The organism is Dialister succinatiphilus YIT 11850 (assembly GCF_000242435.1).
GTDB lineage: Bacteria > Bacillota > Negativicutes > Veillonellales > Dialisteraceae > Dialister > Dialister succinatiphilus.
On sequence record NZ_JH591188.1, the window covers coordinates 64,845 to 112,706 of the forward strand.

General features: G+C 54.1%; 31 protein-coding genes, 1 tRNA gene and 1 riboswitch. Of the genes, 20 read left to right on the plus strand and 12 right to left on the minus strand.

Annotated features, from left to right (window positions below; translation table 11 throughout):
* Nucleotides 1–432: 432 nt before the first annotated feature.
* Together aroD and HMPREF9453_RS05685 are read right to left on the minus strand one after the other, a co-directional pair.
* The gene (gene aroD, locus HMPREF9453_RS05680; RefSeq protein ID WP_008859607.1) at nucleotides 433–1,191 is read right to left on the minus strand and encodes a type I 3-dehydroquinate dehydratase; all 759 of its coding nucleotides are present in this window, start codon (nucleotides 1,189–1,191) and stop codon (nucleotides 433–435) included.
* A gap of 12 nt (nucleotides 1,192–1,203) precedes the next feature.
* The gene (locus HMPREF9453_RS05685) at nucleotides 1,204–2,316 is read right to left on the minus strand and encodes a M24 family metallopeptidase (protein WP_008859608.1); all 1,113 of its coding nucleotides are present in this window, start codon (nucleotides 2,314–2,316) and stop codon (nucleotides 1,204–1,206) included.
* A gap of 1,115 nt (nucleotides 2,317–3,431) precedes the next feature.
* Here HMPREF9453_RS05685 and HMPREF9453_RS05700 point away from each other — a divergent pair.
* On the plus strand, nucleotides 3,432–4,871 hold the full coding sequence (locus HMPREF9453_RS05700) for a class I adenylate-forming enzyme family protein (protein WP_008859610.1): 1,440 nt from the start codon (nucleotides 3,432–3,434) through the stop codon (nucleotides 4,869–4,871).
* 58 nt (nucleotides 4,872–4,929) lie between these two features.
* Complete coding sequence (locus tag HMPREF9453_RS05705; protein WP_008859611.1) at nucleotides 4,930–5,544, plus strand: Maf family protein; 615 nt, start codon at nucleotides 4,930–4,932, stop codon at nucleotides 5,542–5,544.
* Between the two features lie 988 nt (nucleotides 5,545–6,532).
* On the opposite strand, the gene HMPREF9453_RS05715 is transcribed toward HMPREF9453_RS05705, so the two are convergent.
* On the minus strand, nucleotides 6,533–7,714 hold the full coding sequence (locus tag HMPREF9453_RS05715) for an iron-containing alcohol dehydrogenase (RefSeq protein ID WP_008859612.1): 1,182 nt from the start codon (nucleotides 7,712–7,714) through the stop codon (nucleotides 6,533–6,535).
* Nucleotides 7,715–8,845: 1,131 nt separating this feature from the next.
* On the opposite strand from HMPREF9453_RS05715, the gene HMPREF9453_RS05720 reads away from it, so the two are divergent.
* The 9 genes from HMPREF9453_RS05720 to HMPREF9453_RS05760 all read left to right on the plus strand — a co-directional run bounded on the left by HMPREF9453_RS05720 (nucleotide 8,846) and on the right by HMPREF9453_RS05760 (nucleotide 18,934).
* Complete coding sequence (locus HMPREF9453_RS05720) at nucleotides 8,846–9,889, plus strand: ABC transporter substrate-binding protein (RefSeq protein ID WP_008859613.1); 1,044 nt, start codon at nucleotides 8,846–8,848, stop codon at nucleotides 9,887–9,889.
* 563 nt (nucleotides 9,890–10,452) lie between these two features.
* Entirely contained in the window at nucleotides 10,453–11,241 is a 789-nt protein-coding gene (locus tag HMPREF9453_RS05725; protein WP_008859614.1) for an ABC transporter ATP-binding protein, read from the plus strand.
* Complete coding sequence (locus HMPREF9453_RS05730) at nucleotides 11,234–12,028, plus strand: ABC transporter permease (RefSeq protein WP_008859615.1); 795 nt, start codon at nucleotides 11,234–11,236, stop codon at nucleotides 12,026–12,028. The genes HMPREF9453_RS05725 and HMPREF9453_RS05730 overlap by 8 nt, the downstream gene beginning before the upstream one ends.
* A gap of 293 nt (nucleotides 12,029–12,321) precedes the next feature.
* Nucleotides 12,322–13,377, plus strand: a complete 1,056-nt coding sequence (locus HMPREF9453_RS05735) for an extracellular solute-binding protein (protein WP_008859616.1) — start codon at nucleotides 12,322–12,324, stop codon at nucleotides 13,375–13,377.
* Nucleotides 13,378–13,447: 70 nt separating this feature from the next.
* Nucleotides 13,448–14,554 carry an ABC transporter ATP-binding protein gene (locus HMPREF9453_RS05740; protein WP_008859617.1) on the plus strand — a complete coding sequence of 369 codons (1,107 nt, stop codon included), beginning with the start codon at nucleotides 13,448–13,450 and terminating at the stop codon, nucleotides 14,552–14,554.
* Nucleotides 14,551–16,203, plus strand: coding sequence for an ABC transporter permease (locus tag HMPREF9453_RS05745; protein ID WP_008859618.1), 1,653 nt, complete (start codon nucleotides 14,551–14,553; stop codon nucleotides 16,201–16,203). The genes HMPREF9453_RS05740 and HMPREF9453_RS05745 overlap by 4 nt, the downstream gene beginning before the upstream one ends.
* Nucleotides 16,204–16,242: 39 nt before the next feature.
* The gene (gene deoC / locus HMPREF9453_RS05750; RefSeq protein WP_232217331.1) at nucleotides 16,243–16,932 is read left to right on the plus strand and encodes a deoxyribose-phosphate aldolase; all 690 of its coding nucleotides are present in this window, start codon (nucleotides 16,243–16,245) and stop codon (nucleotides 16,930–16,932) included.
* Between the two features lie 629 nt (nucleotides 16,933–17,561).
* Complete coding sequence (locus HMPREF9453_RS05755; RefSeq protein ID WP_008859620.1) at nucleotides 17,562–18,722, plus strand: hypothetical protein; 1,161 nt, start codon at nucleotides 17,562–17,564, stop codon at nucleotides 18,720–18,722.
* Between the two features lie 135 nt (nucleotides 18,723–18,857).
* Nucleotides 18,858–18,934 (plus strand) — tRNA-Arg (locus tag HMPREF9453_RS05760).
* Between the two features lie 245 nt (nucleotides 18,935–19,179).
* Here the strand turns inward: HMPREF9453_RS05760 and arsB are convergent.
* The 3 genes from arsB to HMPREF9453_RS05775 all read right to left on the minus strand — a co-directional run bounded on the left by arsB (nucleotide 19,180) and on the right by HMPREF9453_RS05775 (nucleotide 21,708).
* Entirely contained in the window at nucleotides 19,180–20,235 is a 1,056-nt protein-coding gene (gene arsB, locus HMPREF9453_RS05765; RefSeq protein WP_008859621.1) for an ACR3 family arsenite efflux transporter, read from the minus strand.
* On the minus strand, nucleotides 20,222–20,524 hold the full coding sequence (locus HMPREF9453_RS05770; RefSeq protein ID WP_008859622.1) for an ArsR/SmtB family transcription factor: 303 nt from the start codon (nucleotides 20,522–20,524) through the stop codon (nucleotides 20,222–20,224). Before HMPREF9453_RS05770 ends, arsB begins: the two co-directional genes overlap by 14 nt.
* Before the next feature lie 302 nt (nucleotides 20,525–20,826).
* Nucleotides 20,827–21,708, minus strand: a complete 882-nt coding sequence (locus HMPREF9453_RS05775; RefSeq protein WP_008859624.1) for a DMT family transporter — start codon at nucleotides 21,706–21,708, stop codon at nucleotides 20,827–20,829.
* A 340-nt stretch (nucleotides 21,709–22,048) separates the two neighbouring features.
* Here HMPREF9453_RS05775 and HMPREF9453_RS05785 point away from each other — a divergent pair, with 340 nt between their 5' ends.
* Both HMPREF9453_RS05785 and HMPREF9453_RS05790 read left to right on the plus strand, forming a co-directional pair.
* The gene (locus tag HMPREF9453_RS05785) at nucleotides 22,049–22,255 is read left to right on the plus strand and encodes a DUF2922 domain-containing protein (RefSeq protein ID WP_008859626.1); all 207 of its coding nucleotides are present in this window, start codon (nucleotides 22,049–22,051) and stop codon (nucleotides 22,253–22,255) included.
* A 31-nt stretch (nucleotides 22,256–22,286) separates the two neighbouring features.
* The gene (locus HMPREF9453_RS05790; protein WP_008859627.1) at nucleotides 22,287–22,511 is read left to right on the plus strand and encodes a DUF1659 domain-containing protein; all 225 of its coding nucleotides are present in this window, start codon (nucleotides 22,287–22,289) and stop codon (nucleotides 22,509–22,511) included.
* A gap of 181 nt (nucleotides 22,512–22,692) precedes the next feature.
* On the opposite strand, the gene ispE is transcribed toward HMPREF9453_RS05790, so the two are convergent.
* Nucleotides 22,693–23,559 (minus strand): 4-(cytidine 5'-diphospho)-2-C-methyl-D-erythritol kinase, encoded by an 867-nt coding sequence (gene ispE, locus HMPREF9453_RS05795; RefSeq protein WP_008859628.1) that lies wholly within the window; start codon nucleotides 23,557–23,559, stop codon nucleotides 22,693–22,695.
* Between the two features lie 1,345 nt (nucleotides 23,560–24,904).
* Between ispE and gltB the strand changes: the two genes are divergently transcribed.
* The 6 genes from gltB to HMPREF9453_RS05830 all read left to right on the plus strand — a co-directional run bounded on the left by gltB (nucleotide 24,905) and on the right by HMPREF9453_RS05830 (nucleotide 35,901).
* On the plus strand, nucleotides 24,905–29,446 hold the full coding sequence (gene gltB / locus HMPREF9453_RS05800) for a glutamate synthase large subunit (RefSeq protein WP_008859629.1): 4,542 nt from the start codon (nucleotides 24,905–24,907) through the stop codon (nucleotides 29,444–29,446).
* Nucleotides 29,447–30,644: 1,198 nt separating this feature from the next.
* Nucleotides 30,645–31,208 carry a helix-turn-helix domain-containing protein gene (locus HMPREF9453_RS05810; protein WP_008859631.1) on the plus strand — a complete coding sequence of 188 codons (564 nt, stop codon included), beginning with the start codon at nucleotides 30,645–30,647 and terminating at the stop codon, nucleotides 31,206–31,208.
* Between the two features lie 404 nt (nucleotides 31,209–31,612).
* Nucleotides 31,613–31,682: riboswitch (Fluoride riboswitch) on the plus strand.
* Nucleotides 31,683–31,746: 64 nt separating this feature from the next.
* Nucleotides 31,747–32,133 carry a fluoride efflux transporter CrcB gene (gene crcB / locus HMPREF9453_RS05815; RefSeq protein WP_050805706.1) on the plus strand — a complete coding sequence of 129 codons (387 nt, stop codon included), beginning with the start codon at nucleotides 31,747–31,749 and terminating at the stop codon, nucleotides 32,131–32,133.
* Nucleotides 32,134–32,197: 64 nt separating this feature from the next.
* Nucleotides 32,198–32,995, plus strand: coding sequence for an enoyl-CoA hydratase/isomerase family protein (locus tag HMPREF9453_RS05820; protein ID WP_008859633.1), 798 nt, complete (start codon nucleotides 32,198–32,200; stop codon nucleotides 32,993–32,995).
* A 252-nt stretch (nucleotides 32,996–33,247) separates the two neighbouring features.
* Complete coding sequence (locus tag HMPREF9453_RS05825) at nucleotides 33,248–33,943, plus strand: alpha/beta hydrolase (protein WP_008859634.1); 696 nt, start codon at nucleotides 33,248–33,250, stop codon at nucleotides 33,941–33,943.
* 617 nt (nucleotides 33,944–34,560) lie between these two features.
* Entirely contained in the window at nucleotides 34,561–35,901 is a 1,341-nt protein-coding gene (locus tag HMPREF9453_RS05830; RefSeq protein ID WP_008859635.1) for an anaerobic C4-dicarboxylate transporter, read from the plus strand.
* 477 nt (nucleotides 35,902–36,378) lie between these two features.
* Here the strand turns inward: HMPREF9453_RS05830 and HMPREF9453_RS05835 are convergent, their stop codons facing one another.
* From HMPREF9453_RS05835 to HMPREF9453_RS05850, 4 genes are all read right to left on the minus strand, one after another.
* A complete protein-coding gene (locus HMPREF9453_RS05835; protein WP_008859636.1) occupies nucleotides 36,379–36,762 on the minus strand; it encodes an endonuclease domain-containing protein in 384 nt (127 codons plus the stop codon).
* A gap of 420 nt (nucleotides 36,763–37,182) precedes the next feature.
* Nucleotides 37,183–38,367 carry an MFS transporter gene (locus HMPREF9453_RS05840; RefSeq protein WP_008859637.1) on the minus strand — a complete coding sequence of 395 codons (1,185 nt, stop codon included), beginning with the start codon at nucleotides 38,365–38,367 and terminating at the stop codon, nucleotides 37,183–37,185.
* A gap of 491 nt (nucleotides 38,368–38,858) precedes the next feature.
* Nucleotides 38,859–40,196, minus strand: coding sequence for an MATE family efflux transporter (locus tag HMPREF9453_RS05845; protein WP_008859638.1), 1,338 nt, complete (start codon nucleotides 40,194–40,196; stop codon nucleotides 38,859–38,861).
* Between the two features lie 860 nt (nucleotides 40,197–41,056).
* Entirely contained in the window at nucleotides 41,057–41,425 is a 369-nt protein-coding gene (locus HMPREF9453_RS05850) for a hypothetical protein (RefSeq protein ID WP_187368056.1), read from the minus strand.
* A 779-nt stretch (nucleotides 41,426–42,204) separates the two neighbouring features.
* Here HMPREF9453_RS05850 and HMPREF9453_RS05855 point away from each other — a divergent pair.
* On the plus strand, nucleotides 42,205–45,375 hold the full coding sequence (locus tag HMPREF9453_RS05855; RefSeq protein WP_008859640.1) for an ESPR-type extended signal peptide-containing protein: 3,171 nt from the start codon (nucleotides 42,205–42,207) through the stop codon (nucleotides 45,373–45,375).
* A gap of 468 nt (nucleotides 45,376–45,843) precedes the next feature.
* On the opposite strand, the gene HMPREF9453_RS05860 is transcribed toward HMPREF9453_RS05855, so the two are convergent.
* Nucleotides 45,844–47,091, minus strand: a complete 1,248-nt coding sequence (locus tag HMPREF9453_RS05860; RefSeq protein WP_008858902.1) for an IS256 family transposase — start codon at nucleotides 47,089–47,091, stop codon at nucleotides 45,844–45,846.
* Between the last annotated feature and the right edge of the window lie 771 nt (nucleotides 47,092–47,862).

The following is a 47,862-nucleotide window of genomic DNA, read 5'->3' on the forward strand; positions in this document are numbered from 1 at the left end:
CTTACTTCGCCCCACTTGGAGGTCCTATGCAGGACCTCCACAGTGGCACTATAAAGCTCCGTTATGCTGTGAAGCTGCTTATGAAAGGACTGCTTTTCAGAGCTTTATTCTGCCCCCTGTATAGGGGGAAGTCCGGCGAAGCCGGATAGGGGGAGGCGAGCGCAGCGAGCCAATCAGCAGAATGGTTATTTTGCCATATGGCACTGAAAGTAAATCCCGTAACGCTGACTTTATAAGTATTGCCTAGGGCAATCCGCAACCCTCGGGGCCCAAGGCCCCGTCAAACTTAAGAACCCTCCGGCCCATGGGGCCGGTCAATCTTAAGCCCCTTTCACCCTGCCCCCTGAGCGAAGCGAACACAACCTGCCGCCATTAGGCGGCCACAACCCTCGGGGCGCAGCCCCGTCAACCCTCACGCCGCAGGCGTGTCCTTTATTTATACAGTATTTCCAGCAGGGTCCGTGCTTCTTCTACGGTGAGCTGGCCGGGGGCGCTGGCTTCTTTTCCGGCGGCGAAGGTGAGGGGGGCGCCCAGGCGGTTCCCGGCGACTCTGGTGAGGACGCCTGTGGGGCCCATGCCTATGGTGATGATGGGGGTGTCGGGGAAGCGTTGGCCTACCCGGGCGGCGGCGTTTATGAGGGCGGCGGTGTCCAGGGGCGTCTTTGGCATGACGGCGATTTTCAGGATGTCCGGATGGAAGGAGTGCATATTTTCCAGGGTGTCCACGATTTCCATTTCTGAAAGGGCCCGTTTGAATTTGTGATAGCTCATGAGCGTGGGAATCTTCTGGGCTCTGGCCCGGGCCATGAGGATTTTGGTGTCCAGCATTTCGTGGCCGTATTCAATGTCGATGATATCGGCCCACCGGGAGGCGAGGATGAGGGAGATGAGTCTTATATAGTCGCCGCCGGGGGTTTTATGGACGCCGCCCTGGCTTTTGGTGCGGAGGGTGGTGAGGAGCGGGGTGTCCTGGAAATGGGAGCGGATGATGCGAAAGGCTTTGTCCAGGTCTGCTGTGGCGTTGAAGTCTTCTTTGTTCAGAAGGTAGTCCACCCGCCATTCCAGCATGTCGGGGCGCTGGCTTTCCAGAGCAGCGCATTCCCGGTCCAGTTCGTCAAAGGAAGGGGAAACCAGGGGGACGCAGATTTTGGGTCTGCCTTCGCCGAGTACCATATGTCTGATTTGAATCATAATTTTCTCCTTTCAGGAAATCTGCCAGCCCCGGGGCGCATGGTTCAGTACTTCGCAGCCTGTGTCGGTGACCAGTACCAGGTCTTCCACGCGGACGCCGAAGCGGCCTTCCAGATAAATGCCCGGTTCAATGGAAAAGATCATGCCCTTTTGGGCGATAAGGGGGGAGGAGGCGCTGACTTCTCCTTCTTCGTGTTCTTTCAGGCCGATGAAATGGCCCAGACGGTGGGTGAAGAAGGGACCATAGCCGTCGTCTTCTATGTGCTTTCTGGCGGCCCGGTCCAGCTCCGCCAGGGGAATGCCGGGGCGTACCAGGGATTCCGCCAGTTCACCGGCTTCCCGTACCAGACGGTGCACCTTTTCCTCTTCTTCCGTGGGAAGGCCGGTGAAGAAGGTGCGGGTCATGTCGGAGCAGTAATGGTCCTTCCGGCAGCCTATGTCAAAGAGCACCACTTCGCTTTCGGAGAGTTTCGTGTCATCGGGCATATGGTGGGGATCGGCGCCGTGGGCACCGAAGGAAACAATGGGTGGGAAGGAAAAGCCTTCGGCCCCTTCTTCTTTATATATGGCAAGGAGCTTGTCGGCACATTCCTTTTCTGTCACGCCCGGACGAATCCAGCGGGAAATCCGCTCCATGGCCCGGTCATTGATGGCCGAGGCCACACGCATGGCTTTGATTTCCTCCTGGCCCTTCACTGCCCGCAGGCGGTCCACCAGAGGTGAGCCGTTTATAAAGGAAAGGTCCCGGCGGAGGGCCATGAGGGAGAGAAGGAAATGGGACGGCCAGGTCTTGTCAATGCCCACCGTGCCTTTGGGCAGGCGGGAGGAAAGAAGGGCAGGGCCGTCTTCTCCGTCTTCAAAGGAAATATCCGCCGTCTCCAGCGAGGCTTCGGCGTCTTCCATGGAAAGGCCCATGCCTTCTTTCAGCGGAAACAGGCGATTCCGGATCCAGAAGGAAGGTCCTTCCCGACAAATCACCAGCACTGTGAGCCGTTCGCCGGGGTGGATAATTTCCCCGGTGAGATAAAAGAGGGCGGCCGTCTCTGAAATGATAAGGGAGGAAAGGCCCATCTCCGCCAGTCCTTCACGGACAGCGGCGATACGCCTTTTGTATATCTCTTTCATAATATCACTCCTTAATGCTTTCTTAACTCTATTATATAGGAAATAAAAATTTTTGCTGAGAAAGTTTTGGGGGAGACCGTGGGAATGCTGTCCGCTATCCTCTGCCCCCTGAGCGAAAGCGATACACAACCCACGGCGGAGCCGCCACCACCCTATGGACACGCCCTTATGGGCGTGAGGGTTCTAAAGTTTGACGGGGCTATCGCCCCGAGGGTTCTTAAGTTTGACAGCGGCCCTGCCGCTGAGGGTTGTAGTATGGCGCCTTATATTTATTGAAGGCGCCCTTTTATGATAAAACCTTTACAATCGGGCTTTCACCCGAGGGAAAACTATACAACCACCCTGCGGGCGTTGGAAATACATTCCCCCTTTGGTGGCTGGCGCCACCACCTTGCCCGATGGGAAGCGTGTCACTTGATTCTCAGTCGCCTACGGCTCCTTGCGAATCAAGTTCCCTTGCCACCCGGTGGGAAGCATGTCACTGGATTCGCGGGTCGCGGGGCTCCCCTATGAATCCAGTTCCTTTGCCACCCCCGCAGTTCGGTGGGGCGGCAAAAGGAAAGCGCCTTAATGGGCAGGCTAGGCGCCTTACTTCGCCCCACTTGGAGGTCCTATGCAGGACCTCCACAGTGGCACTATAACCCGTGCTTATGGTAGTGCGACTTATGAAGAGAGTGTTTCGCGGTGTTTTATTCTGCCCCCGCTTGCGGGGGAAGTCCGGCGCAGCCGGATAGGGGGTGTATCTGCCGAAGGCAGATAATTCAGCAGAATGGTTATTTTGCCATATGATGCAGACAGGTTAATCCGTAACGCTGACTTTATACTCATCGCCCGTAAGGGCGATACCACAACCCTCGGCCCTATGGGCCGTCAAACTTACGAACCCTCCGGCCGCAGGCCGGTCCATCTTAAGAACCTTTCCCTCTGAACCCTGAGCGAAGCGAACATAACCCGCTGCCGACAGGCGGCCACAACCCTCGGGGCGAAGCCCCGTCAACCTACCCCTCTGAACCCTTTGAACCTTTTGAACCCTCTGAACCCTCACACCACAGGTGTGTCCATCGTTTGAGATGCCATTTGTAATCTGCTACAATAGAACCAAAGTGAGGTGCGCTATGTTTATTCATGAAATCATCAACCAGGCGCCTTCAGACCATGTGGCCATTGAGGGCGATGAAAGGGTAACCTACGGGGAACTGAGGAATCTGGTTTCCCTGTATCGGAATCAGCTGTATGAGATGGGCATCCGACGGGGCATGAAAGTGGGACTGTACTCTGCCAACCGGGCGGAGTTTATTTATGTGCATTTGGCGGTGATCAGCCTGGGGGCCGTGATTATCCCCATTAACAACTCCCTGGTGGACCGGGAGGTGGACTACATCCTGAAGGACGGGGAGGCATCGCTTCTGGTGACGGATACGAAACTTTCCGTTTCCATCCCCTCCGTGGATATCCATGACCTGGATTTCCAGGCCCGGCAGCGGAAGGCATCGGAGGCGCCGGCGTTTCCTTCAGACCTGACGGAGGATGAGGTGTGCGCCTTTGTGTATACCTCCGGCACCACCGGCAGCCCCAAGGGCGCCATGCTGACCCATCGGAATCTGGTGCGCAATGTGGAGCAGTTTACCCAGATGGTGATTTTCAAGCCGGAGGATAAAATCCTCTGTGTGCTGCCTATGTTCCACTGCTACGGTCTGACCACAGTCATTCACGCAGGCCTCATGCATGGAAGCACCATCGTTATCCTTCGCTCCAAGAATCCTTCGGAAATCATCAATGCCATTGTGGAGCACAGTGTCACCATGGCTATCATGGTGCCGCCCATGTACAACCTGCTGGCCCGCCGGGGTGAACCGTCGGTGATGCAGACAGTGCATGATTTCATTTCCGGCGGCGCTCCCATTCCCCAGCCTGTGGCCCAGGCCTTTTACGACCGTTTCCACCATCCCGTGCGGGAAGGCTACGGCCTCACAGAGGCGTCGCCGGTGGTGAGCGTCCTGCCGTCGGATCGGCTGAAATATCTGACTGTAGGGCCCGCCATTCCCGGCGTGGAAGTGAAAATCGTGACAGACCGGGAAGGCCCCTATCAACCGGGCACCGTAGGCGAGCTTCTGGTGCGGGGTGACAATGTGATGAAGGGCTACTGGCATCGGGAAGAGGAAACGAAGAAGGTGCTGGAGCCGGATGGCTGGCTCCATACGGGCGATCTGGCCTACATGGACGAAGACCGGTTCATTTACATTGTGGACCGGCTGAAGGACCTGATTATCGTGAATGGGGAAAATATCTATCCCGGTGAAGTGGAAGACTGCATTTATGAAGTGGAAGGGGTTTCCGAATGCGCCGTCATCGGCCATCCTGACCCTCTCCGGGGACAGGTGGTATGGGCCTATGTGGTGATGAAGGAAGGATACGATTTTGACGAAAACCGGATCCGGAAATACCTGTCCAGAAACCTGGCCAGCTACAAAATCCCCCGCCGCTTCATTCCCATGGACGCCCTCCCGAAAAATGCGTCAGGGAAAATCCTGAAACGGGCACTTCGCAACAAATAAAAGAAACGGCGCTTCGCTGCGCCGTTTTTCGTATTTCACAAGAAAGGAAATCCAAATCATGCATATCATACTGGCATCCGCCTCGCCCCGCCGCCGGGAACTGATTCATCAGATCCGCTGGGAAGGGGACATAGAACCGGGCCATTTCCCGGAAGTGACCAATGAAAAAGAAGCCCTGGCTTTCATTCGAAAGAGGAGGCTGGAAACGGAATTTGCCCCCTTCTCCCGGGCCGGTCTGGTGTGCGCCGTCAACGCCTTCGGCAAGGCCGAAGATGCCGCTTCCCGACGGGGCGATATGATCCCCGTGGTAGGCGCCGATACCATTGTAGTGCTGGAGGATCGGGTGCTGGGGAAGCCCGGAAACCGGGAAGAAGCCTTCTCCATGCTCCGCAGCCTTTCAGGGAAAACCCACGTGGTTAAAACAGGCATGGCCATTTTGTACAGAGGGAAAATCAGCCTCTCCGTCACCGCCACCAAAGTCAGATTCCGACACCTTAAAGAAGAGGAAATCAGGAAGTATATAGAAACAGGAGAACCCATGGACAAAGCCGGCGCCTACGGCATCCAGGGCCTGGGCACCCTTCTGGTGGATTCCATTTCCGGTTCCTACGACAACGTAGTAGGCCTGCCTCTGACAGTGCTCTATGAGAAAATGGGCGAAATCGTTGGTTAGGGAACGGCTGTCTGCCTGCCGCTATCCGCTTACCGCCGGCGGAAAGACATGAGGCGGTCAGACGGCAGATATCAGATGGGCTGTATTCCCGAACGCAAAGGGGCTTGAGGGTTCAGGCGCCTGTGGCGCGGTCGGGATCGGGACCGGGGCGGTGCTTTCCAGTATTCCCGAAGGTTGACACGCCCTTACGGGCGTGAGGGTTGAGCCAGCCGCCGGGCCTTTCGGCCCTGGGCTGCCAGGGTTCTGTCCGGGACCGGCTGACGCCTTACAGGCGGGCTCCGGGCTCTCGCCCTCGGGAGTTATATAGTATCGCTGCGCTGGCGAGGTACGGCGCCTTCGGCGCCATTTTTTATACCGCCTTTGGCGGCGAAAACCATACAACCGCCCTGACGCCCTATGGGGCTTGAGGGTTGACGGCCCGCTGGGCCGAAGGTTCTTAAGGGGCTTAAGTTTGACGCGCCTCTGACGCGAGGGGTGTTGTAGGGCGCCTCTAAATTATAGAAGGCGCCAGTTTGTATAAAACCATACAACCACCCTGCGGGCGTCGGAAAACAGGCCAGCCTCGCTTTGCTCGTGTAACGGCTTCCCCCCCCCTTGCCCGCTTCGCGGGACTTCCCCCGCAAGCGGTGGCAGAACAACCCGTGCTTATTGTAGTGCAACTTATGAAGGGATTGCTTTGCGAATCTTTATTGTCCCACCGCTCAGCGGGGGGAAGGTGGTGCCGTAAGGCACCAAAGGGGGGGAAAAGCCACTGTAGCTGGCTGATCATCGTAATGATTATTTTGCCATATGACACCGAAAGTAAATCCCGTAACGCTGACTTTATAAGCATTGCCCGCAGGGCAATCCACAACCCTCAGCGCCGCAGGCGCTGTCGCCCCCTGAGCGAAGCGAACACAACCTGCCGCCATTAGGCAGCCATAACCCTCGGGGCGAAGCCCCGTTTACCCTGCCCTTTGACACGCCCGGCAGGGCGTGTCAAAGGGTTTTATAATGCCTTTTTATAAATAGCCACGAAGTCTTCTTCCGTAAGGGGATAGAAGCCATGGAGGATGCCGTCTGTGCTTTTCCAGGCCATGGCGTGGGCCGCCATATCTTCGAAAAGGGCGTCGTCCAGGCCGATTTCAGAAAGGCGGCCTGGGAGGTAAAGGGATTTGGTGAAGAATTTCCGAAGTTTCCTGATGCCTTTCCGGGCGGTTTTGATTTCATTCTTTCCCTCTTTTACGCCCATGACGCGGACGGCGAAGCGGGCAAGGCGCGGCGCCGTTTCTTCGTTCAGCACATACTCCATAAAGGCGGGGGTGAGGATGGCCAAGCCCAGGCCGTGGGGGATGGGGAAGAAGGCAGAGAGCTCGTGCTCCAGAGCGTGGCAGGTCCAGGACACGGAGTGACCCCGGTCGATGAGGTCGTTGATGGCCCATTCGGAGTCCCAGAGCAGATTGGTCCGGGCTTCTTCATGGAAGCCGTCTTCCATGGCCAGCGGCGCCCAGCGGATGACGGAGCGCATCATGCTTTCCATGAATCCGTCCACTGCGTCGAAGCCTTCGGCCCGGTTCAGGTAGACTTCCAGAATGTGGGAGAGAATGTCTGCGCTGCCGTAGGCCGTCTGGGCGGGGGGAACGGTGAAGGTATTCTTCGGGGAAAGGAAGGAAACCCGGGGACGGAGGGCTTCCGTGGTCCAGCCCAGTTTTTCATGGGTGTCGGGATTGGTAATGACGGCGCAGCTGTTCATTTCGGAGCCTGTGGCAGCCATGGTGGGAATGGCCATGATAGGCAGGGCATGGGAAATCTGCGCTCTGGATTTCACTAAATCCCAGGGGTCTCCATCGTAGAGGGCGCTTCCGGCAATGACCTTGGCAGTGTCAATGACGCTGCCGCCGCCTGCGGCAATCACCAGGTCTATGCCCCTTTCCCGGCAGAACCGGGCGCCCTGCCGGGCCAGCGGCATCTCGGGATTCGGCTTTACACCGGAAATTTCATAGGCCGAAATACCGGCTTTCCGGATTTCCTCTACAATAGTATCGTAAATGCCGTTTTCCCGGATGGAACCGCCGCCGTAGATCAGAAGGGCGTTCTTCCCCCAGCGGGGCAGCTCTTCGTGGAGATGGGAGAGAGCGTCATTCCCAAAGTACACTTTGGTGGGATTGTGATAGATAAATGGATCAACCATGGGAACCTCCTTGTAATGACTGGAATAGATAATTCTATTATACCCCATGGGAGGGATGGCTGTCCGCTGTCGGCTTCCCTGGCGCCCTATGGGGTTTGAGGGTTCTAAAGTTTGACGGGGCTATCGCCCCGAGGGTTCTAAAGTTTGACAGCGGCTTTGCCGCTGAGGGTTGTGGTGGGCGCCTATGAATTGATAGAAGGCGCCCTCTTATGATAAAACTTAACAACCGGGCTTTCGCCCGTGGGAAAATAGGCCAGCCTCGCTCCGCTCGAGGAAATGCATTCCCCCTTTGGTGCCTTACGGCACCACCTTGCCGGTGGGAAGCATGTCATATGATATAGAAAACTAATTCCGTAACGCTGACTTTATAAGCATTGCCCGCAGGGCAATCCGCAACCCTCGGGGCCAAAGGCCCCGTCAAACTTACGAATCCTCCGGCCAAGGGCCGGTCCATCTTAAGAACCCTTTTTCCACAACCCTTCTACACAACCCGCCGCCGCAGGCGGCTATAACCTCCAGCCCCGCAGGGGCTGGCCACCTTCCCCTTGAACCCTCACACCGCAGGTGTGTCCAAAGGTAAGAAACAAAAATGACACAGGCTGCCGATTGGCGGTCAGGATAGCGATGGGGTGTCAAATCGGCGCTCTGCCTTGTACACCCTTTGCCTCTTCGAGGCGTTCCCCTCAAGGGGAAACGAGAAGTATGGAGAGGAAAAACAGAGAGTCATATATTTCATGTACCATTCCGCAGTTTCCCCCTTTGGTGGTGAACGCAGTGAGCCAATCACCAGCATGCGTATCATGCCATATGACCTATAAAGCCAATTCCGTAACGCTGACTTTATAAGCATTGCCCCCTAAAGGGGAAACGACTCACTACATTTTGCGCGTCGCTAGCGCTCCTTCAAAATGTGTTCGCTGTGCACCGTAGGGCAATCCACAACCCTCGGGCCAACGGCCCGTCAAACTTACGAACCCTGAGAACCCTCGGGGCACAGCCCCGTCAATCCTCACACCGAAGGTGTGTCCCATAGCCCCCCTGACCCCTTTTCTTCTTCCTGAAAATGGAGTAAAATACAGGCAATCGTTGATTCACCGGGGCTGCCCGGCGGTAGGAGAGGAGAATAGAAGAATGAATTTCAAAAAAGTATTTGCCATGATTCTGGCAGGGCTGATGGCTTTGACCGTTTCCCTGTCTTTTGCAGGCTGCGGAAGCAGCTCTGGCGGGTCATCGTCCGGCGGGGAGAAGAAGCCGGTGAAGGTGTCCCTGGCCATGCTCAGGCTCACCAGCAGCGCACCGCTTTTTATTGCCATGGATAAGGGCTATTTCAAGGAAGAGGGCATTGAAATCGATCCCCAGTGGTTCGATGCAGCCCAGCCCATTGCGGTGGCCACCGCTTCTTCCAAGGTAGATGTAGGCGCCACCGGTATTACGGCAGGCCTGTACAATATGGCCGCTAAGGGACAGAAACTTTACATTGTGGCTGATAAAGGCCGGGAAGAAAAGGGATATTCCTCCTCTGCGCTTCTGGCTTCTTCTGCAGAATATGACAATGGCCTTACTTCCATTGAAGCGCTGAAAGGAAAACGGGTGGGCATTACCCAGAAAGGCTCCACCTTCCACTACATGCTGGGACGGATGCTGGAATCCAAAGGCCTGACCCTGGACGATGTGACCATTGTGCCCCTGGGCAAGCTGTCCGCTGTCATGGCGGCACTCCAGAGCGGTCAGATCGATGCCTGCATCCTGAATGAACCGAACATTACCAAGGTCAAGAATGAAGGCTACGGAAAGGAAATCACCCAGGTGAGCGCCGTGATGCCTTACCAGACCAGCGGTATTTTCTACTCCCCGGAATTTGCCAAGAATAAGGACGCTGCGGTCCGTTTCATGAAGGCCTACAACAAAGCCTGCAATGAATACTACAATGCCGTGGTGGATAAGAAGGACCCTGCCAAATTGGACGAAGTGGTGAAAATCATTGCCAAGTACGTGAAGACGCCGGAAGCGGACATCCGTCTGGGCCTGCCCTATGTGGATAAGAACGGCGTGCTCATGGCTGATGATATCAAGACCCAGATCGACTGGTATTCCTCCCATGGCATGATCGACGGGAAACTGGATGCCAAAGATGTGGTGAATACATCCTTCCTGGAAGAGGCTATGAAGAAATAAGGAAAAGCGCCGCGAAACCAGCGGCGCTTCCTTCGTTATGGGGCGCCCTTCCCACAGGCGAAACCGCGCCCTTTTTTAAAATCTGCGGCGTCAGCCGCCACCACCCTTTGAACCCTCTGAAACCTTTGAACCCTCACACCGCAGGTGTGTCCAAGGGTAAGAAACAAAAATGACACAGGCTGCCGATTGGCGGTCAGGATAGCGATGGGGTGTCAAATCGGCGCTCTGCCTTGTACACCCTTTGCCTCTTCGAGGCGTTCCCCTCAAGGGGAAACGAGAAGTATGGAGAGGAAAAACAGGGAGTCATATATTTCATGTACCATTCCGCAATTTCCCCTTTGGTGGTGAACGCAGAGAGCCAATCACCAGAATGCCTATCATGCCATATGATACAAAAGTCAGATCCGTAACGCTGACTTTATAAGCATTGCCCGTAGGGCAATCCACAACCCTCGGGCCAACGGCCCGTCAAACTTACGAACCCTGAGAACCCTCGGGACGAAGTCCCGTCAACCCTCACACCCGACAGGGCGTGTTATAAAAATATAAAAACGGAGTCATCTATGGAAGTTATTATCGATCAAGTCAGCAAATCCTTCCGGAACGGCAAAAAGGTCCTGCCGGTATTGGAGGATATCAATATTACCCTGCACAAGGAAGAATTCGTGGCCCTCGTAGGACCCTCGGGCTGCGGAAAGTCGACCCTCCTTAATATCTGCGCCGGCCTTCTGTCGCCGGATGCAGGATCCGTCTATTTCACAGGGGAAGATCTGAAAAGCGAGCCCCGGGTATCCATCGTATTTCAGGAGACAGGCCTCATGCCCTGGCGGAACGTGTATGACAACATCGCCTTTGGACTGGACGCCGGCCATGTGCTGCCGAAGAAAGAATGGAAAGAGAGAATCGACCACTATATTTCCCTGGTAGGCCTTTCAGGCTTTGAGAAATCCTATCCCCATCAGCTGTCCGGCGGCATGAGACAGCGGGTAGGCATTGCCCGGGCCCTGGCCATCAATCCGGACCTGCTCCTCATGGACGAACCTTTCTCCGCTCTGGACGCCCAGACCCGCATCATCATGCAGCAGGAACTGGTGGACCTGTGGGAAAAGACGCGGCTCACCACCCTTTACGTGACCCACAATATCCAGGAAGCGGTCATGCTGGCGGACCGGGTGGTGCTTCTTTCACGGCGCCCGGGAAAGGTGCGGAATATCCTTTCCATTACCATCCCCCGGGGCGACCGGGAGAAACCGGAACATGCGGAAGAAATCGACCGCCTCACCCGTACCATCTGGGAACATATCAGCAAAGACGCCCTGGAGGCGATGACGGAGGTGAATGGCGATGAATAAGTACATGGTTGAAAATAAAATGAAACGGTGGCAGAAAAGTTACAGCCCCGCCGTTTCCCTGATTTCCGTGGCGGTGCTGCTTCTCATCTGGGAAGGCATCTGCCGGGCAGGGGTGGTGTCATCCCTCTTCCTGCCGCCGCCTACCCTCATAATTTCCGCTCTGATCGATATGATTCAGGATGGAGAAATCGGCGTCTCCCTGGCGGCCTCCCTGTATCGCATTCTGCTGGGCTTCTTCCTGGGCAGCGCCTTCGGCCTTCTGGTGGGCCTGGTCACCGGCACCTCCGCCCTGGCGGATCGCATGGCCAACCCCATCGTCAATGCCCTCTACCCCATTCCAAAAATCGCCCTGCTCCCCCTTTTCATCCTCTGGCTGGGTATCGGTGAAGTATCCAAAGTCACCATCATCGCCCTGGGCGTCTTCTTCCCCGTGGCCATGAATACCTACTCCGGCGTGAAAAACGTGGACACCCTGCTCATCAAAGTGGCCGTGAGCTTCCATGCCGGCTGGGGCTACACCATGAGAAACGTAGTGCTGCCCTACGCCCTCCCCATGATCTTCGCCGGCCTCCGCATAGCTTCCGGCACCGCCCTCCTCCTTCTGGTGGCGGCCGAAATGATTGCCGCTGAACAGGGCATCGGCGCCCTGATCCTCCACTACGGCGACCTCATGATCACCGAACGCCTCATGGCGGGAGTCATCGTCCTCTCCGTACTGGGCCTCATCTTCAGCCTGTTCCTCCAGTTTCTGGAAAGGAAACTGGTGCCCTGGAACCGTAAGGAATAGGAGAAGGAACTTCTTTTCATCTTTGAAACGGCATTTCTCTGATAAGGGAAATGCCGTTTTTGCATGGAAAACAGGGGAGAATTTTATAAGCTCCATGGAATTTACATAAACATTACAAAAGAGCATATTATTTTACAAAATCTATACAAAATACTTATGATATCTAGATATTTGATTATACTATGATACAATAAGATTAAAAGCCGGACATAGGGTGTACTGATTGGGGTGCACTTTTTGACGTGAAAAATGGAGAATCTGGCATGTTTCCGGGACATAAGGAGGCACATAGAATGAAAGGTTTGAAAAAGATGGCGGCCGTACTGGCATGTGCGGCTATTGCGGCAGGTATTTTTGCAGGCTGCGGCGGGGATAACAAGAAGGATGACAAGGCGGCAGCAGGGGATAAGGTGCTCACCGTTTATACGGCCCGCAGCGAAAGCTTGAATAATCTGGTCATTCCTGCTTTTGAAAAGGAAACGGGCATTAAAGTGAATATGATTGTAGCAGGCACAGGTCCTCTGGTGAAACGGGTGGCTTCGGAAAAGGATAACCCTCAGGGCGATGTGCTTTGGGCTGCCGATCAGACCATGCTGGAATCGCAAAAGGACCTTTTTGAAAAATATGTATCGCCGGAAGATGCCAATATGCTGGATAATGCAAAGAACAAGACCGGCTATTTCACTCCTGCCTTTGCAGATCCTACCGTATTTATCGTAAATACGAACCTGGCAGGGGACATGAAGATTGAAGGATTTGACGATCTTCTGAATCCCGCGCTGAAGGGAAAGATTGCCTTTGGGGATCCGGCCAATTCCTCTTCGGCCTTCCAGAGCCTTATGGCCATGCTCTATGCCAAGGGAAAGGACGGGGATCCGTTGTCCCCGGAGGCCTGGGCCTATGTGGATAATTTCATCAAAAACGTGGATGGCAAGTTCCTGAACAGTTCCGGCGCTGTCCATAAAGGGGCCGCTGATGGAGAATATACCGTGGGTCTTACCTGGGAGGACCCGGCAGCTACCTATGTGAAGAACGGGGCGCCGGTGAAGGTGGTATTCCCGAAGGAAGGGGCTATTTTCCCGGGGGAATCAGTGGAAATTATCAAAGGCGCCAAGCATATGGAAAATGCTAAAAAGTTTGTAGATTTCATGCTTTCTCAGAAAATCCAGGAGGAAGCAGGGAAGACGTTGACAGTCCGCCCACTCAGAAAGGGCGTGAAGCTGGCTGATTATATGACGCCCCAGGATCAGATTCATCTGTTTAAGAATTATGATGAAGGATGGGTAGCACAGCACAAGAAGGAAATCGTGGCCCTCTGGAACCAGCACTTGGAAAATTCACGGCAGTAATGATAAAGCAGACTGAAAAAGGGACGCAGAAAAATTCTGCGCCCTGTTTTCTTTCATAAAGGAGTTATCTATGAGCGTATCCATTGATATTGACCATGTGGTCAAGAAATATGGCAGCAATACAGTGATTAACGGGCTGTCTTTGTCGGTGAAGCCGGGAGAATTTTTTACTCTTCTGGGACCGTCGGGCTGTGGTAAAACCACCCTGCTCCGCATGATTATCGGGTTTAATTCCATTGAAGGAGGAACCATCTCTGTGGGAGGACGGGTGATGAATGACGTGTCTCCGGATAAGAGAAATATGGGCATGGTTTTCCAGAACTATGCCATATTTCCCCATATGTCTGTCAGAGACAATGTGGCCTTTGGCCTTCGTATGCGGAATATCCTGGAAAAGGACATCGAAGAACGAGTGGATCATATGCTGAAGGTGGTGAAGATTGACCATTTGAAGGACCGCATGCCGGTGGCCCTTTCCGGCGGACAGCAGCAGCGGGTGGCACTGGCCCGCGCTATTGTCATCAGGCCGGAGGTGCTGCTCATGGACGAGCCTCTGTCCAATCTGGATGCAAAGCTCCGTATCGAAATGAGAAGCGCCATTAAGCAGATACAGAAGAAGGTGGATATTACCACAGTGTATGTAACTCATGACCAGGAAGAGGCACTGGCAGTGTCAGACCGCATTGCGGTCATGAACGGCGGCATTATCCAGCAGATTGGAAAACCTGCCGATATTTACAAGCGGCCGGCCAATGTGTTCGTGTCCACATTTATCGGTCTTTCCAATCTTCTTGATGGCAGGGTTCATGGCAGCGGCAGCTCTCGAAGAGTGTCTTTTGATGGAACATCCTATGAAACGGTGATGGACAATCTGTCGGCAGAAGCGAAGGATAAGGAGCCGGTGATTCTGTCTGTGCGCCCGGAGGAATTTGATATCCATACAGATGGTGGTACAGCAGGTATTCGCGGGGAAATCGTTTCTTCCATTTTCCTGGGACTCACCACCCACTATTTCATCCATCTGGAAAACGGAAAGGATATTGAGGTGCTGGAAACCAGGGAGGACCATGATATCATTCCGGACGGTAGTGTCGTGACACTGACAGTAAAACCCCGGTTCATCAACGTTTTTCATAAGGCATCCGGCACATCCTTGATTGAAGGTGAACCATCATGAAGAAAAAACTGACCCTGTGGGACCTGTTCAGTGTCATGATTTTTGCATTCTTTGCTCTCTTCATCCTCTATCCGCTCTTCCTCATCCTGTACAAGAGCGTCATTTCCGGGGATACCGGTGCCTTTTCGCTGCAGTACTTTGCCCATTTCTTTGCAAAGAAATTTTACTGGGGCACCATGATTAATTCCCTGAAGGTAACGGTGGTTTCTACGGCTCTGGCGGCAGCGCTGGGACTTCCGCTGGCATACCTCATGGGTCGGCTGAAAATCAGGGGAAGCAGTTTCCTTAACATACTGATTGTCATCGCCTACTTGTCGCCGCCATTTATCGGAGCCTATGCCTGGATACAGCTTCTGGGAAGAAATGGCGTCATTACCCAGTTTCTGAACCATATGCTGGGTACCCATTTCGGCGGGGTGTATGGCTTCGCCGGCATTGTCCTTGTTTTCACGCTCCAGTCTTTCCCTCTTGTTTACATTTATGTATCGGGAGCATTGAAAAGTCTGGATAATTCACTGAATGAAGCGGCGGAAAGTCTTGGCTGTGGAAAGGCTGGCCGGATTCGCCGGATTATCATTCCCCTGGTTATGCCTACCCTCCTTGCCAGCTCCATGCTGGTCTTTATGCGGGTATTTGCTGACTTCGGTACACCCATGCTTATCGGTGAAGGCTATAAAACACTACCTGTGCTCATTTACAACCAGTTCATGGGAGAAGTCGGAGGGGATGACGGCTTTGCGGCAGCTGTCTGCTGCATCGTTATCGGACTGACCATCGTTATGTTCTTTGTACAGCGTTTCCTGGCCAACCGGAATACCTATGCTATGAATGCGCTGAAGCCCATGGTGGCAGAAAAGGCGAGGGGAGTAAAGAATCTGCTGGCTCATGCAGTGATTTACCTTGTGGTGGGGCTGGCAGTACTTCCTCAGGCAGTGGTTATCTATACCTCCTTCCTGGCATCCAACGGCGGACAGGTATTTACCGGCGGCTTTGCCCTTCAAAGCTATGAAGCCACTCTCTTTGCCAAAGACAATGATGTGATCTGGCACACTTATTTCCTAGGTCTCTGTGCCATCTGCATCGTTCTTGTGCTGGGCGTTCTCATCGCCTATCTGTCGGTACGGAAGAAGAATCCGCTGAACAGCGCCTTGGACGTGATTACCATGTTCCCTTTTATCATCCCCGGTTCTGTACTTGGCATTTCCTTCGTATTCGCTTTTAACAAATCGCCGCTGATTCTTACCGGTACGGCCATCATCATGATTATTTCCTTTGCTATCCGGCGTATGCCCTATACGGTACGCTCCTCCACGGCGGCACTGGGTAATATCAGCCCCTCCATTGAAGAGGCGGCTGTGTCTCTGGGAGCTTCGGAAATGACCACATTTCGGAAAATCACTATCCCCATGATGGCTCCCGGCGTCCTGTCCGGCGCCATTATGAGCTGGGTCACCATTATCAGTGAATTGTCATCGTCCATTATCCTTTATACGAATTCCACACAAACACTGACCGTATCTATTTATACGGAAGTCATCCGGGGCAATTACGGCAATGCTTCTGCTTATGCCACCATACTTACGGTGACCTCCATCATTTCCCTGCTTCTTTTCTATAAGCTCACAGGGAAGCGGGACGTGTCTCTTTGAAAGCGGAAAGGCAGGAAGCCCCTGCCTTTTTCTGCTATAATGCAGGAAGAAACAGATCACGCAGAAAGGAGCATTTCCATGACTAACGACTTCATCTTTTCCCATGTGGACCATACCCTTTTGAAAGCCACCGCTGCCTGGCAGGACATTTGCGCTTTATGCGAAGAGGCGGAAAGGTATCACATGGCTTCGGTGTGCGTCCCCTCCTCTTTTGTGAAGAAAATCCGTGAGCACTTCCCGTCCCTCACTATCTGCACAGTGGTGGGGTTTCCGCTGGGGAACTGCAGCACGGCGGCCAAAACGGTGGAGGCGGCAGAGGCCATCAGGGATGGTGCCGATGAAATCGACATGGTCATCCACATCGGTGCCCTGAAGGAGGGGAATCTTTCCTACGTGACCGGTGAAATCAAAGCTGTGAAGGAGACCATAGGGGACCATATCCTGAAGGTCATCGTGGAGACCTGCTATCTTACGGAAGAAGAAAAAATCGCTGCCTGCCGCTGTGTCACTGAAGGGGGAGCAGACTATATCAAAACATCCACCGGCTTTGGCAGCGCCGGCGCTGTGTTGTCCGATGTGAAACTCTTCAGGAAAAACGTGGGAGAAAAGGTGAAAATCAAAGCCGCCGGCGGCATCCACAGCAAACAGGAAATGGAAGATTTCCTTAACGCCGGTGCCTCCCGCATCGGCGCCAGCGGAGCCATTCCGGCACTTCTGGGGAAGGGCTGATTCCATGGGGATATAAATGAGGAGATTATATTCCGGCAGACTGCCTTGCGGCAGCTGCCGGATTTTTGCGGCCCGGTCCCCAAAGGCCGATAAGGGACTATAAATTGCGGCGAAGCCGCCACCACCACCCTCGGCCCAAAGGGCCGTCAAACCTAAGAACCTTTTCCCGAATCTTCCCGCCGACTGGTATTTACTACCGTTTGTCTCATGCCTGTCATGCACCGAGATTCTTCGCTGGCGCTTAGAATGACTGTGAGGGCGGGAAGACAATTCCGTAGCGCTGCTGCCGAGAGGCGGCTATATACTCATCGACGCCAAAGGCGTCGATACCACAATCCTCGCCCCTAAAGGGGAAACGACTCACTATGATTTGTGCGTCGCTTTGCTCCTTCAAATCATGTTCGCTGTGCACGCCAACGGCGCTGTCAAACTTAAGAACCCTCCGGCCGCAGGCCGGTCAATCCTAAGAACCTTTTTACACAACCTTTTTACACAACCTGCGGCGAAGCCGCGCCCCCTCATAATTCCCCTTTTCAAAAGAGCGGTATCTGGATTATAATTAAGAATGGAAAATTAGGGTACGCAGGGAATGACCATTCTCCCGCGCCGGTCCGGAAAGGAGGGACATCATGGGTTTATCCATCAGGGATATACTGATACTGGATTATTTTGACGGAAAGCCGCTGCATCATCGGATACCGCCTTATAAACTGCATATCTACGGCCCCGATGCCAATACCCGGATTGATGCCCTCATGGAAGATGGATGGATACGGTCCAGCCGGCCTCAGGAGACGGTGAACATGCTTCCGGACAAGGTGCTTTCTGATTTCCTGAAGCGCTATGACCTGTCCGGCGAAGGAACCCATGCGGAGCTGACGGGTCGGGTGATTTCCAAAATCCCGGAGAAGGACTATGCCCATGGAGTGCCCCGGATTTACGTACTCACCAGAGAAGGAAAGGCGGAAATTGGCCATCACATGGCCTATGTGCTGAATGTGCGGGAAAATTACGGATTAACGGAAGGGGAAATCGGGGAGTCCCAGAATGCCCTGACCCAGCGGGGGGAACCTTTTACGGCCCGGGATATTCTGTACCGCGCTTTCCAGCAGAAAATCGCTCTGTATACCATGGCGGGGGAATGGTCCAAGCTTCGGAATATGTACTACACGGTGGCCAATTTCTACCTGCGCATCAAGGACAAGGCCCATGCCCTGCCATACCTGTACCTTGTCTTTTTCATGGATATGTCGGGCATGGGAAATAAGAATAACCTGGTGCCCTATGAGAACCTGTTCCCCACCCAGAAGGGCATGATCCTTCTCATGGATGAAATACGGAAAGAACTACATCTGACGCTGGAAGATGTGAAGACATCCTTCCTGTCCTCCATTGCCCGCATGGCGCCAAGGCTGCCTTTTTCCTATTTTTCGCCCCAGATGATGGCATCCATGCTGCTGGAACGGCTCCGGGGGCGGGATTTTAACGGCACCCGCTACATTGCGGACCGCAACGTGCCGGACCCGTCTTCCAAATCCTATCACTACGTGCCCTACGGCAGGAGCGAGGCCAGGACGCCTTTGCGGCGGACGCCGGCAGTGAAGCCGAAAATCATGGCGCCACCGGTGCTCCGTATGCCCACCTTCACGGCGCCGCCGCCTTTCCGCCCCAGCGAAAACACGCCTCCTCTGCCCAAGGTGCCCCGGCCGGGACCGGAAAAGCCGGTGATGCCCAAGCCTTCGAGAAAAGAGAAGAAGGGACTGCTGGACAGGATTAAGGACCTGTTTTGACTGTTATGGGCTTCTCGCTCTTCTTCCGAGGCGTCCCTGCTTTCAGGAATGGGGCGCACCATCCGGCGGTAAGCGGACAGCAGGCCATATGTCACCCTTTACAAAATCCCATTCTTTTTGTAAAATAAAACTAATGCGTTTGTAGCTCAGCTGGATAGAGCAGCGGTTTCCTAAACCGTGTGTCGGGAGTTCGAATCTCCCCAAGCGCACCATGATAAAATCAGCACCTTTGAGATTTCTCAAAGGTGCTTTTTTGCTGCAGCGGTCACTATGAAATTCATTTTATTGTCTTTGTCAGCTGTTTCCTATACTTATTACAAGAAACGAATTGACGCAGGTATTCTTTCCGTTTCCCTGTCATATAGACGAAAGTGCTGGGGTGCGGAGAAATCTCACTTCAAAGGGAGGAGGCCCCTTGCGGCAGGCGTTGTGGGTGCAGAGGAAGGCTATCACCGGTTTATGATTCATGGGAAAACCATCCTTTCGTATGGTTGGCGATTCTGACCAGGGTGAGCATGACCGGGACTTCCGTGAGGACGCCTACGGTGGTGGCCAGGGCGGCGGGGCTGGAGGCACCGAAGAGGGCTACAGCCACCGCTACGGAAAGTTCAAAGAAATTGGAAGCGCCGATCATGCCGGCAGGGGCGGCGATGGAGAAGGGAAGCTTCAGCATATGGGCAGCTCCATAGGCCAGGAAGAAGATAAAGAAGGTCTGAATGGTTAAGGGCACTGCGATGAGAAGGATGTGCAGGGGATTGGAAAGGATCATGTCCGCCTGGGAGCTGAAGATGATGACCAGGGTGAGAAGAAGGCCTGCCGTGGTTACATGGTCGAATTTGTGGACGAAAACCTTATCCAGATAGGCTTCGCCGCGGTTCTTCACCACCAGGCGGCGGGTCAGTACGCCGCCGGATAAAGGAATGACTACGAAAAGAAAGACACTGACAAAGAGAATGTCGTAGGGAACGGATACCTGGGAAACACCCAGAAGGAATTTCACAATAGGCACGAAGGCCACCAGGATGATCAGGTCGTTGGTGGCTACCTGGACCACTGTGTACGCCGGATTTCCATGGGTGAGAGTGCTCCACACAAAGACCATGGCCGTGCAGGGGGCGGCGCCCAGAAGGACAGCGCCGGCCAGGTACTGTCTGGCCAGCTCCGGATCCATGAAGGCGCCAAACAGGTGGAAGAAGAAAAAGGCGGCAATGCCGTACATGGTGAAGGGCTTAATGAGCCAGTTCGTCACCCAGGTCACCAGAAGGCCTTTTCCATTTCTTCCGGCCTGTTTGATACTCTGGAAATCGACTTTAATCATCATGGGGTAAATCATAACCCAGATGAGCACTGCCATGGGAAGAGAAATGCCGTCTATCTGCAGGCGCCCCAGAAAGCGGGGCAGGGCGGGAAGGAAATGGCCCAGGGCCACGCCCAGTGCCATGCACATCAGCACCCACAGGGTGAGATAGCGCTGGAAAAAGCTCATATTTTTTTCTGTATCAGCAGCATGCATGATGGTCATCTCCTGTGTCTGTCACTTGAAACAGCTCCTCGATGAACCGGGCGAGCTCCCGGCCTTTGGTCTGGTTCAGGGAGTAGTACACCCATCTGCCTTCTTTTCGGCTGTTAACCAGACCGGCCTCACAGAGTACTTTCATGTGGTGGGACAGAGTGGGCTGGGAAAAATGGAGATTTTCCAGAAGCACGCAGGCGCATTGTTCGCCCTGCTCAAGCAGTTTGATAATGCGAAGGCGGCTTTCATCGGTGATGGCCTTCAGCATGATGATTTGTTCTTTTGGCATAGGTTTAGGGACCTCCTCGTATTTACCGACATCAATATATTGAAGAGCATAGCACATAGATTGACCTGCGTCAATATGTAGGACAGGGGACAGGGAGGGCTGATGCTGCGGAGCCGCTGGCTCGGGAGAGGGTCAAAGGGTTTAAAAAAGCGCGCCCAAAGGGCACGCTTTCGGTGTGAGGGGGCGGCTTACTTCTGGGCGCCAAAGGCGTCTGAGCCTTACTGCCTGTGGAAATACGGTTTCCCCGCAAATCTGCAAAGCGCATGGATGACGGCGGGCAGAGTCTTTTGGCGGATGGGCCCTTATTTCCTTGCCACTGCCGCCACGGCCAGGATGATGAGGGCCATGCCGAGGAGCTCCCAGAAGCCGAAGGTGAGGCGGAAGATGAGAAAGGAAAAAAGAATGGAGGACAGCGGCTCGATGGCAGAAATAATGCTGGCTTCCGTGGGGAGGATATAGGCCACGCTGCTGAGGTAGAGAACAAAGGAGCAGACCGTGCCGAAAATGACCACATAAGCGAAGGCAAGGAGCACGGACGTATCCACGGTGCCGGTGAAAGGCGTGAGGGCTGTCACCGGCAGGAGAAAGAAGGAGGCCGTGAACATGCCCCAGCCTACCACTAGGGGCGCTCCGTATTTCTTAATGATGCGCACCGGTTCCACCGTATAGAGGGCACAGGCCAGAGCCGACAGAAGGCCCCAGAAAAGGGCTTTTTCAGAAATGGCGAGACTTTTGAAGTCACCGCCCGTGGCAATGAGGGCCGTGCCGGCTATAGCGAAGAAGGCGCAGAAAATCTCCATCATCCGGGGCTGCCTCTTTTCTGACAGGCAGTACCAGAAAATGATGAGGATAGGCATGAGGTATTCCAGAATGGTGGCAGTAGGCGCATTGCTGTATTGGATGGAGGCAAAGTAGCCGTACTGGGTGCCCAGCATGCCGAAGGCACTGAAAATGAGGAGGTCCCGGCGATCCTTCCGGTCCTTCCATAGGGCGAATAGATTTCCTTTGAAGAAATGGGTCAGAAGAAGTAAAAGAAATCCGGCGGTCAGGAGCCGGAAAAAGGTAAGCCATGCAGGGGCTATATGTTCATTAATTAGAAGGAACTGGCCTGCAATGCCGCTGCTGCCCCAGAAGACGGAGCCGGCAGAGGCAGAGAGGAGCCCTTTTTTCCTATCAGCAGTCATCGAATCATCCTTTCAGTCTGTTTTACGAGCATATCATAACAAATGGAAATAAGGGCCGCAAGGAAGGGCGCTCTTTCCTGAAAGGTCCGGCAGGAGGGGCGGAGGGAATGACAGATGTTTCCTGGCGGCGCAGGGGAAAGTGCTTCGGCAGTGAATTTTGAAAAGAACCGGCACAGGGGAAATGGAAAAGCAGGGGAGAGTTTTTTTATTTCCTTTTTTTTGAGACTGGCCATTCCATCACCGGACTATGTACACAGAGAAACGGAGAGAGCGGAGCCGGCCCGGGCGGTAGGCTTTCTGCGGTTCTCCTGGAGATTTCATTTAGAAAGGAAGGATACCCATGAAAAATCTGGCACTCGTATTCAAAACCAACAGTAAATCCACCATGACCATTACCCTGGCCAATCCCAGGGATAATGTGACTCTGGACGAAGTCAAAGCGGCAGCAGCGAAAATGATTCCAGTCCTCGTCACCAGCGCAGGAGCAGATGTGACGGGCCTGGAAAAAGCCACTGTGATTACCACCTCCGAAGAAGAGCTGGCGTAAGTTTTTGTGAAGGTAGAAAGGAAGTCATACTATGGCAGTGAAAAAGGAAGCATACGACGTAAAGGTTCAGATTCGTTTCGAAAACGGGACTAACAGCTACGGCAAAACCGCCGTGAAGACCATGTCTCTGGGACAGATCAAACTGGGCGCCACCGACCAGGAGCTCCTGGATGCAGGGACCGCCCTGGCAGGTCTCTCCTCCATGCCTCTGGCAGGGATTCGGAGAATCGATACCGGTGACCTCGTAGAAGGCTGAGGCATAAAGGCAAAGGCCGCGGAGAAATCCGCGGCTTTTTGCGTGAAAGAATTTGAAATGTGAAAAAGAAGCCATGGGAGGTTTTGCGTCCTCTTGCCGGTGATTCCAAAGGCAGCGAAGGCCTTCCGATTTTCACTTACTGCGGGCAACATTCCTGCTTCGCCCGGTGGCAGGAATGGGTTCAGCCTTTTTCGGGCAGGGCGGGGCCCGTAGTTTCTGCTTCTTCTACAAACCAGAGGGGATGGGCCTTTTGGAGCTCCCGGCGGAGGGATGCTCCTTCACCTTCATTTTCCAATATCATGAAAAAGGCGGAGCCGGAGCCGGTCATCAGGACGGGGCGGGAAAGGGCGTGAAGGGCGCAGGCAGTTTCCCGGAGGATGGGGTCCAGCGGGAAAAGGGCCGGTTCAAAGTCATTGGCCAGGGAGGAAAGAAGAAGGGGAAGGTTTCTTGTTTCCAGGGCCCTGATGCAGCTGCCGGTATTGTCTTTCAGGCGCTTTGGAAGGGCGTCGATGGCGGCGTAGGCTCTGGCGGTGGATTCAGAGGTCTGGGGGCGGATGATGAGAAGAGGAAGCCCTTCCCAGGGGGGAAGGGCGGTGAGCTTATCGCCGATGCCTTCGCAGCGGGCGGCGCCGCCGGCCACGCAGAAGGGAATGTCAGCGCCCAGGGAAGCACCCATGGCGGCCAGGTCGGAAGGGGAGTCGCCGGTTTCATACAGGGCAGCGAGGCCGCGGAGCACAGCGGCCGCATCAGAGGATCCGCCACCCATACCCGCCTGGGAGGGGATTTCCTTGGCAAGGGTCATGGAAACGCCGGGCAGCTGCTTTTTCCGGAGAAAAAGCTCCGCTGCCTTCACCATGAGATTGTCCCTGCCCTCCGGGGCGCTGCCTTTGACGACGGTCAAGGTGGTGGTGTCTGCCTTTTCCAGGGTAATGGTGTCGGAGAGGGAGATAGAGTGCATGACGGAATCAATGTCATGGTATCCGTCCGTCCTTTTTTGACCTACAGACAGGGTGAGGTTGATTTTGGCATAGGCTGTTTCCTGTATCATTTCGTGCTCCTTAGGGAATAGATTTCCTTTATTATATCCTATGGATGGGAATAGGGGGAGTGGAAGATAGGGATGGGGACACGCCCTTTGGGGCGTGAGGGTTCTAAAGTTTGACGGGGCTATCGCCCCGAGGGTTCTTAAGTTTGACAGCGGCTATGCCGCTGAGGGTTGTGGAGGGCGCCTTTTAATTGATAGAAGGCGCCCTTTTATAAAAAACCTTCACAACCGGGCTTTCGCCCGTGGGAAAACAGGCCAGCCTCGCTTCGCTCGAGGAAATGCATTCCCCCTTTGGTGGCTGGCGCCACCACCTTGCCCGGTGGGAAGCATGTCACTGGATTCGCGGGTCGCCTACAGCTCCCCTATGAATCCAGTTCCTTTGCCACCCCCTCTGCGAGGTGGCACAATAACCCGTGCTTATTGTAGAGCCGCTTATGAAGAAAGTGTTTCGCGGAGCTTTATTCTGCCCCCTGAACAGGGGGAAGTCCGGCGAGGCCGGATAGGGGGAGGCGAGCGCAGCGAGCCAATCAGCAGAATGCTTACTATGCCATATGACACAGAAAGCCAATCCCGTAACGCTGACTTTATAAGTATTGCCCCCTAAAGGGGAAACGACTCACTATATTTTGCGCGTCGCTAGCGCTCCTTCAAAATGTGTTCGCTGTGCACCGAAGGGCAATCCACAACCCTCGGGGCCGAAGGCCCCGTCAAACTTACGAACCCTCCGGCCCATAGGGCCGGTCCATCTTAAGAACCCTCCCTCATAACGCTGACTTTATAAGTATTGCCCCCTAAAGGGGAAACGACTCACTACATTTTGCGCGTCGCTAGCGCTCCTTCAAAATGTGTTCGCTGCGCACCGAAGGGCAATCCGCAACCCTCGGGGCCAAAGGCCCCGTCAAACTTACGAACCCTCCGGCCAAGGGCCGGTCAATCCTAAGAACCTTTCCCCTCTGAACCCCATGAACCCTCACACCGGAGGTGTGTCCAAGGGCGAAGCCGGATAGGGGGAGGCGAGCGAGCCAATCCGCAGAATGCCTATCATGTCATATGACACTGAAAGTAAATCCCGTAACGCTGACTTTATAAGTATCGCCCAAAGGGCGATACCACAACCCTCGGCCTGAAAGGCCGTCAAACTTAAGAACCCTTGGGCCGAAGGCCCATCCATCTTAAGAACCTTTCCCTCTGAACCCTATGAACCCTCGTGCCGCAGGCTGCGATTTCCCTATTTACCTCACTTTATCATAGTGCTATAATACAAAATACAACTTAAGTTTTCCGATGCCGGACGAAGCAGCTTTTCAGCTGCCTGTCCGGTTTTTTGTTTCTACGGGAGGCGCGGAGTATGGGAGATGTATGGAGAGATTTACCAAAGCCCCAGGGGCTGTATGATCCGAGGAATGAGCATGATGCCTGCGGTATCGGTTTTGTGGCAAATATCAAGGGAAAGCGTTCCTATGGCATTGTGGATGATGCCTTGAAGATTCTGGAAAACCTGAAGCACCGGGGCGGCGAGGGAGCGGACCAGAAGAGCGGCGACGGCGCCGGGATACTGACCCAGATTCCCCATGAGTTTTTCCATCGGGAGTGCGAGGTGCTGGGATTCCGCCTGCCTCCGGAGGGGCAGTACGGGGTGGGCATGATTTTTGCTCACCGCTATCATGATTTCCGGGAGGAGCAGAAGCAGATTTTTGAGGATATCGTGAAGGACGAGGGACAGACGGTGCTGGGCTGGCGGGAGGTGCCCATCGATGAAAGTCTCATCGGCGAGGAGGCCAAGCGCATACGGCCCCATTTCCTGCAGGTGTTTATCGGAAGAAATCCGGACTTGGCAGAGTCCATGGATTTCGAGCGGAAGCTGTACATTATCCGGCGGCGGGCGGAGAAGAAAATCATTCCTCTCTCCGAGGGCATGGGTACGGATTTCTATATTGCCAGCCTGTCTTCCAAAACCATTGTGTATAAAGGCATGCTTACCAGCGACCAGATGCGCCATTTCTATCTGGACCTGTCGGATCTGGATTTCAAGACCGCCATGGCCATGGTTCATTCCCGCTTCAGCACCAATACTTTCCCCAGCTGGGCCAGGGCCCATCCGAACCGCTACATTGTGCATAACGGGGAAATCAATACCATCCGCGGCAATATCAACTGGCTCAATGCCCGGGAGAGCAAGTCCCGGCCCTCGGATTATCCGGAACTCACCCGGGCTTTCCCAGTGGTAGACGATACAGGCAGTGATTCTGCCATGTTTGATAACTGCCTGGAGTATCTCCATATGGCAGGCCATTCCCTAGCCCATGCCATGATGGTTATGATTCCGGAGCCCTGGGAGAAGGATTCCTCCATGAGCCGGGAGAAGAAGGATTTTTACCGGTACCACAATTTCATGATGGAACCCTGGGACGGACCGGCGGCCATCTGCTTCTGTGACGGCGTGTCCATCGGCGGCATGCTGGACCGGAACGGCCTTCGTCCGGCCCGGTACTATGTGATGAAAGATGACCGGGTCATTCTGTCCTCCGAGGTAGGCGCCGTACCGGTGGACCAGAAAGAGGTGCTCTACAAGGGCCGTCTGGAGCCGGGAAAGATTTTCCTCATCGACACCTCTCAGCAGCGCATTGTAAGTGATGAGGAAATCAAGCATACCATGGCCAGGGCCCATCCTTACGGCACCTGGTGCAGGGAGCATATTCTGGACCTGAAAGACCTGCCGAAGAAAGAAAGAAAGGCACCGGCGCATCTGGAGGAAGAGCAGCGGGCCTTCGGCTATACCCAGGAAGATATGCGGGATATGATTATCCCCATGGCCCAGACCGGCAAGGACCCGGTGGGAGCCATGGGCATGGATTCGCCGCTGGCGGTGCTGTCGGAAAAGCCCCGGCTTCTCTACGATTATTTCCAGCAGAATTTCGCCCAGGTCACCAATCCGCCTATCGACGCCATCCGGGAGTCCATCGTCACCTCTTCCACCGTCTATGTGGGCAATATGGCCAACATTATGGACCCCGACGAAAAGGGTACCGCCGCCCTGGCCATGGACCGGCCCCTTCTGACCAATGAGGAAATGGAAGCGGTGAAAGAGCTGCAGGACGACCGTCTTCGTCCGGTGGTGCTGTCCCTTCTCTACACCGACGGGAAAGGGGAAATGGAGAAAGCCCTGAATGCTCTCTTTGATAAAGCCCTGGAAGCGGTGAAGTCGGGCCACAATATCCTCATCCTGTCGGACCGGGGCGTGGACAAAGACCATCTGGCCCTCCCTGCCCTTCTGGCATCGGCAGGACTCCACAATTTCCTGATCCGTGAAAAAGTGCGGCCCGATGTGGGCATTATCCTGGAGTCCGGAGAACCCAGGGAAGTACACCATTTCTGCACCCTCATCGGCTATGGCGCCACCGCCATCAATCCCTACCTGGCCCTGGACACGGCAGCGGACCTGGCGGAAAAAGGAAAACTGGGACCGGTGACGGTGGAGGAAGCCCTCAGGAACTACATGGACGCTTCGGTGAAAGGCATCCTGGCAGTGATGTCGAAAATGGGGATTTCCACAGTCAAAAGCTACCACGGCGCCCAGATTTTTGAAGCCCTGGGCATTGGGAAGGAAGTGGCAGACACCTGCTTTGGAGAAACCACCTCTCCCGTAGGCGGCCTGGGCTTTATGGACATAGAAGAAGAAAACAGGAAACGCCATGAAGAGGCCTATGAAAGGAAGAGAGGCCTTCCGCCCGGCGATGTGTTCAAATACCGCAGAAACGGCGACGAACCTCATATCCTCTCGGCCGAAACCATCCGCCTTCTGCAGCAGGCCTGCCGCACCGGAAGCTATGAAATCTACAAACTCTATGCCAAAAAGGTGAACGGGCCCCTGATCCGGCTCAGAGATCTCCTGGATTTCACCTATCCTGCCGGCTGCAGCATTCCCATCGAAGAAGTAGAAAGCGCGGACTCCCTGATTTCCCACTTCCGCACCGGTGCCATGAGCTACGGTGCTCTCAGTAAGGAAGCCCATGAATGCATTGCCAAAGCCATGAACCATCTTCACAGCCGCAGCAACACCGGCGAAGGCGGCGAGGACCCCGAACGCTTTGCGCCCCTGCCCGACGGCAGCAGCCTGAACGATGAAATCAAGCAGGTCTCCACTGCCCGCTTCGGCGTCACCGGTAATTACCTGGTGCATGGCTCGGAAATCCAGATCAAGTGCGCCCAGGGGGCCAAGCCCGGCGAAGGGGGCCACCTTCCCGGCAGCAAAGTGGACCCTGCCATTGCCCGCACTCGCCGCTCCACCCCCGGCGTATCCCTGATTTCCCCGCCGCCCCATCATGATGTGTACTCTATCGAAGATCTGGCCGAACTCATCTTCGATTTGAAAAATGCCAATCCGAAGGCGGAAATCAATGTGAAACTCACTGCCGGTAGCGGTGTAGGCACCATTGCTGCCGGCGTGGTGAAGGCCAAGGCCGACGGCATCACCATCAGCGGCTATGATGGCGGCACCGGCGCCTCCCCCAGAACCAGCATGCGCCATGCCGGTCTTCCCTGGGAAATCGGACTGGCCGAAGTGCAGCAGGTGCTCCTGCTGAACCAGCTCCGGGACCGGGTAAAGCTGGAAACGGACGGAAAACTTCTCACCGGCCGGGACGTGGCCATGGCGGCCCTTCTGGGCGCAGAGCGCTTCAGCTTCTGCACCGGCCCCCTCATCGCCCTGGGCTGCCAGATGTACCGGGTCTGCAACAGGAATACCTGCCCCGTAGGCATCTGCACCCAGAATGAAAAACTGAGGAAACGGTTTGCCGGAAAACCGGAATATGTGGAAAACTTCATGCGCTTTGTGGCCGAAGACCTTCGGGAAATCATGGCCCGCCTGGGCTTCCATACCCTGGAAGACATGGTAGGAAGAAACGACCGGCTGAAGCAGAAAGGCCTCACCGGCAACGCCAAGGCTGACACCCTCCACCTGGACGCCCTCCTCTTCAGGCCCTATACCGATATTTCCGTGGGCCACCATTTCACAACCCCCCAGGACCACCAGATGGAAAAGACCCTGGACATGGCCAAACTGGTACGCATGTGCCGGCCGGCCCTGGAAGAAGGCAAGCCGGTACGGGCCAAGCTATTCATCAAAAATACCAACCGCGTCACCGGCACCCTGGTGGGCAGTGAAATTTCAAGACGGTACGGCGAAGAAGGACTGCCGGAAGACACCATCCATCTCTCCTTCGTCGGCTCTGCCGGACAGAGCTTCGGCGCCTTCATTCCCCGGGGCCTCACCCTCACCCTGGAAGGGGATGCCAACGACTACGCAGGGAAAGGCCTTTCCGGCGGCAAAATCATCATCTATCCGCCTCGGGAAGCCGCCTTCAAAGCAGAAGACAATGTAATCATCGGAAACGTAGCCTTCTTCGGCGCCACCGGCGGCAAAGCCTTCGTCTCCGGCCGGGCCGGCGAACGGTTCTGTGTGAGAAACAGCGGCGCCACGGTGGTGGTGGAAGGCGTGGGCAACCACGGCCTGGAATACATGACCGGCGGCCGGGTGGTCATTCTGGGAAGCACAGGCCTCAACCTGGCAGCCGGCATGTCCGGCGGTGTGGCCTACGTAGTGGACCTGGACGAAAGGAAACTGAACCACGAAATGGTGCACACCGGCCCCCTGGATCATGAAGAAGAAGCGGAAGAAGTGAGGAAACTCATCGAAGAGCACTACATTTCCACCAGAAGCGAAAGTGCAGAAGAAATCCTGGCCCAGTGGAACCGCTTCCTCCCCAGAATCAGCCGCATCATCCCCAGAGACTATGAAGCCATGGAAAAAGAAATCCGCCGCTTCATGAAAGAGGGAAAAACAAGAGAAGAAGCGGAAAAAGAAGCCTTCGAAGAGAAATTCGGGAAGTGATACAAAGGCGCTGACGAGGCAGCGAAAACTATGGGTTTTGTGAAGAATCGGCGGGAAGCTGTAATCCCGAAGGTTGACACGCCCTTACGGGCGTGAGGGTTGATGGCGCCGCCGGGCCTTTGGCCCTGGGCGCCAAGGGTTCTGTCCGGGACCGGCTGACGCCTCCCGGACGGGCTCCGGGCTCTCGCCCTCGGGAGGTATGAAGTACTGTGGAGGTCCTGCATAGGACCTCCAAGTCGGCCAAAGTAGGCCCTTAGCCTGCCCATTAAAGGGCTTACCTATTGGTTGGCTGACCGTGCCCGCTGGGGAGGTACGGCGCCTTCGGCGCCATCATATATATGCCTATACCGCCTGCGGCAGGGGGACAATAAAGCTTCGTGACGCTATCTTTTGATAAGTGACTCTACTTTAAGCACAGGTTGTTCTGCCCCTTGAATAGGGGTGGCAAGGGAACACGATTCGTAAGGAAGCGAAGCGACCTGAGAATCGTGTGACACGCTTTCCCGTGGATGCACAGCGAACATGATTTGAAGGAGCGCCAGCGACGCACAAATCATAGTGAGTCGTTTCACCTTTAGGTGGAAAGTCCGGCGAAGCCGGATAGGGGGAGGCGAGCGCAGCGAGCCAATTACCAGAATGCTTATCATACCATATGATACAAAAAGCCAATCCCGTAACGCTGACTTCATACTCATCGCCCAAAGGGCGATACCACAACCCTCGGCCCGAAGGGCCGTCAAACTTACGAACCCTCCGGCCCATAGGGCCGGTCCATCTTAAGAACCCTCCCTCATAACGCTGACTTTATACTCATCGCCCCCTAAAGGGGAAACGACTCACTACTTTTTGCGCGTCGCTAGCGCTCCTTCAAAATGTGTTCGCTGTGCACCGAAGGGCGATACCACAACCCTCGGCCTGAAAGGCCGTCAAACTTACGAACCTTAAGAACCTTCGGGGCGAAGCCCCGTCAACCCTCACGCCCGAAAGGGCGTGTCCCCCAAAAATCAGTTTCCTCTTTTTACCCAAGAGCTTGAAGGCCCCTGCCATGAAACGCAGGGGCCTTTCTTTTCCTTATAGAAGATGGAACAGGGGAATGCCCCTTTCCATGATGCTTTATAGAACTTGCGTTCTATGCTGTTTCCGAATATGCTGAGTACAACCGCGGAATACAAAAAGGCATGCCGGAAACGGACAGCATATGACAAAGGAAAAGTTCTATGAAGAAGAAAGAAAACTGATTGAGAAAGCCAAAGGCGGAGACCGGAAGGCCATGGAGGATCTCATGGACCGCTACGAGCCTCTTTTTAGAAAATTGTGCGCCGGAGAGACCCGGATGGACTGGGAGGATATCCGGCAGGATCTGGCGGTGTCTTTTCTGGAAGGCGTCAGGGCCTTTACGCCGGAAAGGGGTACCTATTTTCCCTACTACATCCGGCAGCGGCTCTATTGGGAAAAAGTGCATCTGGTGGAAAGAATGATGCGCCGGCGGTCGGTGGAGCTCCAGTCTCTGGCGGGCATAGAGAACATAGCCGACGAATCTGAAGGCGGCAGGGATCACCTGGAAGTGCTGAAAGAAATCGCAGCAGACCTTCCTCTTTCAAAGAAGGAAAGGGATCTTCTTTCGGCCCTTCTTCGGGGAGAGAAGGCGGCAGATGTGAGAAAGGCAATGAACATGAGCCGCGCTTCCTACTATCGCCTCCGGGCCCGTCTCTTCGCCGCTCTCCGGAAAGAAAAGGATCGGTTCTGGGACATGGTGAAATAGCGGGCCGGTGGAGGTGGCTTCCGTTGTCAGCTATCCGCTGACCGCCGGAAAATATCAGATAGTCAGACGGCAGACATGAGACAGGTAGCATTCCCGAAAGGGAAGGGGCCGCCGCGGGCGCGGGTATAAAGGCTTTCCACTATTCCGCGAAGCGGAATGATAAGACTCATCGCTCCCTAAAGGGGAAACGACTCACTACATTCTGCGCGTCGCTGGCGCTCCTTCATCCTCTGCTGTCACTGACTCACTGGATTCGCGGGTCGCTTCTCTCCCCTATGAATCCAGTTCCCTTGCCACCTCAAGGGGAAACGAGAAAATTAGAGGTGCCTTCCTTCTGCCGGCTCACCGTCTGAAAGGATGCGCAAGTACCCTTTCAAATCCCCTTTCCCTGTGGTACAATAAAACCCGCAAACGGCGATGGAGTTCGCCGGGCGTAGGCCGAATGCTCTTTGAGCTGATGACTCCTGTCCCCCTGGAATCGGGTTCTTCTGCGAATCCATTTCCTTCAGGGGGCAGGAGATTTTTTTATGGAGGCATGATGATGAACTATGTATATCCTTTGCTGGTGGCTGCCGGCGGGGCTCTGGGCGCCCTGTGCCGGTATATGACTACCCTTGTTATGGCAGGCTGGATGGGGACGTCTTTCCCTTACGGCACCCTGGCAGTGAACGGTGCCGGGTCCTTCCTGATAGGCATACTGGGGGTCCTTTTTTCCCGGGTGTATCCTCTGCCGGGGGCGGCGGCTTTTCTTATCACCGGATTTCTGGGAGGCCTCACCACTTTTTCCTCCTTTATGAATGAAACTCTGCAGCTTTGGGCTTCCGGGCGATGGCTGGAGGGGCTGGGGTACCTGTTCGCCCAGCTGGCCTGCGGCCTGCTGCTGGTGGCCCTGGGGGCCTTTCTGGCGGAAAAGATATTTCTGTAAAAGGTCCTTATATGAATGATATAATATATAAAGATGTTCCCGTTGTTTCCCGAAGGAGGCAGTCATGGCTTACGAAAGAATTCATACATCCCTTTCAAAAGGCATCGAAACTATTACATTGGATTACGGGCCTACTCTGAATGCGCTGGACATGGTGATGGCAGGAGAGCTGGCAGAGGCTCTGGAGGAAGCGGAAGGAAATCCGGAGGTGAAGGTACTGGTGCTTGCCGGTGCCGGCCGGGCCTTTTCCGCCGGCGGCGATATCCGGTATATGAAGGCCCACTGCGATGAACCGGATTTTTCGAAGAAGTCCATGGCGCCTCTGGCAGGGAAGCTGTCGGAAATCGTGCTGTACATGAAGAAAATGAGGAAAATCATTATCTGCGCTGTGGCAGGTGCCGCAGCCGGCGGGGCTGCCAACCTGGCCTTTGCCTGTGATTTCATTTTCGCTGCCGACGATGCGAAATTTCTGCAGGCCTTCGTAGGCATCGGCCTCTGTCCCGATACCGGCGGCGTCTATTTCCTGCCCCGCATGGTGGGAAGCCACCGGGCCTTCGACATGTTCGTCACCGGCCGCCCGGTCTCCGCCAAGGAAGCCCTCGAAATCGGCCTGGTGAAAGAAGTGACCACGAAGGAAGACCTCATGCCCACTGTCATGGCCTTTGCGGAAAAACTGACGGAAGGGCCTCTCCTGGCCTATGGAAATATGAAAAAGCTCATGTTCGCCAGCCTGTACAAGGGATTTGAGGACTATATGAAGGACGAAGCAGTGTACCTCGCCCAGTGCTCCGGCAGCGAAGACTTCAAAGAAGGCATCACGGCATTCCTGGAAAAGAGGAAGGCTGAGTTTAAGGGAAAGTAATGGGGAGCATGCTGATGGGCAGAGTCATCAGCACGGGGCAGCTAGCTGCTAGCTTCTAGCTGTTAGGAAAAACTGGACAGCCTATGGCATGAGAAGCCATCGAACCAGCAGGCCTGGCGCCATAGGCGAATCAGCTTTCCTAGCTGCTAGACGCTAGAAGCTAGAAGCCCCCGCACAATTGACTCTGTCCATCTGCATGACAAACCGCGGCGAAGCCGCTGGACCTCAAATCTCAATTTTCAGGAGCCCACCATGAACCATCTCACATCCTTTACCGCCGGTCCCCTTTCCATCAGGGTGTACGGAAAAGCGGAGGCAGAATCCATTATTTATATTCCCCAGCCGGAACCGGTGACGGAGGAGGTATACTTCCTCACCGATGAATTCCCGGTGCTCCTTGCCTCTATCGATGGCATGGACTGGAACGGGGACCTTTCTCCCTGGCCGGCGCCGAAGGTATTCAGGGGGGAAGAAGACTTCTCCGGCGGCGCAGACCGGTTTGCCGATTTCCTGGAGCAGGAAGTATTTCTGAAGGAGAGCACCTTTTCCGGCAGGCCCCTCCATCGCATGATGGCAGGCATTTCCATGTCCGGCCTCTTTGCCCTCTACATGGGTACGAAAAAGGACAGCCTTGAGGCCATCGCCTCCATTTCCGGCTCCCTCTGGTTCGATGGGTTTGTGGATTACCTGAAAGCCCATCCCCTTTCTTCCGGCATAAAGAAAATCTACCTGTCCTTGGGGGATAAAGAAAAAAGAGTCCGCAACCCCCGAATGGCGAAGGTAGAAGAAGATACCCTGGCGGTGCGGGATATCATCGCAAAAGAAGGTAAGGAAGTCCTCTACCAGGCCAACCGGGGCAACCACTTCGTCCACGGCGCCGAACGGCTGGAAGAAGCGGTACGGTATCTCATGACCGGGAAAGTATGGAAGGGTCCGCATAGTGTATAGGGTCTAGGTCTAGGTCTAGATCTACAGCGGCTTCGCCGCGTATAAGAGTGCTGCATCCAATGGGTGGCACTCTTATTTTTTATGCATATGACGAAACCGACGGCTCCATAGGACGTAGAAGAGTAACATTGAGATTTGAGAGTTGAGGCCCCGCAGCTTCGCCGCAAAAATTAACCCTCCCTTGCTTGCAAGGGAGGGGGGACCGCGTCAGCGGTGCGCAGCGAACTGCGCAGCGGCTAAAGTTTGACTCTATTCTTTTAAGTCAAACGGCGGCGGCCAAAGGCCGGGGGATGGATCCGCCTCGCAGAGGTGGGACCTGCGAAGCAGGGGATTCGTACAAATCCCATCAATCCATCCTGCACCTTTGGTGCGCCCCTTCTCTAAGGGGCTGCATGATTGGGAAAGAATTGAGAATTGAGTGAAACATTGAGACCCGGCGTCCCTGCCAGACCATTCTCTTCCCTCTTGCTCCTCTGTTCTTCTTTTTCCATGCATGATTATATAGCATACGATAATAGGTTTGCTATGCGTAATAGATATTAGATAAAATTCCATAATATAGTATACTTAATCTCATCTGATGGGGATAAAAGTATATTATTTATGGAGGGATTCGAATGGAATTGATTCTGGGGTTTATTGTGCTGCTTGCCTGCCTGTTTATGGGCATCAAGCACGGAGGCATCGGGCTGGCTGTGATTTCCGGCATCGGCCTCATGGTGTACACTTTTATTTTTCACTTCAAGCCCGGTTCTCCGCCTATCGGTGTCATGCTGACCATTCTCGCCGTGGTGACCTGTGCCGGCTTCCTGCAGACCTCCGGTGGTCTCACGGTGATGCTGAAGGCGGCGGAACGGTTCCTGCGGAACAATCCGAAGCATATTACCATACTGGCACCGGTGACTACCTGGTTCCTGACGGTGCTCTGCGGTACGGGTCACGTGGTATACACCATGTTCCCCATTATTTATGATATTTCCATCAAAGAAAATATTCGTCCCGAACGGCCCATGGCGGTTTCTTCCATCGCTTCCCAGATGGGCATTTCCGCTTCTCCCGTATCGGTGGCTGTAGTGTCCATCGTAGGCTTCATGGCGGCAGCGGGATACCAGTATTCCCTGCTCCAGATCCTGGCGGTTTCCGTGCCGGCTACCCTCATCGGCGTCCTCTGCGCGGCCCTCATCAGCTACCACCGGGGCAAGGACCTGGCGGATGATGAAAATTTCCAGAAAATGATCCAGGACCCGGAACAGCGGGACTACGTATACGGGGAACAGGAATCCCTGCAGGGGAAAAAGCTGCCCGCCTCCTATTACCGGGCCACCATCATTTTCCTCCTGGGTATCGTATGCATTGCCATCCTCGGCAACTTCCCGGATCTCCTGCCTCACTTTGCCGACGCCAAGGGTAAGATGAAGGCCATTTCCATGACCACCGTCATCCAGATGGTGATGCTCTTCGTTTCTTCCATCATCCTCTTCGCCTGCCACACGAAGGCGAAGGAAGTGGGAAACAGCCAGGTCTTCCGTGCCGGCATCGTGGCTCTGGTCTCCGTATACGGCGTAGCCTGGATGGCGGATACCTACTTCGCCAGCCAGATGGGGGTGCTGAAGGGCTTCCTGGGCACCGTGGTGACCAACTACCCCTGGGCCTACGCACTGGTCCTCTTCTTTACGTCGAAACTGGTCAATTCCCAGGGTGCCGCCGTGGCTATCGTCATGCCGATGGCGCTGAAACTGGGCATGGACCCGGTGATGGTCCTGTCCTTCATTCCCGCCTGCTACGGCTACTTCTTCCTGCCCACCTATCCGTCGGACCTGGCGTGCATCGGATTTGACCGGAGCGGTACCACGAGAATCGGGAAATTCGTACTGAACCACTCCTTCATGCTCCCCGGTCTTACCGGCGTCTTCACCGCCTGCGTGGCAGGATTCGTCATCGCCCATATCCTGTACTGAGCATATAGGAAAAGCCGTGAAAAAGTAAGAAAACTTTTTCACGGCTTTTTTGAATTGAAAAAGAAAGAGTTGAGAGTTGAGAGTTGAGGTCCGGCGGCTTCGCCGCAGAAGTTAACCCTCCCTTGCTCGCAAGGGAGGGGGGACCGCGTCAGCGGTGCGCAGCGAACTGCATTCGTAAGGAGCCGCAGGCGACTGAGAATGCAGTGAGTCGCTTTCCCTTCGGGTGGGTGGGTTGCCGCGCAGAGGCAGGATCTGCGAAGCAGGGGATTCGTACAAATCCCATCAATCCATCCTGCGGCTTTGCCGCGGCCCCTCTCCAAGGGCCTGCATGGGTACGGATTGTCTCACATGGAACGTTAGCCCTTCTATCGAGGCAACCGTTAAAAGCGCGCCCCCTTAGAGAAGGGGGCAGCCCAAAGGGCGGGGGATGGATCCGCCTCGAAGAGGCGGTACCTGCGAAGCAGGGGAATTTCTTGATTATTCATCCGATTCATCATCCAGACGCTCCATGCGTTCCCGAATGATATTATCGATATACTGCCCCACATTCTTCAGGTTATGGTCGATATCCAGGTTTGAAAAACGAAGGACAAGGATGCCATATTTCTCTATCCGGCTGCTGCGACGTTCATCATACTTCATGCCTTCCATAGAGTAGTGCTGCAGTCCGTCGACTTCGATGACGAGTTTCGCCTTTCGGCAGAAGAAATCGACGATGTAGTTCTCTATGATGTATTGTCTGTAAATCTGTACGGGAAGCCGTTTGAGGCAGGCATTCCACAGGAGCGTTTCCTGGGGCGTCATATGGTTACGCAATTCCCTGGCCCGCTTTTTTAAATCGGTGTTCTTACAGATACGCATGATTTACCCTCCCTCTATAGTTGTAATAAAAGCTATTGGGAAAATTGAGAGTCAAGATTCCGCGGCTGCGCCGCATCCATCCTGCGCCTTTGGCGCGCCCCTTCTCTAAGGGGCTGCATGCTGGGGACTGTCTAACATGGAGACTCTTACTTTTGTGAAAGAAACCGTCTACCCGTGCCCCCTTAGAGATGGAGGTCCTGCATAGGACCTCCAAGTTTGGCCTGAAATACAAAAGGCGCTTAGCCTGCCCATCAAAGCGCCTTCCTTTTAGGCCAAACGGCGGCAGCCCGAAGGGCAGGGGATGGATCCGCCTCGAAGAGGCGGGATCTGCGCCGCAGGCGGACCATCTTTCCTGAAAGCTAGTTGCTAGCAGCTAGGAGCCCTCGCCTGTTTACACGCTGCCTGGCCACAGGGCCTCGATCATTCCTTCCTGAAATTCCACAGAATCACGAAGGCGGCGAGCCAGAAGGCTATGGCCGTGGACCAGAAAACCGAGGGGTAGCCCAGCCACCGGGCCAGGGCACCGGAGCACACCGGACCCGCCACGTTGCCCATGAGGAATATGCTGGACACCACGCCGAAGACGATGGACCTTGTTTCCGGCGGTACGGACTTGGCGATGATGGTATTCGTGCAGGGGGCAATGAGTCCCATGCCCATGCCGGTAATGGCCCGCCAGAAGCCGAGGCTTTCTACGGTATGCATATGGTACTGCATGAAGAAAGTAAATCCCACAAAAATCGTGGCGCCGATGAGGAGGCGGTGGGGACGGATCCGTTCTGTGAGGCGGCCCACGTTCAGGGACATGAAGGCGCTGCAGCCTCCGGAAATAAAGATGATGAATCCCACGATAGTGGCTACTAGGTCCGAGCTGGTGCCGATCATCTGCTTCAGGTACAGGGGAAGGATAGGTCCGATGCCGGTGATGCCGAAGTTACAGAGGAACTGCATGAATGTCATGATCCGGACCCGGGGGATCTTCATGAAGTACAGGATCTGGCTGAAGGTGGAAGACCGGTCTTTACTGGCCCCTTTCCGATGGATGGGAGGCAGGAAGAACTGCACCGAAAGGAGACAGAGGAAAGCGAGAAAGGCAAAGAAGAAGAAAGGCGTCCGATAGTCGAAGGTATCGGCAATGGACCCACCCAGGAGAGGGCCAAACATGATGCCCATCACCATGGCGGCCTGGAAATAGCCCATGGCCCAGGAGGTTTTATGCTCCGGTGTCACCGTGGCTACGATAGAAAGGCCGATGGGGACAAAGCCTCCCACCAGGCCCTGGAGGGTGCGGAAAATGAGAATCTGCCAGGGGGCGGTGGAAAAGCCGGAGGCCAGGGAGGACAGCGTCACCGCAGAGAGGACGATAGTCATCACCACTTTTGGCCCCCGCCGGTCCGCCTGGATGGACCAGAAAGGAGCGGACAGGGCAATCATGAAGGGAGTCACCCCGGTAATGAGGCCCGCCCAGAATGCCGCTTCCCCGGGGTCCGTCAGTCCCAGCTCCGACAGGAAAAGGGGGAGGAATGACATGACTCCCACCATGGATATGCCGGCGCCCACCTGGATGGCGCAGACCAGGTACACGATGGACTTCCAATTTTTCATAGTCTCCCCTCCTTTTTGATGTAAGGTAACCTTATTATACTGCTTTTGGGAAAAAATAGAGTTGAGATTTGAGAGTTGGGGAAATAGAGTTGAGAGTTGAGGAAAGAGAGTTGAGGTCCAGTGACTTCGTCACCTTCCCTGATAACACCGACCAGTCCCCGTCATCTCGAGCGGTGGCAAGGGAACTGGATTCATAAGGAGCCGTCAGGCGACTGAGAATCCAGTGACACGCTTCCCCTCGGGTGGCTGCAGGCTGAATGATTGCAAAATTAAAAATCGCTACAGCTTCGATGAGTCGAGGGATCTTTCTGGTAGATGACTATGACATTTTCTCCGAAAGAGTTGAAATCCAGCCACTCCACGGCTGGGACGTCAGACGGCTCCGACAGTCAGATATCAGACAGGAAGCAGCTTTACCGCCAATGCACCCCGAAAGATAAGACGTCAGCCTGCGGCGCAGCCGCGGGACCTCAATTCTCTTCACTCAACTCTCAATTCTTTCTTTTCTCCTTCACGTAAAGAAAAGCGATCACACAGAGCAGGATCTGTACCGCCGAAGATGCCGGCGTGGCGAGGCCGATGTGGAAGAGCCGGGGCGGTACTTCCAGGCTCATGAGGTAGGACACCGGTACCCGAACGCCGAAGGCTCCCACGATGCCCTGGACCATGACGAACCTCGTCATGCCGAGGCCATTGAAGAAACCGATGGACGAGAAGAGCACGGAAGTGAGGAGGCAGTCGATGGCGTAGGCCTTCAGATAATCCGCTGCGCCCAGCACCACCGCCTCGTCGGAGGTGAAGAGGGCGGTGAGGTGGGTGCCGTAGAAGAAGGAAAGGGTGAACATGCATACCCCCGCGGCCAGGCCCATGGCGATGCCGGAGAACAGGGCTTTCTCCGCCCGGTCGAACCTCTGGGCCCCCACGTTCTGGGCCACGAAGGCGCTCATGGACTGCATGAAGGATCCGGGAATGAGCATGATGAAGCCGCAGATTTTCTCCGACACCCCGATGGAGGCAGACGCCGTGAGGCCGATGCGGTTCACGATGGACATGATGAGAAGGAACGACAGCCCCACCAGCAGGTCCTGCAGGGCGATGGGGAGACCCAGTTTCACGATTCGGAGGGCCGTGGCCCCATGGAGGCGGACCATGGACAGGGAGAAGGGGAAAGGAAGTCCCCTCTTTTTTATGATGACATAGGAAATCACCACCGACAGGGTTTGGGCAGCCACGGTGGCGAGGGCTGCTCCGGCGGCGCCCTGGTGGAAGAAAGCCACCAGCAGGAGATCGCCGAAGGTATTGAAAACCGAAGCGATGGCCACGGTCATGAGAGGGGTCTTCGAGTCCCCAATGCCCCGGAACAGACTGCCGATGAGGTTGTAGCAGATGATGACCACCATGCCGCCGCCGCAGATGCGGATATAGGACACCGTCTTTTCAAAAGCCTCGGCAGGCGCATTCATCCATCCCGCAAAGGTGGGGGCGAAGACGGTGAGGCAGAATGTGAAGAACAGGCCCAGCAGCAGGCAGAGGCAGATGCCGCTTCCCGCAATGGTGCCTCCCTCCTTTCCCCGGCCCGCCCCTATGTACTGGCCCAGGAGGATGGTGATGCCCATGGAGAAGCTGGCGGTGAGCATGGTAAAGGTCTGGAGAATCTGGGACCCCGTGGACACGGCGGACACATCGGCGGAACTGGCAAAATGGCCCACGATGAAAAGATCCACCGCCCCGTAGAGGGACTGCAGCAGCAGGGCCCCCATGACGGGCAGGGCAAAGAGGAAAAGGGGCCCCGCAATGGGACCGGACGTAAAGTTATGGGACAGGGCCATGGAAGTTCCTTTCTTTCAGTCAATATATTGTCATTATAGCAGAAAGGGATAGAGTTGAGATTTGAGATTTGAGATTTGAGAGTTGAGGTCCAGCGGCTTCGCCGCAGAAGTTGACCCTCCCTTGCTTGCAAGGGAAAAGTAAGCGAACTGGAGTTACAGCAGCGAACACAATTTGAAGGAGCGCCAGCGACGCACAAATTGTCGTGAGTCGCTGATAGCCGTGCTGTAGGGAGCCGAAGGCGAGCGAAAATCCAGTGAGACACTTTCATCGCGCAGGCGATTGGGGGAACGCGTTAGCGGTGCGCAGCGAACTGCAGTCACAGCAGCGAACACAATTTGGAGGAGCGAAGCAACGCTCAAATTGTTGTGAGTCGCTGATAGCCGTGCTGTAAGGAGCCGCAGGCGACTGAGAATGCAGTGATCCCTTTCCCTTCGGGTGGGTGGGTTGCCGCACAGCAGAGGATTCTGGTGTTATCCCGTCAATCCATCCTGCGCCTTTGGCGCGGCCCTTCTCCAAGGGCCTGCATTCTGGTGGATTACCCCAACTATTGAGGATACCGGTAAGCAAGTTCCCCCTTAGAGATGGACATCCTGCATAGGATGTCCAAGTTTGGCCTGAATACAAAAGGCGCTTAGCCTGCCCATCAAAGCGCCTTCCTTTTAGGCCAAACGGCGGACGGCCAAAGGCCGGGGGATGGATCCGCCTCGAAGAGGCGGGAGCTGCGAAGCAGCTGAGGAGGGGAAAAACCTGTATTCCCGACCACGAGAAAGATTTCTCGGCTCCTCGGAGCTGTAGCGATTCTTGTAGGTAGAGTCATCAAGCATGCTGCCACCGCTCGAAATGACGGGGCGGGATAGTCTCATACATCAGGTATACCGTCTTCACCGATGTGGCTCTTTCGGTCTGTCATCATCTCAAGACTCATCAATCCATCCTGCGCCTTTGGCGCGGCCCTTCTCCAAAGGCCTGCATTCCGGTGGATAACCCCAACTATTGAGAATATCGGTAGCAAGTGCCCCCTTAGAGAAGGGGGCAGCCCGAAGGGCAGGGGATGGATCCGCCTCGAAGAGGCGGGAGCTGCAAAGCAGCTGAAGGCGTTGAAAAGCCCTGTATTCCCGCGCCCGAGAAAGATTTCTCGACTCATCGAAGCTGTAGCGGCTTTGGCAGTATCCTCAAGCAGCATGCTGCCACCGCTCGAAATGACGGGGAGCGGGATGGTCTCATACATCAGGTATACCGCTTTCACCGATGTGTCTCTTTCCGCCTATCGTCATCTCGAGACCTAACCATCCATCCTGCGCCTTTGGTGCGGCCCTTCTCTAGGGGCTGCATGATAGGGAAAGAGTTGAGGGTAACATTGAGAGTTGAGGTCCAGCGGCTTCGCCGCAGAAGGCACCACAACCTCCCCTCTTTAGAGGGGAGGGGGACCGCTTGCGGTGGAGGGGTGCCGATAGAAGCGCCGCAGGCGACTGAGGGGGCGTTTCCAAATGTATGCATTTGTATAGTTATACGACAGAAATGGTATTTGTCAGCAGCCCCCCATGGATGGGGGAGGTTAAGAAATGGCCGCGAAGCCGCGGGGCCTCAACTCTCTCTATACTCTATTATATTTATTTACCAAAGGGAACTATATGTGGAATCACAGGTACGGCGCTATAGAAATAGTATATCCTGTCGTGGCGGTCACTCTTTCCTGCTTTCTACAGGAGTGCGAAGGCCGTCTTATGAAGTGGCGGCGAGGTTCCTGTTACTGCCAAAAGACTGTAACAATCACATGCTATGACATTTTCTTATACAGATACCTTTAACGTTTACATCAAGGTATTGGCACTATTTTAGAACGAGGGGTATAATAAAAATACCTTAGTAATTCAATTATTGATTTAATTTTACATATAGGTATGCCATCTCTTTATCCGGCGGCAATGGCATACTTTTTCTGGTAAGGAGGTATGAAGGGGCCGCATTCCTGTTTCATATGTTCGTTCATAGTAAAGGGGAATTGCAATGAATCATATTTATAAGGTGGTATGGAGCAGAGTCAGAAACTGCTACGTGGCGGTTTCTGAAATCGCAAAGGGACACGGTAAGAAGTCCCCGTCCGAAAAATGGGGAGGTAAGAAAGCAGCCCTGCTGGCAGCTGTAATCTTTACACTGGGAATTGGTGGAACCGTTGGTGCTGCAGGTCCGGCAGCCACTGAACATGGTCCAGCCAGTAAGGCGGATGGGATTGCCAGCATTGCCGTTGGTGTTGGTGATCATGTCGTTTCTTCCAATACCGATGCGAACCGTTTTCAGGGAGCAACGTCTCTGGCTGTAGGGACGCTGAATATCGTCGACGCGGATGCCAATGCACCGTTTGATGGAGCAGCCAGCAGTGTAATCGGTCAGGTAAACTATACGAAGAATGCCAACGCCGCTATCATCATGGGCGCCGGCAACAAGGTCACCAATTCCTATCGGGATGTATCTGGGTTGGACGAGGCTACCATCAATAAAATAATGGGCTATTATCAGAAAGGACAGATGGATAAAGTAACGGAAATCCTGCAGAAAGCTGTTCCCAATAGTGGTGGTCAGGTCATGGTTATGGGTGGTGGCAACACCGTAGATTATGCCCAGGCTTCCCAGGTGATGGGTGTCAGCAATATCCTGAAGGGGACAAAGGATGCCGCCAGCAAGTACAACCTGGTGGATGGGTTCCAAAATAATGTAGATAAAGTACAGAATACTTATGTGGTCGGAGCTAATAACAAAATCGATAATACCCAAAATACCATCGTGATTGGCGATAATCACAGCGGTCCAAGCTATATCCATGGAACTACGAATTCTGTCATCATTGGAAATGGTAGAACTATCAAAGATGGATACGGATATTTATATGATCAGGACAAAGTCGTCAGTATTGGCGACAGCAATTTGGTCCATCGTTCAAATGAAAGTGTTGCTATCGGTAATAATGTTATCATTAAGCGCGATGGATCCGGGAATTATGGATTTGGTACAGGCAATGTGGCCATAGGCAGCCAGGCATATATCAATAGTTATGTTAATCAGAGCGACAGTATAGCTATTGGCAAGAAGGCTACAGTTGCTAATATGGCTGGTACTTTAGAAAATAATTTTGCTTTTGGTACAGCGGAAGGCAAGGATTATTATGGCAGTATTGCTATTGGTGAAAATTCCTATGCCCGCTCTGGTAGTACTATGATTGGTGTCCATGATTATCATGGACAATTAGGTGATATAGATATCGATTTTACGAAAGGCAAGAGTGAAGGCCCTTCTGGTATTGGTAATTATCAGGCAAGTATTAATGCTACTACGATTGGCAATAACAGCTATAACAACGGTACCTTTTCTACTGTTCTGGGCAGTTATACGGCTGTATCCGGTATATATAAAAATGCCAAATGGGGCGAAAATCCACATGGAATTCAGAACCTAGGGGCTGCTGTCGTGGGTTCTTTGAATAGTGTGCAAGGTCTGTCAAGTAAAGAGTATAAATCTTCTGGTATGGCTGATAGTATTTTGGGCTCTGCTAACCAGACGAAAAATGCTAATGGTACGGTTATGGTCGGTGCTGGTAACGTGGTGACCAACTCCATTAAGGATTTTGATGCAACAGACTTTCAGAAAACGACGGGATTTGATAATCCTAATTCTTTGTCAGATGCTATGCGTACGGCCATCAAGGCACAAAACGGCGGCGGTGCGGCGGCTGTTGTAGGTAACGGCAACATCGTCGATAACGCTACTAATGTCTCCATCCTGGGTTCCAAAAACAGCTTGAAAAATACGGCCAAAGCCCAGCTGTTGGGCGATAACCGGGATGTTGATGGCGCGGATAACTCTGTCATCGTGGGTTCTGCCAAGGAAACAATGGCCACGACGAATAAGAATGTCACCGTTCTCGGCTATAACGCTAATGCCAGTGTAGATGGCGGCGTAGCTTTGGGCAGTGACTCCGCAGTTGGGGACAGCGATAAATCAGGGAAAGATCTAAATAAATATGGATTTGGCTATGTTAAACGTAATGCGTCTGATGCGGATTATGTTTGGCAGTCGAATCTGGCCTCTGTCTCCGTGGGCAGTGCTGGATATACGCGTCGCATGACAAACGTTGCTGCTGGTATCGATTCGACTGATGCAGTCAACGTAGCACAGTTGAAGGCAGCCATGAGCAATGCTGGCTCGAACATCAATCTCGTCGCTGGAGACGGTATCAAGATTGATACGAATAACGGTACCTATACGATTAGTGCCAATATTACGGGCGGTACAACGGCTACGGATACGACTACCGTAACGCCTAAAGATTCGAATTCCGGTACTTCCGGCGATTCTGCCAGCACAGACAAAGGAAATACAGATACTTCCGGTAACGGCAAGGGACTGGTCGTAACGACAGAAACGAATCCGACGAAGTTTGCTGCTGACGAAGGTACGGCTGCTGCAGTGAAACCGTCTGAAACGCTCACTATCAATGGCGATAAGACAAATATTGCTACGAAGGTCGACGGCAACGCCATTTCTGTGAAACTCAACGATGATATCAGCGTCAAGACAGTCAATGCAACAGATTCCATCGGCATCAAGGATGGCCCGTCCATGACGAAGGACGGCATCAATGCAAGGGACAAGAAGATCACCCATGTGGCGGCTGGCACAGAAACCACGGACGCCGTGAACTATGGCCAGTTGAAGGATGTGGAGTCCAAGGTAGACAGCAACAGCCAGGCCATCACGAACATCAACAGCCACGTGAACCGCCTGGACAACCGGATCAACAAGGTCGGTGCCGGTGCAGCCGCACTGGCCGGTCTCCATCCGCTGGACTTTGACCCCTCCGACAAATGGAACTTCGCCGTAGGCTACGGCAACTACCGCAATGCCAACAGCGTGGCCGTAGGCGCTTTCTATCGGCCCAATGAGGATACCATGGTCAGCGTAGGCACCAACTTCGGCAACGGAGAAAACATGGTGAACGCAGGCGTAAGCTTCAAGCTGGGCCAGGGCAGCTCCTATGCCGGCGTGAGCAAGGCAGAACTGGCAGAAGAAAACCAGAAACTGAAAGCAAACGACGCAGCCCAGGACCAGAAGATCCAGAACCAGGAAAAGGAAATCCAGGAACTGAAGAAAGCACTGGAAGAACTGAAAAGCCATATCAAATAAGGTTTGAAACTACAAAAAGAGCTCCCCTTGATGGGGAGCTCTTTTTGTCCTGGTGGCTGAGTGAGCATACAAACCTATGGGAGCATTGAAAAGAAAGAGTTGAGATTTGAGAGTTGAGATTTGAGAGTTGAGAGTTGAGTTCCCGCGGCTTCGCCGCAGAAGGCACCCAACCTCCCCTCTTTAGAGGGGAGGGGGACCGCTTGCGGTGGAGGGGTGCCGGTGTAAAAAGAAAGAATTGAGATTTGAGTGAAGAAAATTAAGGTCCAGACTACGCCGTTAAAACTTGGCTCCCCCATCGGGGTGGCAGCGAACACGATTTGAAGGAGCGAAGCAACGCACAAATCGTAGTGAGTCGCTTTCCCGTAGGGTGAGCTGCCGAAGGCTGAGGGGGTGCATTTGCCGCGAAGCGGCTGAGATGGAAGGCGTTGAAAAGCCCTGTGTTCCGGGGATGTCAAGAATTTTGTGTTTTTAGATTAACCAATCGTATTTAGCGATTAGTTTGCTCATACGTTCGTCAATCAATAATTGGTTCATAACAGCCGGCCAGTTAAAGACCTTTCCTTTGCCCTTCCATTTGGTGTTCTTGAGCTCAAGGACACGGAGGTAGAGAAGCTTCAGGATGGCCTCGTCATTGGCAAAAGAGCCCTTACGGGTTACCTTTCTGAAACTGGAATTGATGCTTTCTATGGCATTGGTAGTGTACATGACTCTCCGTACATTAGAGCCGTAGTTAAACAGCTGTTCCACGTGCTGGAAGTTGTTTTCCCAGACCGCTATAGCCCCAGGATAGGCTGCCCATTTTCCCTTGAACTTTTCAAACAATCTGCGAGCTTCTGCTACATTGGTAGCCTTGTAGATTTCTTTCAGTTCTTTCAAGAACTCTCTGGATTTGTTCCAGGGAATATACCGCATGGAATTACGGATCAGATGGACAATGCAGCGTTGCACCACTGTGCCAGGGAAGATGGCAGCAGCGCCTTCTTCAAGGCCGCTGACACCATCCATGGAGATGAAACCAATGTCCTGTACTCCCCGGTTCTTGATTTCATCGAAAATCTGCATCCAGGTATGCTTACCTTCCGTTTCGTTGATCCAGATACCAAGGATATCCTTCTCACCATTGATGTCATACCCAAGGATGACGTAGACAGCCTTTTGTTTCAGGGCTCTGTCAGTCTTCATGGGAACATACAGACAGTCGATGAAGAGAAAGGTATAAAAAGGAAACAGTAGACGATTCTGCCACGCATATACTTCGTCCAGGATCCGGTCCGTAATATGGGCAATCTGTTCATGGGAGATGGAGAAACCGTAGATTTCTTCAATGGTCGAAGAGATGTCTCTCTGGCTCATTCCACGGCCATACATCGCAAGGACTTTCCCTTCGATAGAGGAAACATCACGCTGGTATTTTTGGATTAACTGGGGTTCAAAAGTACCTTCCCGATCACGAGGGACTTGGATGGGTACCGTTCCCATGGAGGTCTTCAGGTTCTTCCTGGAATACCCATTTCTCGTATTCTTGGAATCCTCAGGGGTGCTGCCGTTCTTGGGATAGCCTAAATGGTTATCCAATTCACCCTTAAGAGCTGCTTCAAACAATGGTCCAAAGACACTCTTTAAGGCGGACTGCATCTCTTCGACAGTGGTCGGTTTGTAGGTTTCGTAGATTTCCTGCGCAATTTTTTCGCCAGGGGTAGGGGTACGCTTTGCCATGGTAGTAACTCCTTTTCCTCTTTCTCCCCTTAAGTATGAGGCTCCCCTTAAGTATGAGGTATGAAAATATTTTGAGCAAGATTCATTTACACAAAATATTTTACACTACCTGTGTTCCCGACCACAAGAAAGATTTCTCGACTCCTCGTAGCTGTAGCGGCTTTGGCAGTATCCTCAAGCGGCATGATACCACCGCTCGAAATGACGGGGAGCGGGATGGTCTCGTACATCAGGTATACTGTCTTCACCGATGTGGCTCTTTCGGTCTGTCATCATCTCAAGACCCATCAATCCATCCTGCGCCTTTGGCGCGACCCTTCTCTAAGGGCCTGCATGATAAGGAAAGAAGCTTGAAACATAAGCTCCCGACAACAAGCCTGCTTTAAGGGTAACTTTATAAAGCCCCTGGAAAATCTAATTTTTTCGGGGTTATTCCCTCCTAAAGCTGTTGTATAATAACTTTAGGTTCTTTATGAACCGGACGTGGTTAATTATGGAATTGGGGTGATGGGCGAGATCGTGAGATCCTGTGCTGGGGGAGTCTGCGGCTGCTGTCCGGCGTCAGCTATCCGCTGTCCGCCGACTGATGACTCCGGACCGTATTCCCGAGAGCAGAGAGACATCAGACGGTCAGACCTCAGAGGATGCTGAGGGTCATAGCGGTGCTTTCCAGTATTCCCGAAGGTTGACACGCCCTTACGGGCGTGAGGGTTGATGGCGCCGCCGGGCCTTTGGCCCTGGGCGCCAAGGGTTCTGTCCGGGACCGGCTGA

Coding starts and splice junctions, on each gene's coding strand:
- aroD (WP_008859607.1), bottom strand. CDS start 1,191: ATGATTCAAATCAGACATATGGTACTCGGCGAAGGCAGACCCAAAATC.
- HMPREF9453_RS05685 (WP_008859608.1), bottom strand. CDS start 2,316: ATGAAAGAGATATACAAAAGGCGTATCGCCGCTGTCCGTGAAGGACTG.
- HMPREF9453_RS05700 (WP_008859610.1), top strand. CDS start 3,432: ATGTTTATTCATGAAATCATCAACCAGGCGCCTTCAGACCATGTGGCC.
- HMPREF9453_RS05705 (WP_008859611.1), top strand. CDS start 4,930: ATGCATATCATACTGGCATCCGCCTCGCCCCGCCGCCGGGAACTGATT.
- HMPREF9453_RS05715 (WP_008859612.1), bottom strand. CDS start 7,714: ATGGTTGATCCATTTATCTATCACAATCCCACCAAAGTGTACTTTGGG.
- HMPREF9453_RS05720 (WP_008859613.1), top strand. CDS start 8,846: ATGAATTTCAAAAAAGTATTTGCCATGATTCTGGCAGGGCTGATGGCT.
- HMPREF9453_RS05725 (WP_008859614.1), top strand. CDS start 10,453: ATGGAAGTTATTATCGATCAAGTCAGCAAATCCTTCCGGAACGGCAAA.
- HMPREF9453_RS05730 (WP_008859615.1), top strand. CDS start 11,234: ATGAATAAGTACATGGTTGAAAATAAAATGAAACGGTGGCAGAAAAGT.
- HMPREF9453_RS05735 (WP_008859616.1), top strand. CDS start 12,322: ATGAAAGGTTTGAAAAAGATGGCGGCCGTACTGGCATGTGCGGCTATT.
- HMPREF9453_RS05740 (WP_008859617.1), top strand. CDS start 13,448: ATGAGCGTATCCATTGATATTGACCATGTGGTCAAGAAATATGGCAGC.
- HMPREF9453_RS05745 (WP_008859618.1), top strand. CDS start 14,551: ATGAAGAAAAAACTGACCCTGTGGGACCTGTTCAGTGTCATGATTTTT.
- deoC (WP_232217331.1), top strand. CDS start 16,243: ATGCAGGAAGAAACAGATCACGCAGAAAGGAGCATTTCCATGACTAAC.
- HMPREF9453_RS05755 (WP_008859620.1), top strand. CDS start 17,562: ATGGGTTTATCCATCAGGGATATACTGATACTGGATTATTTTGACGGA.
- arsB (WP_008859621.1), bottom strand. CDS start 20,235: ATGCATGCTGCTGATACAGAAAAAAATATGAGCTTTTTCCAGCGCTAT.
- HMPREF9453_RS05770 (WP_008859622.1), bottom strand. CDS start 20,524: ATGCCAAAAGAACAAATCATCATGCTGAAGGCCATCACCGATGAAAGC.
- HMPREF9453_RS05775 (WP_008859624.1), bottom strand. CDS start 21,708: ATGACTGCTGATAGGAAAAAAGGGCTCCTCTCTGCCTCTGCCGGCTCC.
- HMPREF9453_RS05785 (WP_008859626.1), top strand. CDS start 22,049: ATGAAAAATCTGGCACTCGTATTCAAAACCAACAGTAAATCCACCATG.
- HMPREF9453_RS05790 (WP_008859627.1), top strand. CDS start 22,287: ATGGCAGTGAAAAAGGAAGCATACGACGTAAAGGTTCAGATTCGTTTC.
- ispE (WP_008859628.1), bottom strand. CDS start 23,559: ATGATACAGGAAACAGCCTATGCCAAAATCAACCTCACCCTGTCTGTA.
- gltB (WP_008859629.1), top strand. CDS start 24,905: ATGGGAGATGTATGGAGAGATTTACCAAAGCCCCAGGGGCTGTATGAT.
- HMPREF9453_RS05810 (WP_008859631.1), top strand. CDS start 30,645: ATGACAAAGGAAAAGTTCTATGAAGAAGAAAGAAAACTGATTGAGAAA.
- crcB (WP_050805706.1), top strand. CDS start 31,747: ATGATGAACTATGTATATCCTTTGCTGGTGGCTGCCGGCGGGGCTCTG.
- HMPREF9453_RS05820 (WP_008859633.1), top strand. CDS start 32,198: ATGGCTTACGAAAGAATTCATACATCCCTTTCAAAAGGCATCGAAACT.
- HMPREF9453_RS05825 (WP_008859634.1), top strand. CDS start 33,248: ATGAACCATCTCACATCCTTTACCGCCGGTCCCCTTTCCATCAGGGTG.
- HMPREF9453_RS05830 (WP_008859635.1), top strand. CDS start 34,561: ATGGAATTGATTCTGGGGTTTATTGTGCTGCTTGCCTGCCTGTTTATG.
- HMPREF9453_RS05835 (WP_008859636.1), bottom strand. CDS start 36,762: ATGCGTATCTGTAAGAACACCGATTTAAAAAAGCGGGCCAGGGAATTG.
- HMPREF9453_RS05840 (WP_008859637.1), bottom strand. CDS start 38,367: ATGAAAAATTGGAAGTCCATCGTGTACCTGGTCTGCGCCATCCAGGTG.
- HMPREF9453_RS05845 (WP_008859638.1), bottom strand. CDS start 40,196: ATGGCCCTGTCCCATAACTTTACGTCCGGTCCCATTGCGGGGCCCCTT.
- HMPREF9453_RS05850 (WP_187368056.1), bottom strand. CDS start 41,425: ATGTATGAGACCATCCCGCTCCCCGTCATTTCGAGCGGTGGCAGCATG.
- HMPREF9453_RS05855 (WP_008859640.1), top strand. CDS start 42,205: ATGAATCATATTTATAAGGTGGTATGGAGCAGAGTCAGAAACTGCTAC.
- HMPREF9453_RS05860 (WP_008858902.1), bottom strand. CDS start 47,091: ATGGCAAAGCGTACCCCTACCCCTGGCGAAAAAATTGCGCAGGAAATC.